This is a genomic window from Billgrantia desiderata (assembly GCF_900108215.1).
Taxonomy (GTDB): Bacteria; Pseudomonadota; Gammaproteobacteria; order Pseudomonadales; family Halomonadaceae; genus Halomonas; species Halomonas desiderata.
In genome coordinates, this window is the sequence record NZ_FNVC01000004.1 from 167,497 (window position 1) to 224,083 (window position 56,587).

General features: G+C 66.5%; 50 protein-coding genes (2 of these 50 running past the window's edge). 29 read left to right on the top strand and 21 right to left on the bottom strand.

What is annotated here, in order from left to right; translation table 11 throughout:
- The 3 genes from C4S71_RS06075 to C4S71_RS06085 form a co-directional block, all read right to left on the bottom strand.
- On the bottom strand, positions 1-448 hold the 5' end (the start) of the coding sequence (locus tag C4S71_RS06075; RefSeq protein ID WP_103968546.1) for a TRAP transporter permease. 1,514 nt of this gene lie to the left of the window's left edge; only the first 448 of its 1,962 coding nucleotides appear in the window; it begins with the start codon at positions 446-448; its stop codon lies off the left edge, out of view.
- A gap of 98 nt (positions 449-546) precedes the next feature.
- Positions 547-1,530 (bottom strand): TAXI family TRAP transporter solute-binding subunit, encoded by a 984-nt coding sequence (locus tag C4S71_RS06080; protein WP_086508282.1) that lies wholly within the window; start codon positions 1,528-1,530, stop codon positions 547-549.
- 364 nt (positions 1,531-1,894) lie between these two features.
- Positions 1,895-2,818 (bottom strand): LysR substrate-binding domain-containing protein, encoded by a 924-nt coding sequence (locus tag C4S71_RS06085; RefSeq protein ID WP_103968547.1) that lies wholly within the window; start codon positions 2,816-2,818, stop codon positions 1,895-1,897.
- Between the two features lie 145 nt (positions 2,819-2,963).
- On the opposite strand from C4S71_RS06085, the gene C4S71_RS06090 reads away from it, so the two are divergent.
- The 6 genes from C4S71_RS06090 (at position 2,964) to C4S71_RS06115 (ending at position 10,222) form a co-directional block, all read left to right on the top strand.
- Positions 2,964-4,169: a CaiB/BaiF CoA transferase family protein gene (locus C4S71_RS06090; protein WP_103968548.1), complete on the top strand. Its 1,206-nt coding sequence runs from the start codon at positions 2,964-2,966 to the stop codon at positions 4,167-4,169.
- Between the two features lie 25 nt (positions 4,170-4,194).
- The gene (locus C4S71_RS06095; protein WP_103968549.1) at positions 4,195-5,121 is read left to right on the top strand and encodes a hydroxymethylglutaryl-CoA lyase; all 927 of its coding nucleotides are present in this window, start codon (positions 4,195-4,197) and stop codon (positions 5,119-5,121) included.
- 63 nt (positions 5,122-5,184) lie between these two features.
- The gene (locus tag C4S71_RS06100; protein ID WP_200825242.1) at positions 5,185-7,170 is read left to right on the top strand and encodes an aconitate hydratase; all 1,986 of its coding nucleotides are present in this window, start codon (positions 5,185-5,187) and stop codon (positions 7,168-7,170) included.
- 254 nt (positions 7,171-7,424) lie between these two features.
- Positions 7,425-7,838 carry a Na-translocating system protein MpsC family protein gene (locus C4S71_RS06105; RefSeq protein ID WP_103968551.1) on the top strand — a complete coding sequence of 138 codons (414 nt, stop codon included), beginning with the start codon at positions 7,425-7,427 and terminating at the stop codon, positions 7,836-7,838.
- 164 nt (positions 7,839-8,002) lie between these two features.
- On the top strand, positions 8,003-9,025 hold the full coding sequence (locus C4S71_RS06110) for a Nif3-like dinuclear metal center hexameric protein (protein ID WP_086508288.1): 1,023 nt from the start codon (positions 8,003-8,005) through the stop codon (positions 9,023-9,025).
- Positions 9,026-9,100: 75 nt separating this feature from the next.
- Positions 9,101-10,222: a hypothetical protein gene (locus C4S71_RS06115; protein ID WP_103968552.1), complete on the top strand. Its 1,122-nt coding sequence runs from the start codon at positions 9,101-9,103 to the stop codon at positions 10,220-10,222.
- Positions 10,223-10,295: 73 nt separating this feature from the next.
- Here the strand turns inward: C4S71_RS06115 and C4S71_RS06120 are convergent, their stop codons facing one another.
- The 5 genes from C4S71_RS06120 to dctP (C4S71_RS06140) form a co-directional block, all read right to left on the bottom strand.
- Positions 10,296-11,813 carry a malonate--CoA ligase gene (locus C4S71_RS06120; RefSeq protein WP_103968553.1) on the bottom strand — a complete coding sequence of 506 codons (1,518 nt, stop codon included), beginning with the start codon at positions 11,811-11,813 and terminating at the stop codon, positions 10,296-10,298.
- On the bottom strand, positions 11,810-13,186 hold the full coding sequence (locus C4S71_RS06125; RefSeq protein ID WP_103968554.1) for a malonyl-CoA decarboxylase: 1,377 nt from the start codon (positions 13,184-13,186) through the stop codon (positions 11,810-11,812). Before C4S71_RS06125 ends, C4S71_RS06120 begins: the two co-directional genes overlap by 4 nt.
- Before the next feature lie 12 nt (positions 13,187-13,198).
- Positions 13,199-14,533 carry a TRAP transporter large permease gene (locus C4S71_RS06130; RefSeq protein WP_086508292.1) on the bottom strand — a complete coding sequence of 445 codons (1,335 nt, stop codon included), beginning with the start codon at positions 14,531-14,533 and terminating at the stop codon, positions 13,199-13,201.
- Between the two features lie 2 nt (positions 14,534-14,535).
- A complete protein-coding gene (locus tag C4S71_RS06135; protein ID WP_086508314.1) occupies positions 14,536-15,051 on the bottom strand; it encodes a TRAP transporter small permease subunit in 516 nt (171 codons plus the stop codon).
- Positions 15,052-15,128: 77 nt separating this feature from the next.
- Complete coding sequence (gene dctP / locus C4S71_RS06140; RefSeq protein ID WP_103968555.1) at positions 15,129-16,130, bottom strand: TRAP transporter substrate-binding protein DctP; 1,002 nt, start codon at positions 16,128-16,130, stop codon at positions 15,129-15,131.
- A 148-nt stretch (positions 16,131-16,278) separates the two neighbouring features.
- On the opposite strand from dctP (C4S71_RS06140), the gene C4S71_RS06145 reads away from it, so the two are divergent.
- From C4S71_RS06145 to kynU, 5 genes are all read left to right on the top strand, one after another.
- The gene (locus C4S71_RS06145) at positions 16,279-16,962 is read left to right on the top strand and encodes a GntR family transcriptional regulator (protein WP_103968599.1); all 684 of its coding nucleotides are present in this window, start codon (positions 16,279-16,281) and stop codon (positions 16,960-16,962) included.
- A 111-nt stretch (positions 16,963-17,073) separates the two neighbouring features.
- Positions 17,074-18,552 (top strand): protein adenylyltransferase SelO, encoded by a 1,479-nt coding sequence (locus C4S71_RS06150; RefSeq protein ID WP_103968556.1) that lies wholly within the window; start codon positions 17,074-17,076, stop codon positions 18,550-18,552.
- A 192-nt stretch (positions 18,553-18,744) separates the two neighbouring features.
- Positions 18,745-19,617, top strand: coding sequence for a tryptophan 2,3-dioxygenase (gene kynA, locus C4S71_RS06160; protein WP_086508296.1), 873 nt, complete (start codon positions 18,745-18,747; stop codon positions 19,615-19,617).
- Positions 19,614-20,246, top strand: coding sequence for an arylformamidase (gene kynB / locus C4S71_RS06165; protein ID WP_103968557.1), 633 nt, complete (start codon positions 19,614-19,616; stop codon positions 20,244-20,246). Before kynA ends, kynB begins: the two co-directional genes overlap by 4 nt.
- An 81-nt stretch (positions 20,247-20,327) precedes the next feature.
- On the top strand, positions 20,328-21,578 hold the full coding sequence (gene kynU, locus C4S71_RS06170) for a kynureninase (RefSeq protein ID WP_103968558.1): 1,251 nt from the start codon (positions 20,328-20,330) through the stop codon (positions 21,576-21,578).
- Between the two features lie 7 nt (positions 21,579-21,585).
- On the opposite strand, the gene C4S71_RS06175 is transcribed toward kynU, so the two are convergent.
- From C4S71_RS06175 to C4S71_RS06200, 6 genes are all read right to left on the bottom strand, one after another.
- Entirely contained in the window at positions 21,586-22,899 is a 1,314-nt protein-coding gene (locus tag C4S71_RS06175; protein WP_103968559.1) for a TRAP transporter large permease, read from the bottom strand.
- Positions 22,899-23,405: a TRAP transporter small permease gene (locus C4S71_RS06180; RefSeq protein WP_086508300.1), complete on the bottom strand. Its 507-nt coding sequence runs from the start codon at positions 23,403-23,405 to the stop codon at positions 22,899-22,901. Before C4S71_RS06180 ends, C4S71_RS06175 begins: the two co-directional genes overlap by 1 nt.
- An 89-nt stretch (positions 23,406-23,494) precedes the next feature.
- A complete protein-coding gene (gene dctP, locus C4S71_RS06185) occupies positions 23,495-24,496 on the bottom strand; it encodes a TRAP transporter substrate-binding protein DctP (RefSeq protein ID WP_103968560.1) in 1,002 nt (333 codons plus the stop codon).
- 68 nt (positions 24,497-24,564) lie between these two features.
- Positions 24,565-25,197, bottom strand: coding sequence for a 3-isopropylmalate dehydratase small subunit (gene leuD, locus C4S71_RS06190; protein ID WP_103968561.1), 633 nt, complete (start codon positions 25,195-25,197; stop codon positions 24,565-24,567).
- 13 nt (positions 25,198-25,210) lie between these two features.
- The gene (gene leuC, locus C4S71_RS06195; RefSeq protein ID WP_103968562.1) at positions 25,211-26,608 is read right to left on the bottom strand and encodes a 3-isopropylmalate dehydratase large subunit; all 1,398 of its coding nucleotides are present in this window, start codon (positions 26,606-26,608) and stop codon (positions 25,211-25,213) included.
- Positions 26,609-26,764: 156 nt separating this feature from the next.
- Positions 26,765-27,577, bottom strand: coding sequence for a GntR family transcriptional regulator (locus C4S71_RS06200; RefSeq protein ID WP_103968563.1), 813 nt, complete (start codon positions 27,575-27,577; stop codon positions 26,765-26,767).
- Between the two features lie 154 nt (positions 27,578-27,731).
- Between C4S71_RS06200 and C4S71_RS06205 the strand changes: the two genes are divergently transcribed.
- Genes C4S71_RS06205 through C4S71_RS06230 form a run of 6 tightly spaced genes read left to right on the top strand, consistent with a single transcriptional unit; the run spans position 27,732 to position 33,086 of the window.
- Positions 27,732-28,118: a nuclear transport factor 2 family protein gene (locus tag C4S71_RS06205; protein WP_103968564.1), complete on the top strand. Its 387-nt coding sequence runs from the start codon at positions 27,732-27,734 to the stop codon at positions 28,116-28,118.
- A gap of 55 nt (positions 28,119-28,173) precedes the next feature.
- Positions 28,174-29,049, top strand: coding sequence for an isocitrate lyase/PEP mutase family protein (locus tag C4S71_RS06210; RefSeq protein ID WP_103968565.1), 876 nt, complete (start codon positions 28,174-28,176; stop codon positions 29,047-29,049).
- Positions 29,050-29,080: 31 nt separating this feature from the next.
- Positions 29,081-29,755 carry an isochorismatase family protein gene (locus C4S71_RS06215; protein WP_086508307.1) on the top strand — a complete coding sequence of 225 codons (675 nt, stop codon included), beginning with the start codon at positions 29,081-29,083 and terminating at the stop codon, positions 29,753-29,755.
- Positions 29,756-29,772: 17 nt separating this feature from the next.
- A complete protein-coding gene (locus tag C4S71_RS06220; protein ID WP_103968566.1) occupies positions 29,773-30,723 on the top strand; it encodes a polysaccharide deacetylase family protein in 951 nt (316 codons plus the stop codon).
- A 3-nt stretch (positions 30,724-30,726) separates the two neighbouring features.
- Positions 30,727-31,662 carry a polysaccharide deacetylase family protein gene (locus C4S71_RS06225; protein ID WP_103968567.1) on the top strand — a complete coding sequence of 312 codons (936 nt, stop codon included), beginning with the start codon at positions 30,727-30,729 and terminating at the stop codon, positions 31,660-31,662.
- A gap of 11 nt (positions 31,663-31,673) precedes the next feature.
- Positions 31,674-33,086 carry an FAD-dependent oxidoreductase gene (locus tag C4S71_RS06230; protein WP_103968568.1) on the top strand — a complete coding sequence of 471 codons (1,413 nt, stop codon included), beginning with the start codon at positions 31,674-31,676 and terminating at the stop codon, positions 33,084-33,086.
- 12 nt (positions 33,087-33,098) lie between these two features.
- On the opposite strand, the gene C4S71_RS06235 is transcribed toward C4S71_RS06230, so the two are convergent.
- On the bottom strand, positions 33,099-34,043 hold the full coding sequence (locus C4S71_RS06235) for a LysR family transcriptional regulator (protein WP_103968569.1): 945 nt from the start codon (positions 34,041-34,043) through the stop codon (positions 33,099-33,101).
- Positions 34,044-34,224: 181 nt separating this feature from the next.
- Here C4S71_RS06235 and C4S71_RS06240 point away from each other — a divergent pair, with 181 nt between their 5' ends.
- From C4S71_RS06240 to C4S71_RS06250, 3 genes are all read left to right on the top strand, one after another.
- On the top strand, positions 34,225-35,724 hold the full coding sequence (locus C4S71_RS06240) for a CoA-acylating methylmalonate-semialdehyde dehydrogenase (protein ID WP_086508312.1): 1,500 nt from the start codon (positions 34,225-34,227) through the stop codon (positions 35,722-35,724).
- Positions 35,725-35,850: 126 nt separating this feature from the next.
- On the top strand, positions 35,851-37,713 hold the full coding sequence (locus C4S71_RS06245; protein ID WP_103968570.1) for a diguanylate cyclase: 1,863 nt from the start codon (positions 35,851-35,853) through the stop codon (positions 37,711-37,713).
- 82 nt (positions 37,714-37,795) lie between these two features.
- Positions 37,796-38,395, top strand: coding sequence for a peroxidase-related enzyme (locus tag C4S71_RS06250; RefSeq protein ID WP_103968571.1), 600 nt, complete (start codon positions 37,796-37,798; stop codon positions 38,393-38,395).
- Between the two features lie 16 nt (positions 38,396-38,411).
- Here the strand turns inward: C4S71_RS06250 and C4S71_RS06255 are convergent, their stop codons facing one another.
- On the bottom strand, positions 38,412-39,083 hold the full coding sequence (locus tag C4S71_RS06255) for a hypothetical protein (protein WP_103968572.1): 672 nt from the start codon (positions 39,081-39,083) through the stop codon (positions 38,412-38,414).
- Positions 39,084-39,277: 194 nt separating this feature from the next.
- Here C4S71_RS06255 and ilvD point away from each other — a divergent pair, with 194 nt between their 5' ends.
- Positions 39,278-40,969, top strand: coding sequence for a dihydroxy-acid dehydratase (ilvD, locus tag C4S71_RS06260; RefSeq protein WP_103968573.1), 1,692 nt, complete (start codon positions 39,278-39,280; stop codon positions 40,967-40,969).
- Between the two features lie 76 nt (positions 40,970-41,045).
- Positions 41,046-41,234 (top strand): hypothetical protein, encoded by a 189-nt coding sequence (locus C4S71_RS06265; RefSeq protein WP_103968574.1) that lies wholly within the window; start codon positions 41,046-41,048, stop codon positions 41,232-41,234.
- A gap of 81 nt (positions 41,235-41,315) precedes the next feature.
- Here the strand turns inward: C4S71_RS06265 and C4S71_RS06270 are convergent, their stop codons facing one another.
- The 4 genes from C4S71_RS06270 to C4S71_RS22870 all read right to left on the bottom strand — a co-directional run bounded on the left by C4S71_RS06270 (position 41,316) and on the right by C4S71_RS22870 (position 46,961).
- On the bottom strand, positions 41,316-44,411 hold the full coding sequence (locus C4S71_RS06270) for a molybdopterin dinucleotide binding domain-containing protein (protein ID WP_086508319.1): 3,096 nt from the start codon (positions 44,409-44,411) through the stop codon (positions 41,316-41,318).
- Entirely contained in the window at positions 44,404-45,621 is a 1,218-nt protein-coding gene (gene nrfD, locus C4S71_RS06275) for an NrfD/PsrC family molybdoenzyme membrane anchor subunit (protein ID WP_086508320.1), read from the bottom strand. The genes C4S71_RS06270 and nrfD overlap by 8 nt, the downstream gene beginning before the upstream one ends.
- Positions 45,602-46,381 (bottom strand): sulfate reduction electron transfer complex DsrMKJOP subunit DsrO, encoded by a 780-nt coding sequence (gene dsrO / locus C4S71_RS06280; protein ID WP_086508321.1) that lies wholly within the window; start codon positions 46,379-46,381, stop codon positions 45,602-45,604. Before dsrO ends, nrfD begins: the two co-directional genes overlap by 20 nt.
- 301 nt (positions 46,382-46,682) lie before the next feature.
- Positions 46,683-46,961 carry an XRE family transcriptional regulator gene (locus C4S71_RS22870; protein ID WP_103968575.1) on the bottom strand — a complete coding sequence of 93 codons (279 nt, stop codon included), beginning with the start codon at positions 46,959-46,961 and terminating at the stop codon, positions 46,683-46,685.
- Between the two features lie 293 nt (positions 46,962-47,254).
- Between C4S71_RS22870 and C4S71_RS06290 the strand changes: the two genes are divergently transcribed.
- From C4S71_RS06290 to C4S71_RS06310, 5 genes are all read left to right on the top strand, one after another.
- Positions 47,255-48,214, top strand: a complete 960-nt coding sequence (locus C4S71_RS06290) for a TAXI family TRAP transporter solute-binding subunit (protein ID WP_086508323.1) — start codon at positions 47,255-47,257, stop codon at positions 48,212-48,214.
- An 81-nt stretch (positions 48,215-48,295) separates the two neighbouring features.
- Positions 48,296-48,748, top strand: a complete 453-nt coding sequence (locus C4S71_RS06295; RefSeq protein WP_103968576.1) for a DUF1850 domain-containing protein — start codon at positions 48,296-48,298, stop codon at positions 48,746-48,748.
- Positions 48,749-48,757: 9 nt separating this feature from the next.
- Positions 48,758-50,779, top strand: a complete 2,022-nt coding sequence (locus C4S71_RS06300; RefSeq protein ID WP_086508325.1) for a TRAP transporter permease — start codon at positions 48,758-48,760, stop codon at positions 50,777-50,779.
- 121 nt (positions 50,780-50,900) lie between these two features.
- Positions 50,901-51,410: a 5-(carboxyamino)imidazole ribonucleotide mutase gene (gene purE / locus C4S71_RS06305; RefSeq protein ID WP_103968577.1), complete on the top strand. Its 510-nt coding sequence runs from the start codon at positions 50,901-50,903 to the stop codon at positions 51,408-51,410.
- A gap of 40 nt (positions 51,411-51,450) precedes the next feature.
- Positions 51,451-52,590, top strand: a complete 1,140-nt coding sequence (locus C4S71_RS06310; protein WP_103968578.1) for a 5-(carboxyamino)imidazole ribonucleotide synthase — start codon at positions 51,451-51,453, stop codon at positions 52,588-52,590.
- 63 nt (positions 52,591-52,653) lie between these two features.
- Here C4S71_RS06310 and C4S71_RS06315 read toward each other — a convergent pair whose 3' ends face one another.
- A complete protein-coding gene (locus C4S71_RS06315; RefSeq protein WP_086508328.1) occupies positions 52,654-54,669 on the bottom strand; it encodes a PhoX family protein in 2,016 nt (671 codons plus the stop codon).
- 237 nt (positions 54,670-54,906) lie between these two features.
- Here C4S71_RS06315 and C4S71_RS06320 point away from each other — a divergent pair, with 237 nt between their 5' ends.
- Together C4S71_RS06320 and C4S71_RS06325 are read left to right on the top strand one after the other, a co-directional pair.
- Entirely contained in the window at positions 54,907-56,199 is a 1,293-nt protein-coding gene (locus tag C4S71_RS06320) for a ferredoxin reductase family protein (protein ID WP_103968579.1), read from the top strand.
- Positions 56,196-56,587, top strand: partial view of a cytochrome b5 domain-containing protein gene (locus tag C4S71_RS06325; RefSeq protein WP_103968580.1) — the beginning only. Its footprint extends 442 nt past the window's final position; 392 of the gene's 834 nt are visible here — the first part of the coding sequence; the start codon lies at positions 56,196-56,198; its stop codon lies beyond the right edge, outside the window. Before C4S71_RS06320 ends, C4S71_RS06325 begins: the two co-directional genes overlap by 4 nt.

The following is a 56,587-nucleotide window of genomic DNA, read 5'->3' on the forward strand; positions in this document are numbered from 1 at the left end:
CCAGGGCGATCAGCACCAGAATGGGAAAGGCCAGGCCGATGGCGCGGCGGCACGCCTCCAGCAGCAGCAGGATGGCCGCCACGCCGAAGAAGAGGTCCAGCGTGGTGGGCATCAGATAGCCCAGCTGGTAGATGATGCGGTCGAAATGGTGAACGTAGTAAGCGCTAACCGCCACGCCCAGGGCGATCGGCACGATGTCGTACCAGGGCACGCGCTTGGCGTCACGCTGGCGGCAGCTGTAAGCCAGGAAGATCAGCGGCAGGGCGAACAGCAGATGCACGGCATTCTGGGTGTTCACCGGACCGGTAACGGCCGTGTAGAGGTGAAACAGCGCCATGGATACGGCAGCGAGGCGCGTCACCATGAACCAGAAGCCGGCGAGCTGACGCTTGCCCGAGTCCTCCGAGTATTTCTCAACGACTTTGGAATTGGCTGGGGTGTCCATCATTCGGATGACTCCCGCACCGCGGCATCGAGCCAGGGCGGTGCGTCAGGAAAAGGACGACGAGAACCCCCGCGGGCACCAGGCCCGCGGAGGCGCGTGGATCACTGCGCTTCGGGGGGAATGACCTCCTCGGGAATGTCGAGGCCCAGTTCCTGGTAGTAGCGCAGGGCGCCGGCATGCAGCGGGAAGGTGGCGTTGTCGATCACGGTCTGCGGCGTCACGCCTTCGGCCGGCTTGAAGGAGTTGGCCACCTGCTCGTGGTTCTCCCAGTACGCCTTGGTGATCTCATAGACGGTGTCGTCGCTGAGGTCGGCGTTGGCCGCCACTCCCATGTAGATACCCAGCGAGGTCGCTTCCGGCATGTCGCGGTAAGTGCCTTCGGGAATCACGGTGCCGGCGAGGAAGGGCAGTTCTGTCGTTACCTGTTCGACCTGCTCGTCGGTCAGCGACAGCAGGCGCAGCGTGCGTGAGGAGTGGACCTCGGTGAAGGCCGGAATCGGCGGTACGCCGTTGTAGCTGAAGCCCACCAGACGGCCGTCGACTACCCCCTCGGCAGCATCGTCGATGCGCATGCGCTGGAAGTCGGGCGCCACCCCGAGAATGTCGAACACCAGCTCGGTGATGTATTCGCCGCCGCCGCCGATGCTGCTGGGGTTGAAGCGCTGGCCGTTGAGCCCTTCGAAGTCCTCGATGCCGGAGTCCTCGCGTACCGCCCAGTGCATGGTGGAAGGGGCGATCCAGTAGACCAGGCGGGCATCAGGATTGGGGGTGTCTTCGAATCGGCCGGTGCCGTTGTACATCTCGTAGCCCACCAGAGCCTCGGTGAAGGCCAGGTCGAGTTCACCGCGGGTCAGACGAATGGCGTTCTCGCGGGTGCCGCCGGTCTCGCGCACGGTGATTTCATAGGGGGTGTTGGCGCTGATGACGCGAGCGCCCTCGGAGATACCGAAGAACCAGCCGGTGCCGGTGGGCACGGCACCGATGTTGAGGGAGGTATTGGCCTGGGCGCTCGTGGCGCCGAGGCTACCGATGGCCAGCAGTGAAGCGGGAATCAGCAGGCGTGCCTTGCGGGTAAACGATGTCATTGTTATGTCCTCTCGGTGTTTGGCGTGTCTTGTCGTGCTGTTTGTCGTTCTGTTCTGCGCCACTACGCGAAGGTCAAGCGAACGTCATGGCGCAGGCCAGGAGAGTCACTGGCTAAAGCATTCATAACGGCTGACCGGCGGGGTGTATATTGATGAATCATTAACCAGCCTTCGCAGCAGACGAAGCCAGGCGCTCTGAATGTGCTGACGGGTATTGGCCCGTAGCGGGCGCCAATATCGCTCTGATGAGCTATTTGCTTGATTCCACTCGCTCATACGCGAGTCAGGGAGGAGAGGAGAGGCACCCTTGCTTGAAAGCCGCCGGGGTTGGCGACGAATGTGCTCAGGCTTGGTCAGGTTGTGTTCAACTTTTGTCGAAGAAAGACGCGCCCTGCGCCTGGCGCGGCTGCAGCAGGTGGTCGACGAGGTGACGTGCCACCACCGGCAGCGTCTCGTAGTGGCGCATGCCGATGACGATCTCCCGGCGCGCCCAGTCGTCGGCCAGCGGGATCAGACGCAGGCGCAGGTCGCGCAGGTCCTGATAGAGCGTGCGCTGGGGTAGCACGCCGATGCCCATGCCGTGATGGATCATGCGGCAGATGGCATCGAAGCTGCGCACCTGAATACGCATGCGTAGGGTGCGGCCGGCCTGGTTGGCTTGTTCGTGCAGCAGTGACTGCAACGAGGTGTCCTGCTGCAGCCCGACGAAGTCGTACTCGGTGGCCTCGTGCAGGAACAGTCGTTCGCGCTGAGAGAGCGGATGATCCTCGGGGGTCACCAGCACCAACTGGTCGTGCCGGTAGGGGCGCACCTCGAGGCCGTCGGCCGCCACGTGTCCGGCGAAGATACCCACGTCGGCAATGCCATCCTGCACGGCGCTGATCGCCTCTGCGCTGTTGCGTTCCTGCAGGTCGAGCTTGATCTGCGGGAATTCCCGCGAGAAGGCGCTGAGGTCCTGGGGCAGGAAGGCGATGATCGCCGAGGTGTTGGAGTGGATGCGCACATGGCCCCGTACCCCCTCTCCGTACTCGCTGAGCTCCGCTTCGAGACGCGAAACGTCTTCGAGGATACGGCGCGCATGGTGCAGGAAGGCCTGTCCGGCGGGGGTGAGCTCGACGCCACGGGAACGGCGATAGAGCAGCTCGCTGCCGACCATGGCTTCGAGATCGCTGACCCGCTTGCTCACGGCGGCCAGGGCCATGTGCTCGCGCTGCGCGGCGGCCGTCAGCTGCCCTTCATCGGCAATGGCGACGAACAGGCGAAGGGTGACGAAATCGAAGCGGCGCATGGGTAAGGCTCCAGGTGCAATATGAGTCATCCTACCCCTGGTTTCGTGTCAAGCGAAACCAGAGTTACCCATTCTCTAATTGTAGGAGCGGTTGCGCTGGCACATCCTCACTGGAATTCACAGGGTTTTGCCAGGAGTGCACTTCATGCCCAGCCCCGCGTCTCGCCAGCTCCCACTGGCCGGTCTCAAGGTTCTCGAGCTCGGCCAGCTGATCGCCGGCCCCTTCGCCACCAAACTGCTGGGTGAGTTCGGCGCCGACGTGATCAAGGTCGAGCCGCCGGGCACGGGTGACCCCCTTCGCAAGTGGCGAATCATCGAGGACGGCACCTCGCTGTGGTGGCATGTGCAGAGCCGCACCAAACGCTCCATCACGCTGGACCTGCGCAGCGAGGAGGGCCAGGACATGGTGCGTCGGTTGGCAGCGGAGGCTGACGTGCTGGTGGAGAACTTTCGCCCCGGTACGCTCGAGGGCTGGGGGCTCGGCTACGAGGCGCTGGCCAAGCACAACCCCGGGCTGATCATGGTGCGCGTTTCCGGCTTCGGCCAGAGCGGCCCCTACCGCGACAAGCCCGGCTTCGGGGTGATCGGCGAGGCCATGGGCGGGCTGCGCTACCTCACCGGCCAGCCCGGCGAGCCCTCGGTTCGGGTCGGCGTGAGCATCGGCGACTCGCTGTCGGCGCTCTATGCGGTAATCGGCACTTTGCTAGCGCTGCAGGAGCGCGCCCGCAGCGGCCTGGGCCAGGAGATCGACGTGGCGCTGTACGAGTCCGTGTTCGCCATGATGGAGAGCCTGCTGCCCGAATACGACGCCACCGGCGAGGTGCGTGAGCCCAGCGGCAGTGCCCTGCCGGGCATCACGCCGTCCAACGCCTACCGTACCCGCCACGGCGACTTCGTCTTGATTGCCGGCAACGGCGACAGCATCTTCAAGCGCCTGATGGGCGTGATCGGTCGCCGCGACCTGGCCGAGGACCCCGGGCTGGCCCACAACGACGGTCGGGCGCGGCGCGCCGAGGAGATCGACGCCGCCATCGAGGCCTGGACCTGCCAGCGCGACCGCGACGCCATCCTGGCCGCCCTGGATGACGCCCGGGTGCCCTGCGGCTACCCCTATACCGCCGCCGATATCGCCAGCGACCCGCACTATCTGGCGCGGGAGATGATTCAGACCATCACCCGGCCCAACGGCAAGCCGCTAAAGGTGCCCGGCGTACTGCCGCGGCTCAGTGCCACTCCCGGGCGTCTGGGCAACGGCGGCCCGGCCCTGGGCCAGCACACCGACGAGGTGCTCGACGAGCTGGGCATCGACAGCGAGACCCGCGCCAAGCTGCGCGCTGCGGGCATCATCTGACCCCTCGACCGACACCGGAGCCAGCATGACCCAACTGCAGATCAACGAAGTGGCGCCCCGCGACGGCTTTCAGATCGAGGCGACCTTCGTACCCACCGCGGACAAGATTCGCCTGATCGATGCGCTCTCCGCCACCGGGCTGGCGCGCATCGAGGCCACCTCCTTCGTCTCGCCCAAGGCCATCCCCAACCTGCGCGATGCGGCCGAGGTCGTGAGCGGCATACAGCGCCGTGACGACGTGGGCATCACCGTGCTGGTGCCCAACGTCAAAGGACTGGAGCGGGCGCTGGAGTGCCGGGTGGACGAGGTCAACCTGGTGATGTCGGCCAGCGATTCCCACGGCCAGGCCAACCTGCGCATGACCCCGGAGCAGTCCCTCGAACAGTTCGCCGCCATCGTCGAAGTACTGCGTGGCGACCCTCGCGGCCGCAACGTCTTCGTCAACGCCTCGCTCTCGACCAGCTTCGGCTGCCCGTTCGAGGGCGAGGTGCCCGAGGCGCGCGTGCTCGAGCTGGTGGAGCGTCAGCTGGCGCTGGGCGTGCAGGGGGTGACGCTGTGCGACACCACCGGGATGGCCAACCCGGCCCAGGTGGCGCGACTCTGCGAGGCGGCGCAGGCGCGCTTCCCCGGGATTCCCTTCACCCTGCATTTCCACAATACCCGCGGCATGGGGCTGGCCAATGCCCTGGCCGCCTGGCAGGCGGGCATCGTGCGCTTCGATGCCTCGCTGGGTGGGCTGGGGGGCTGCCCCTACGCCCCCGGTGCCACCGGCAACGTCTGTACCGAGGACCTGGTGCACATGTTCGAGCAGATGGGCGTTTCGACCGGCGTCGATCTGGACGCTCTGCTGGCGGCCTCCGCCATGCTGCCGGCCCTGGTCGGCCACGATACCCCCGGGCAGGTGGTGAAGGCCGGCAAGGCGGATCGGCGCTATGCAATGCCGGCCCGCTGACACCGGCGCAATGCCGGCCCGCTGACGCCGCCCACCGTTCACCGTGACAAGAGGCCAATAACAATGACGACGCCATCCATGCCGCTCAACCTCGCCCAGCAGCTGATTCGCGATCATCTCGTCGACGGCGAGATGACGCCCGGTAGCGAGATCGCCCTGCGCATCGACCAGGCCCTGCTGCAAGACGTGCTCGGCACCCTGGTAATGCTCGAGCTCGAGGCGATGGGGCTCGACCGGGTGAAGACCCAGCCCAGCGTGCAGTACATCGACCATGGCCTGGTCCAGGCCGACAACCTCAACGCCGAGACCTACCTGTTCCTCAAGAGCGCCTGCGAGCGCTTCGGCGTGTGGTACTCCGGGCCGGGCAACGGCATCAGCCATCCGGTGCACATGGAGCACTTCGGCATTCCCGGCCAGTCCATCGTCGGCTGCGACAGCCACACCACCGCCGCCGGCTCGCTGGGCATGCTGGCCATCGGTGCCGGCGGCATCGAGGTCGCCATGGCCATGGCCGGCGAACCGCTCTACCTGAGCATGCCCGAGATCTGGGGCATCCGGCTGGAGGGCAGCCTGCCCGACTGGGTCTCGGCCAAGGACGCGGTGCTCGAACTGCTGCGACGTCACGGCGTGGCTGGCGCCAAGAACACCATCATCGAGTACCACGGCCCGGGCCTGGCGAACCTCTCCGCCATGGACCGCCACGTGCTGGCCAACATGGGCACCGAGATGGGCGCTACTGCTACGGTATTTCCCAGCGACGAGGAGACCCGGCGCTTCCTCGCGGCGCGTGGCCGCGAGGCGGACTGGAAGCCGCTGGCGGCCGAGCCCGGCTGTAGCTACGACCGCGAGGAGGTACTCGACCTGTCCTCTCTCGAGCCGCTGATCGCGCTACCCTCAAGCCCCGACAAGGTAGTGCCGGTGCGCGAGGTGGTCGGCGAGCCGCTGCACCAGGCCTACATCGGCTCTTCGGGCAATCCCGGCTACCGTGACTTTGCGGTGGTGGCCGAGATGGTGCGCGGGCGCACCGTGGCCGACGGGGTTTCGCTGGACATCAATCCCTCCTCGCGCCAGGTGCTGGCAACGCTGATCCGAGACGGCTATCTCGCCGATCTGGTCGCCAGCGGGGCGCGGCTGCACCAGACCGGCTGCAACGGCTGTATCGGCATGGGCCAGGCGCCGGCGGTAGGACGCAACAGCCTGCGCACCGTGCCGCGCAACTTCCCGGGGCGCTCCGGCACCCGCGAGGACAGCGTTTTCCTGTGCAGCCCGGAAACCGCCGCCGCCTCGGCGCTGGCCGGTTCCATCGCCGACCCGCGCAGCCTCGACATGGCCTATCCGCGCATCGCCGAGCCCGCGCAGATGGTGGTCAACCGCGATGTGTTCGTGGCGCCGCTGCCGCTGGCCGAGGCGCGCCTCAAGCCGCTGCAGAAGACCGACAACACCCCGGCCCTGCCGGAGCTCGCCGCGTTGCCCGATACCCTCGAGGTGCCGGTGCTGCTGGTCACCGGCGACAACATTTCCACCGACGACATCATGCCGGCCGGGCAGCGGGTCATGCCCTACTGGAGCAGCGTCTACGCCTCGGCCCCGTTCACCTTCGAGGCGGTGGATGCCGACTACGCGCGCCGCGCCGAGAGCACGCGCACACTGGGCGGCCACGCCATCGTCGGGGGGCACAACTACGGCCAGGGCTCGAGTCGCGAGAACGCTGCCCTGGTACCCCGGTACCTCGGCCTGCAGGCGGTACTGGCCAAGAGCTTCGCACGTATTCACTGGCAGAACCTGATCTGCTTCGGCGCGCTGCCGCTGAGCTTCATCGATGCGCAGGATTACGACCGCCTCGAGCAGGGCGACAGCCTGGTGATTCACGATCTGCATGCCCAGCTTGCCGCCGGGGCCGAACTCACCGCCGAGGTGGTGGGCAAGGGCACGTTTCGTCTGCACCATGGCCTGACTCCGCGTCAGCGTGAGCTGCTGGCCTGTGGCGGGGTCATCAACCACATCCGTCGCGGTAAAGGCGCCTCGGCGGGGGCGGCCGGCATATCATGAGCCTGTGTCTTGGTATACCTAAAGTGTGCCTTGAGCGGAAAATCGAGCCCTCTCGGCAGGCTCACTTTCGCTGCGGTGTCGGCGTCGATACGGATGAGTAGCAAGCTGAGTAGCAAGGGGATGTCGGTGGGTTGAGATAATCGATTATTCCCTGTTGACAGATTTTTCCCGCTTGACTAGGCTGGACCTTGCATGAGATTGGTATACCAGATGTCCTCTGGGAACCAGCCGGATCGAGATTGAGGTCGACCCCTATGAGCGCTTTGAGCAGCGACTTCTCGAGCACAGGCTCCCCACATGCCGATACCCTGGGTATCGGCTCCCTGGGCCAGCTCAAGCAGGAACTGATCAAGGACTACAACGAGGTCAACCATCGCATCTTCGGTATCGGCGTGGTGCGTCAGAAGGTGGACATCGCGGGCGACAGGATACTCGTCATCGCCCTGCACAAGCGGGTGCCGGCGCTTGGCTACCTCAACGTGCTCAACAGCAACGTGAGCGAGCTGGCCGACCACTATCTCATCAAGGGATTCAAGCACGAGTTCAAGCAGCTGCTGGTAGCGAAGTACGGCTTCGAGGTCCTGTCCATCTTCAAGGACTACGACGCCGAGGCCGAGCTTTCTGCCACGGTGGTGGTACTGAAGAAGGATGTGCGCGACTACCTCTGACGCTCAGGCGTCGGGCATGGTCCGCAACTCCGCAGGCAAGACTGACTGGTGATGTGAACTCGCCCTGAGAAGGCGAGTGCTCGAGACCGTCAGCGCAGTTTGAGGCATTACGCCTCTCGCTGTGCTGGCGGTCTTTTTTTATGGCTGATGCGAGGAGAACAACGATGGCCAAGGTAGCGGATATCGTCAATGCGATGAGCGTGATCACGGGCGGCAGGACGGTGTCGTCCATGGAGGAGGTGAAGAGCGGCAAGCACCCCTTCGTGATCATGAAATCGTCGGGAATCTACGGCAAGGAGGTGCTGGAGATTCCGGGGCTGATCTACGGCGACCCCAGCAAGGAAGTGAAGAAGGTCGCCGTGTGCATGACCATGACGGAGCTGGTGATCGAGCTGGCCGGGGCCACCGGGGTGGATGCCGTGGTGGCGCATCACCCCATCGCCGATGCCGCCAGCTGCGGCGGGGTGACGCTGAAGAACTATCTCGATCTCTACGACGTGGCCGGGCTGGAGTGTCACGAGGCGTTTCACGGCCTGCACCCGGGCATCCCCTTCCTGCACGGGCACAAGGTGGAGAAGGGCAGCATTTCCTACGGTGGCGTTCACGGCAACATCATGTTCGTGGGGCGTGCGCTGCCGGGCGTAGCCACCCTGGGCGACATACTCGACCGCCTGGACGGTTACATGGCGCTGGATCAGGATCGCGCGCTGCTGGCGGAGGAGCGGCTGGTGCGCGGTATCGACGAGATCCGCGAAACCAGCGTGGAGACCCGCGGTTTCATCCATCTGGGCGAGCGCGACAGTCCGGTCGAGCACATCCTGCACATCTTTCCGCACACCGGCTTCTCGCCGGAGAACCTGCGTCAGGCGGTGGCCGAGAACCCCGGCGTGGATACCGTGCTGGCCTCGATCAGCCGCGTCTATGCCGGCCACGCGCTGATCGAGACGGCCCGGGAGCTGGGCCTCAACTTCCTGGTCGGCAACTGCCACGTGATGGAGATCCTCGAGAACGGCCTGCCCCTGGCCTACGCCTTGGACGAGCTGCTCGAAGGCGTGGAAGTGGTGCTGTTCCGCGACCGGGTGACCTCGACGCCGGTGCGCCGGGTGGGCAACGAGGCGATGCAGGCCTACGCCCGGGAAATGTCGGCGAGCCACCTGCTGGGCAAGCATGCGCTGAGCGAGACATGACGGCGCCACTTGCCGTTATGCTCTCCCCAAGCGCCCATTCAATAACAGTCATTCAATAACAATAGAGGCACTGTCATGAAAACCACCGTGACTACCCCTGAAGACTCCAGCCCGGACAAGAAGGAACTCGGGCTACCGGCCAACAAGCGGGCGTGGAAACGCATCGAAGTGGTCGGCATCGTACTGCTGTGCATCTGCCTGTTGATGCTGCTGCTCTCGCCCACCAGCCTCTCGGGGCTGTTCAACGCCATTCTCGACTCCGTGCGACCGGTGGTGGTGGACGTTTTCCTCACCGGCGTGGTCGGCACGGCCATCATCGTCAGCGTGATCATCGGCCGGCTGCTGGAGCGGCTGGGCTTCACCGATGCGCTGGTGCGCATCTTCGTGCCCGCCATGAAGCTGCTGGGCGTCAACCCGGCGGTGATCATCCCGAGCGTCTACAACATCTTCGGCGACATCAACGCGGCGGGTAAGATCTCCGGCCCGATCCTCAAGAAGGCGGGGGCCACCAAGGACGAGCAGAAGCTGGCCGTGGCCACCATGGTACAGTCGCAGCAGTCGTTCTCCACCTTCATGCTGGGGCTGATGGCGCTGACCTTTGCCGGGGTCAACGTCTTTGCCGTGGTGCTGCTGGCGGTGTTCCTGCCGCTGGTGATCGTGCCGCTGATCCTGTCGAAAACGCTCTATCGTGACGTCAAGCGGGTCGAGATCGGTCATCTGCCGACCTTCACGCCCGAGCGCGACTTCATGCCCACGCTGTTCAGCGCCGCGCGGGAAGGCGTGGAGCTGCTGCTGCTGATCCTGATTCCCGCCGTGGCGCTGGTCTTCGCTGTGATCGGTGTGCTCGATTACATCGGCGTCTGGGCACCGATCGAAGCGGGGCTGGGCAGGGTCATGCTGCTGTTCAACATCCATCCGGAAACCGGCGTGCTGTCGGTGCTGGTAAGCCCGACGCTGGCCATGGGCCAACTGCAGAGCATCGCTGCCGATCTCGACCCCTCGCTGGTGGTGGGCTCCTTCGTGCTGGCCTCTTCCGGCCTGCCGCTCTCCGCCGTGTTCGGCCAGGTCCCGGTGGTGTGGGCGGAGAGCTCCGACCTTTCCGAACGTGAGGCCATGGGCGCCGCGGTGCTGGGCATCGTCATGCGCCTGGGTACCGCCTTCCTGATCGCCTTCTTCGTCACGCCGCTGGTGGTCTAGAAGAGCAGGGTTGAGAACCAAAGCAGCCCGGCCGGCGCAAACCGACCGGGCTGGCGGGGGAGCGAACGCAAGCTCAGCGATAGGTGTCCTGGTACTGCTTGCGCAGCTCGTTCTTCTGCACCTTGCCCATGGTGTTGCGCGGCAGGGTATCGGCGAAGAACACCCGTTTGGGCTGCTTGTACTTCGCCAGCCGCCCTTCGAGGTGGTCGAGCACCTGTCGTTCCTCCAGCGTGACGCCCGGCTGCGGCACCACCACGGCGGTGACGCCCTCGCCGAAATCCGGGTGGGGCAGGCCGATCACCGCCGACTCCACCACGCCCTCCAGTTCGTCGATCACCTGCTCGACCTCCTTGGGGTAGACGTTGTAGCCGCCCGAGATCACCAGGTCCTTGTCGCGACCGACGATGTGCACGTAGCCCTGCTCGTCGGTCATGGCCAGGTCGCCGGTGATGAAGAAGCCATCTTCCAGCAGTTCCTCGCGGGTCTTCTCGGGCATGCGCCAGTAGCCGATAAAGACGTTGGGACCGCGAATCTCGAGCATGCCGATCTCGCCCTGGGGCACCGGCGCGTGGGTCTCGCGGTCGGTGATGCGGTACTCCACCCCCGGCAGCGGCATGCCCACGGTGCCGGCGCGGCGCTCGCCGTCGTAGGGGTTGGAGATGTTCATGTTGGTTTCGGTCATGCCGTAGCGCTCGAGAATGGCGTGCCCCGTCTTGGCCTCGAAGGCCTGGTGGGTCTCGGCGGTGAGCGGGGCGGAGCCGGAGACGAACAGGCGCATGTTGGCGGTGGCCTCGGGGGTGAGACGCTCGTCGGCTACCAGACGGGTATAGAAGGTGGGCACGCCCATCAGCACCGTGCCGTGGGGCATCTCCTCGAAGATCGTGTCGGCATCGAACCTGGGCAGGAACAGCATGCTCGAGCCCGCCATCAGGGTCACGTTGCAGCCGACGAACAGCCCGTGGGTATGGAAGATGGGCAGGGCGTGAATCAGGCGGTCCGCAGAGGTGAAACGCCAGGCTTCGACCAGAGTGGCGGCGTTGGAGCCGAGGTTGCGGTGGGTCAGCATGGCGCCCTTGGAGCGGCCGGTGGTGCCGGAGGTGTAGAGAATGGCGGCGAGGTCGTCGTGCTCGCGCGGCTCGATGCCGGTATAGGCGTCGCCCCGTTCGGCCAGCGTCAGCAGGCTGCCGTCGGCATCGGTACCGAGGGTCTCCACCGCCGGGCAACCGGTTTCGCCGGCCACCGTGCGCGCCTCATCGAAGGCGGCGGGGCGGCAGACGAACAGCGCCGGTTCGGCGTCGTCGAGGAAGTAGCGGACCTCATCGGCGGTATAGCCGGTATTGAGCGGCAGGTAGACGCCGCCCATGCGCAGACAGGCAAGGTAGAGCAGGATCGCCTCGGGGCTCTTGTCGACCTGCACCGCAACGCGGTCGCCGGGGGCCACGCCCAGCGCTTTGAGCGCACCGGCCAGGCGGGCGCTGGCGTCCAGAGCATCGCGGTAGGAGTAGCGCCGACCCTCGCGGGTGGTGATGAAGTCGGCGTCGCTACGGTCGCGCATGCGGGCGGCGAAAGTTTCGAAGAGGTTGTGACTCATTTGGCAGGCTCTCCTTTGGCCATCTTTCTGGCACGGCGATTGAGATCGCGAACTGCATTGGAACATACCACCGTGGCGTTGGCGGTGTAGTTCTCGTGGTTGCGCTCGATGTCGTCGAGCACGTAGAGGTAGTTGACCATGAGTCCGGCGGCCTGCTTCAAGCCCTTGGGCGAGATGTCGCCGAGCCAGTTGATGCGATGCAACTCGGCGCCGTTGCCGAGGTGGAAGCGGGCCACCGGGTTGAGCGGCAGGCCGCGGGCGTTCTTCTCCTCGACCAGATAGCGGGCGGCCAGCGGCTTGACCACTGCCGCGAGGCGCTCGCTGTGGGCCGCATCGAGATGCCAGTCGGGGGCGTCCAGCTCGTGCAGCACCTGGCGCAGCTCGTCGGGCAGAACCTCGTCGTCGCGCCGCTCGGCGAGCCAGGCCGCAAAGCCCGGCACCGGCGAGAGCGTGACGAAGTGCTTGAGCTGGGGCAGTTCCAGCTTGAGCTCCTGGACCACCTGCTTGATCAGGAAATTGCCGAAGGAGATGCCGCGCAGGCCGGTCTGGCAGTTGCTGATGCCGAAGAAGGCGGCGGCATCGGCGGCTTCGGGATCGTCGATGTCGCGCTCGCCGCTGCGCTCTCCCGTGAGAATGGGCTGGATACGGTCGGGCAGGCCCCGGCACAGCGCCACTTCGACGAAGATCAGCGGCTCGTCGCCGATGGCCGGGTGGAAGAAAGCGAAGCAGCGCCGGTCGCGGGCGTCGAGGCGGCGGCGCAGGTCGTCCCAGTCGCGAATCTCGTGCACCGCCTCGTAGCGAATGATCTTCTCCAGAATCGAGGCCGGTGTATTCCAGTCGATGCGCTTGAGCACCAAAAAGCCGCGGTTGAACCAGGAGCCGAACAGGTGGGCGAAGTCGGCATCGATGGCGGCGAGCTCCTGCTTGTCGCCGTTGCGCTCGCGCAGCAGTGTCAGCAAATCCTCGCGCATGCGCACCAGCTCGTAGGTGCCGTTGCTGGCCAGGTTGAGACGCCGGAACAGCTCCTGTCGACGCGGCTCGCAGGCGTCGAACAGGGCCTGCAAACGGGAGTTGTCGCGCTGCTCGCGGTAGGCCTCGTAGGCCTGGTCGATGCGCGCCGGGTCGGCGGCGAACTCGCTCGCAAGCCCCTCGAAGAAGCGGGTGCGCTCCTCCATCGTCAGGCGGTTGTACATGGAGAGCGCGCGACTGGCCAGGCTGATGCTCGAGGCCTCGCCGTCGCTTGCCAGCAGCGCCCGGCAGGCGGCGAGCACCTGGCCGTGGTCGGGAACGCCGGCCTCGCCCTGGCGCCGCCACAGCCGCGCGTCGCGCTGGGTGATGCTGTTGAACAGCTCCTGCAGGAAGGTCATGTTCATGTCGGCTCTCCGTCAGCCCATGATCAGGTTGGGCAGCCACAGGGCGATGCCCGGGAAGAGGCACAGCAGGACGATGCCGAGCACCATGCACAGGGCGTAAGGCAGGCTGCCCAGCAGGATGTTGCGCAGCGAGATGTCCGGCGCGATGCCCTTGATGATGAACAGGTTGAGGCCCACCGGTGGGGTGATCAGGCCGATCTCCAGGTTGATGGTCAGGATCACCGCGAACCAGTAGGGGTCGAAATCGGCGGCGAGGATGATCGGCAGCAGGATCGGTGCGGTCATCACGATCACCGCCACCGGCGGCAGGAAGAAGCCGGCGACGAGCAGGAACAGGTTGATGATGCCCATCAGCACCCAGCGGTTCACTTCCATGTCGGCGATGGCGGCGGCCACGGTCTGGGTGATGAACATGGAGGAGAGCGCATAGGCGAACACTTCGGCGGTGGCGATGACCAGCATGATCATCACGCTCTCGCGCAGGGAGTCGCGCATGATCAGCTTGATCGGTCCCACCTGCCACATGCGGTAGATCAGTACAGCGAGCGCCACACACAGGAAAGCACCGACCCCTGCCGCCTCGGAGGGTGTGGCCACACCGCCGTAGAGGGCGAACAGAATGCCGGCAATCACCAGCAGGAAGGGCACTACCCGCACCAGCGCCTTGAGGTTGGTGTCGACGTTGGCCTTGATGTTCTGCTTCACCTGGGCCGCGGCCTGGGCCATGGGGTTGGCGTAACCACCGGCCAGACGGCAGGCAATCATGGTCCAGATCATGAACAGGCCGGCCAGCATCAGCCCGGGCAGCACCCCCGCCATGAACAGACGGCCGATGGAGGTTTCGGTGGAGATGCCGTAGATGATCATGGTCACCGAAGGCGGAATCAGGATGCCGAGCGTGCCACCGGCGGCGATACAGCCCGCCGCCACGCCGTCGGGATAGCCGCGGGTGCGCATCTCGGGAATGCCCATCTTGCCGATGGCCGCACAGGTGGCTGGCGACGAGCCGGAAAGTGCCGAAAAGATGGTGCAGGCGCCGATGTTGGAAACGGCGAGCCCACCCGGCAGACGGCCCATCCACAGGTCCAGCGAGCGGTAGAGGTCGCGTCCGGTAGGCGAGGAAGCCACGGCGGCACCCATCAGGATGAACATGGGAATGGCGACGAAGCCGAATTCGGCGATGCGGTCGAAGAAGGTCTCGCCGAAGTAGATCAGCTCCGGCAGACCGCGGTCGTACATCAGCGCGAGCAGCGAGACGCCGCCCAGGGCGAAGGCAATGGGAGTGCCGATGGCCATCAGCACGATGAGCGCGATGGCGACGACGATGCCCATGGTGATCGGATCCATGCTCACACCTCCCCACGCAGGATTTCGGCGACGTACTGCAGCGTGAGCAGGCTGGTGCCCACCGCCATCGGCATCAGTCCCGGCCACAGCAGCGGGTTCCACACGGTGCCGGTGCGCCAGTTGTACTGGTAGGCCTCGATCACGTAGACCCAGGAGGCATAGGCCAGCGCCGCGCAGAAGGCCAGACCGATCAGCGCGGCCACCAGGCGCATGATCTTGCGTGCCGTACCTCCCAGGGCGTCGGGCAGAATGGTGATGGCCACGTGGCCGCCGGTCATCAGCACGTAGGGACTGCCCATCAGCATGGCGCCGGTAACGGAGAACACCGTGAACTCGGTCTGCCAACTGGTGCTCATGCCGAGCACGTAACGAATGAAGACCATCTGACAGATCACCACGACGCCGGCGATGAACAGCACGGCTGCCAGGTAGGCGCTGGCGCGTGACAGGGCGTCCATCAGGCGGATGTAGCCGCCGATGGCGCCGGATCGTTGAGCAAGAGATTGAGAGTGGGCCATGGCCATGTAGTCCTCCCGAGGTTCGAAACGGGGGCCACCCGTGACGGGTGGCCCGGCTCACTGGGAAGGGCTGGACGTCAATCGACGGCGAGGGCCGCGTCGATGATGGCCTGGCCGTTGGGCACGTTTTCGGCAAAGTTCTTGTAGGAGGTCTCTCGGGCGATCTCGAGCCAGGCGTTGTAGTCCTCCTCGCTCATGCGCACCACCTCGATGCCGTTCTCCTCATAGACCCTCACCATTTCCTGATCGATGGCGGCGGCCTCGGCGGCGAAGAACTCCTCGGCGGCCTTGCCGGCTTCCATCAAAGCGGCTTGCTGTTCCTCGTTGAGGCGCTGCCATACCTGCTCCGAGATGAGAATCGGCTCGTACATGAACCACAGGGCGAAATCGCCCGGTTCGGTCAGGCACTCCACCTGTTCGTAGAGACGGAATGAGATGAACGACATCGACGAGGTGTTGGCGGCATCCAGCACGCCGGTCTGCATGGCGGTGTAGACCTCCGAGGAGGGCATCGAGGCGATGGAGGCGCCGGCGGCCTGCAGCATCTGCTCGAAGGCCGGACCGGCGGCGCGGATGTTCTGGCCGCGCACGGTATCGGGAGAGGTGATGCACTGCTCGCTGGAGGCGAAGCCGCCGGCCAGCCAGCTGTCGGCCAGCACTCGGGCGCCGTTGTCCATGATCACCTGTTTGATCATGTCCATGTACTCGGACTCGTTGAGGCGCGCGGCGTGCTCGTGATTGCGCACCAGGCCCGGCATCAGGGTGGCGGAAAACTCCGGATGACGGCCACTGGCGTAGTCCAGCGGCAGCAGGGTCATGTCCAGACGGCCGCGTACCAGCGCACCCCACTGCTCGTTGGCACGGAACAGCGACTGGCCGGGGTAGACCTGTATCTCGAGTCCGACATCGGCTTCGGCGATCTGCCGGGCCATCATCTGCACCATTTCATCGCGGACATCGCCTTGGCCACCGGGGAACTGGTGCGAGGCGCGCAGTACGGTGTTGGCGGCGGCGACACTGCTGAAGGCGAGGGCCAGGCCGAGCGTCACGGCCAGAGTGGCTAGGGTGTGGCGTTGCATTGGGCGTCTCCTTGGGTTGTTGTTGTACTGAGTAATTTATATCCATCAGGCGTGCTGATGTATACTTCAATAGACGTTACGTATACTCATGTCAAATCCGTTACAGTAAAAAGACCCACTCTTGAATGCCGCGACCGAGGAGGTGGCCATGACCAGCACCAAGCGCTCCAATGCACAGCGCCTGCGCGATTCGCTGGAGAACGACATCATCAACGGCCGCCGGCTGCCTGGCGAAAGGCTGGACCCGGAGGCGTTGGGGCGGGAGTTCAACGTCTCCCGTACCCCGGTGCGTGAAGCGATCCAGCAGCTCGTGGCCAGTGGACTGGTGACGGTCTCGCCCAAGAAGGGCACCTTCGTGGCCAAGGTGGGCATCGATCAGCTGATCGAGATGTTCGAGGTCATGGCGGAGCTGGAGGCCATGTGCGGGCGGCTGGCGGCGCGGCGCATCAGCGATGCGGAGCTCGCCGAGCTGCGTGATGCGCTGGAGCGCTGCGAGGCGGCCGCCCGGGCCGGAGACACCGACGAGTACTACTACGAGAACGAGGCCTTCCACGACTGCATCTACCGGGCCAGCCACAACACCTTTCTGCTCGGTGAGGCGCGTCAGCTCAAGCAGCGGCTCAAGCCCTACCGTCGCCTGCAGCTTAAGGTTCGCCAGCGCATGCACAGCTCCCTGAGCGAGCATCGGGACGTGGTGGCAGCCATCGAGGCGGGCGACCCGGTGGCGGCGGAGCATGCCTTGCGCAATCACGTGCTGATCCAGGGTGAGCGCTTCAGCGACTTCGTGGCCAGCATTCGCGAGTTCGAGCGGCCGGTTTCCGCTACCGGCTAGTCGTTTGTCACGAGTCGCTCGTGACCAGCCCCTTGTAAGGGGGTGCAACGGCGCTCGATTTTCGCCGCCCCCGCGCCTACAGTGAGCGGCAGGAAGATTGCTGGAGTTGCCATGTTTCCCCCGTTCACTCTGCATTATGCCCGCCTGCCGGAACGCTTCTACGCCCACGTCGAGCCGGTGCCCGTGCGTGAGCCTCACCTGGTGGCCTTCAATCGGCCGCTGGCCGAGGCGCTGGGCTTCGAGCTTTCCGCCTTCGATGCCGAAGAGGCGGCGGTGTGGTTCTCCGGCAACGTGGTGCCGCGTGGTGCCGAACCGCTGGCCCAGGCCTATGCCGGGCATCAGTTCGGCGGCTTCGTGCCGCAGTTGGGCGACGGCCGTGCGGTGCTGCTGGGCGAGGTGACCGACCGCGACGGCCGGCTGCGCGACATTCAGCTCAAGGGCGCGGGGCGCACGCCGTTCTCCCGCGGCGGCGACGGCCGCTCGCCCCTGGGGCCGGTGCTGCGCGAGTATCTGGTCAGCGAGGCGATGCACGCCATGGGCATCCACACTACCCGGGCGCTGGCTGCGGTGACCACCGGCGAGCGGGTCATGCGCGGCATTCCCGAGCCCGGGGCCATTCTCACCCGGGTCGCCTCCAGCCATATCCGCGTCGGCACCTTCCAATACTTTGCCGCCCGCGGCGATATCGAAGGCGTACGTGAGCTGGCCGGGCACGTCATCGAGCGCCACTATCCGGCGCTTGAGTCACGCCAGGGCGGCGAGCGCTATCTGGGCCTGCTGGAAGCGGTACAGGCGCGCCAGGCGGCGCTGATCGCCAAGTGGATGGGCGTGGGCTTCATCCACGGCGTGATGAACACCGACAACACCTCGGTTTCCGGCGAGACCATCGACTACGGCCCCTGCGCCTTCATGGAGCAGTACGACCCGAAAATGGTGTTCAGCTCCATCGACGAAGGCGGGCGCTATGCCTACTCCAACCAGCCGTGGATCGCCCAGTGGAACCTGGCGCGGCTGGCCGAGACCCTGCTGCCGCTGATCGACGACGACAGCGAGCGCGCGGTGGAGCGGGCCACCGAGCTGCTGCAGCGCTTCCCGGAGCAGTACGAGCGCGAGTGGCTGGCGGTAATGCGCGCCAAGCTCGGCCTGGCCAGCGAGAAGCCCGGTGACAAGGCACTGATCGAGGCGCTGTTGGCGGGCATGCACCGTGGCCGCGCCGACTTCACCCTGACCTTCCGCCGGTTGGCGAATGTTGCCGAGAGCGCTACGGCGGAAGCCGCGCTGGTCGAGCTGTTCGAACGCCCCGAGGAGATTGCCGGCTGGCTGGAGGAGTGGCGCGAGCGTCTCGCCCAGGAAGAGCAGGGCGAGAGCGAACGGGCGCAGCGCATGCGTCGGGCCAACCCGGCCTTCATACCACGCAATCACCGCGTGCAGCAGGCGCTGACCGCGGCCATGGACGAAAACGACTACGGCCCCTTCGAGACCCTGCTCGAGATCATTACCCACCCCTTCGACGACCAGCCCGGGCGCGAGGAGTACATGCGGCCGGCCGAGCCCACCGAGCGGGTGTTCCGCACCTTCTGCGGGACCTGAGGCTGCGCCTGATTCGCCTTCTCAGCGGCATGCGATGACGGTATGCAGTGTATGCGCCAGGGCTCCTGCCGCCGAGCCCTCGGCTTCGCCCTGGCGCATGACCCGATACCAGTTCAGGTAGAACACCTGGTCGGTCAGTGGCTGTGGTTGTAACTTCGTAAACTGACGGAAAGACGACGAAGGAGGGCGACCATGGCCAAGCGGAAGGAAGGGCAGGCACGCAGCGCCAGTGTGGATCTCTCGCAGGAGGGGGTGCACTGGGACCAGCCGATGAGCTATGGCGACTACCTGCAGCTGGAGCCGCTGCTCTCGGCCCAGCGGCCGGGTACCGCGGAGCATGACGAGATGCTGTTCATCGTCATCCATCAGGTCTCGGAGCTGTGGCTCAAGCAGTGTCTGCACGAGGCCCACGCCGCCGCAGCGCACATCGCATCCGACCGCTTGCGCCCGGCGTTCAAGATGCTCACCCGGGTGGCGCGGATCCAGGCGCAGATGATCAATGCCTGGGAGGTGCTGGTGACCATGACCCCCGCGGACTACGCGCGCTTTCGCGACAGCCTCGGCCAGAGTTCGGGCTTCCAGTCGTTCCAGTATCGCGAGCTGGAGTTCCTGCTCGGCAACAAGAATGCGGCGATGATCGAGGTGCACCGTCGCCATCCCGAGCGCTACCGGCGCCTCAGCGAGGTGCTCCACGCCCCGAGCCTGTACGACATCAGCCTGCAGCTGCTGGCGCGGCGCGGCTTTGCACTGCCCGATTCGGTCGTCGCGCGGGACTGGTCCGAGCCCTATCGGCCCTGCGACGAGGTGGAGCAGGCCTGGGCGGACATCTACCGCGATACCGGCCGCTACTGGGAGCTCTACGAGTTGGCCGAAAAGCTCGTCGATACCGAGTACCACTTCCACCAGTGGCGCTTCAGCCACCTCAAGACGGTGGAGCGCATCATCGGACAGAAGCCCGGCACCGGTGGCACCGGCGGGGCTTCGTATCTCGCCAAGGCGCTGGATCTGCAGTTCTTCCCCGAGCTGTGGTCGGTGCGCACCACGCTGGAGGAGGGCGCCTCATGAGCCGGCTCCATGACATTTCCCAGCCGCTGCGCGCCGACATGCCGGTGTGGCCTGGCGATACCCCGTTTGCCCATGAGCCGACCTGGGTGCTCGACGGGCAGTGCCCGGTCAACGTCTCGCGCCTCACGCTCTCGACCCACACCGGCACCCATGCCGATGCGCCGAGCCACTACGCGGCCGATGGCCAAGCCATCGACGAGGTGGAACTCACCCCCTATTTGGGCCCCTGCGTGGTGCTGGACATGCGCCATGCCGGGCCGAGGGTCGAGCCCGAACATCTGTTGCCCGTGCTGCCGTCGCACGTCGAGCGGGTGCTGCTGCGCACCTGGGGGCACTTTCCCCATGAGCGCTGGCGCAGCGACTTCACCACCATCGCGCCGGAGAGCATCGACCTGCTGGCCGAGCGCGGCGCGCGGCTGATCGGCGTGGACACTCCTTCGCTCGATCCCGAGGTGGATAGCCGTCTGCTGGCGCACCATCGGGTGCGGCATCACGGCATGGCGATTCTCGAAGGGCTGGTGCTGGACGCGGTATCGCCGGGCCACTACGAGCTGGTTGCCCTGCCGCTGAAGCTGGCTGGGGCCGACGCCTCGCCGGTGCGGGCCCTGCTTCGCGAGTTGGATGGATAGCTGCGCGAACTGGCCCGATGACGGCGCGAGCTGACCCGATCCCGACTCATCCCTACCACCATCTCCTTGCCGGAGCCGAGCATGCCCCTGACTCTCGATGACGTCCGCGAGCTGGACCGCCAGGACCCGCTGGCCACCTTCAGAAACCGATTCGCGCTGCCGGAAGGCACGATCTACCTCGACGGTAACTCCCTGGGAGCTCAGCCCCGCGCTGCCGTGGCTGCCGTCGACGGCCTGATGAGCCAGTGGCGCGACTCGCTGATCCAGGGCTGGAACCAGGGCTGGTTCGATGCGCCGGAGCGGCTCGGCGACCGGCTGGCGCCGCTGCTGGGAGCCGAGCCGGGAGAGGTGCTGGTAACCGATACCATCACCCACAATATCTTCAAGCTGCTGGGCTATATCACCGAAGGGCAAAAGGGCACCGAAGGGCAGGGCCGGGGGCGGCCGGTGATCCTCAGCGAAGGCGGCAACTTTCCCACCGATGGCTACATCGCCCAGGGCTTCTGCCGCTTCGGCGGCTTCGAGCATCGGGTGGTGCCGGAGGGCGAGGCGCTGGATGCCTATCTCGACGAGCGGGTGGCGGCGGTGGTGCTCAGCCATGTGCACTACCGCACCGGGCGCCTGCGCGACATGGCGGCGATCACCCGCCAGGTGCATGCCAGCGGCGCCGAGGTGGTCTGGGACCTGGCCCACTCGGCCGGCGCGCTGCTCGTCGACCTCGCCGCCTGCGACGTGCGTTACGCGGTGGGCTGCACCTACAAGTACCTCAACGGCGGCCCCGGGGCGCCGGCCTTTCTCTACGTGCGCCGCGACTGTCAGGCGCAGGCATGGCAGCCGCTGTCGGGCTGGCTGGGTCATGCGGCACCGTTCGCCTTCGAGGCCGATTATGCCCCCGCGCCGGGCATCTCGCGCTTTCGTACCGGCACCCACTCGCCGCTGGCCTTTGCGGCGCTGGAAGCGTCGCTGGCGCTGTGGCAGGAGGTGGACCTCGCCCAGCTGCGGCGCAAGAGCCAGCGCTTGATCGAGCTGTTTCGCGAGTCGTTGAGCGGCTGCCTGGAGGAACACGGCATCAGTGACATCACCCCAGACGAGGCGCAGCGCGGCAGTCAGGTGGGGTTGGTGGAAAGAGAACACGGCTATGCCATCGTCCAGGCGCTGATCGAGCGCGGCGTGATCGGCGACTACCGCGAACCGGGGCTGATGCGCTTCGGCTTCGCGCCGCTCTATCTGAGCCATGAGGACGTCTGGCAGGCGGCGCAGCATCTGCGTGAGGTGCTGAGCGCAGGCGAGCATCTCGCCCCGCGCTTTCAGCAGCGTGGGGCGGTGACCTGAGAAGGGCTCAGTTGATCATCCCAGGCAGCCAGGTGGCGATGCTGGGGAACACCACCAGAATGGCCACCAGCAGCATCGAGCAGAGGATGTAGGGAATCGCCGCGGAATAGATCTCGCGCATGGTGGTGCCCTTGGGCGCCACGCCCTTCATCACGAACAGCAACAGCCCCAGCGGCGGCGTGGAGAAGCTGATCTCGAGTGCCAGCAGCATGATGATGCCGAACCAGATGGGGTCGAAGCCGAGCACCTGGGCCAGCGGGAAGAAGAACGGCACCGTGAGCATCATGATCGAGATCTGCTCCATGAAGGTACCGAGCACCAGCAGCACGGCGAATATCGCCAGCAGCATCAGGATCGGTGCCAGATCGAAGCTGGTGGCCCACTGGATCAGCCCGCTGGAGGCGCCGGAGAACGCCAGCAGCTGACTGAAGGTGGCCGAGCCGAACACGATCAGGTAGGCCATCAGGGTGACCTTGAGCGCGCCGATGACCGAGAGCTTGAACGCCTCCCAGGTCATGCAGCGGAAGATCAGCGCCAGCACGATGGCGCCCAGGGCGCCGAAGGCCGCCGCCTCGGAGGGGGTGGCGAAGCCCAGCAGCATCAGCGCGACGATGAAGATCATCACGCTGATCATCGGCAGGATGTCGGTGAGCACCAGCTTGAGCTTCTGGCCCAGCGGCACCGGCTCCAGCTCGTAGTTGGGCGCCGCGTCCGGATCGAGCCGGGTCTGGATCCAGATGGTGCCGATGTAGAGCCCCGCCAGCAGCAGGCCGGGCAGGATGCCGGCGATCAGCAGCGCGCCGATGTCGACCTTGGCCAGGGTGGCCAGCAGCACCGCCAGCGCCGAGGGGGGAATGATGATGGCCAGCCCCCCGGTGCCCAGGATCGGGCCGATGGCCATGCGCTTCTGGTAGCCGCGGCGCTCCATCTCCGGCACCAGCAGCGAGCCCATCAGCGCGGTGGAACCCATCGACGAGCCGCTCAAGGTCGAGAAGCCGGTGCCGCCCACCACGGTGACGTAGGAGAGCCGGCCGGGCACCTTGCCCATCAGCTGGTCGATGGCGTTGAACATGCGCATGCCCAGGCCGGTGCGGAAGAACAGCTCACCCATCAGCAGGAACAGTGGAATGGGTACCAGATTGAAGCTGGAGAGGGCGCCGAAGCCATTGTTGAGCAGCTGGATGAGACCGTTCTGACCGCCCATGAAATGCCAGGCGCCGATGACGTTGGCGGCGAGGAAGGCCAGGGCGATCGGCGTGCCGATGGCCATGAAGCCGAGAATCAGGGACAGCAGAAAGGCCAGGGCCAGATACCATTCCATTATTCCTTGATCCCCGCTTCGCCGCTGTGAAGGATGTCGCGCCCGACCACGAAGCGGGCGAATTCGATGGCCATCATGGTGAAGCACACCGGGTAGGCCACGGTGAGGATCCATTTCGGCACGAAGAAGGCGCGCACGTCATAGTCGTTGCGCGCCAGATTCATCGACACCAGGTCGTAGCCCTTCCACGCCAGCACCACGCATACCGCCACGCACAGCAGAGCCACCAGGCGGCTCAGCACCTGCAGCGCCAGCGGTGGCAGGATCGAAGTGAGTAGCTCGATGTGCACGTGGCCCTTGTGGCGCACCAGCCAGGGCGCGCCCAGCAGGGTCAGGTAGAACATGGCGTATTCGGTGGAGAGGAAGAACCACGCCGAGGGCTGCAACCCCAGGTTGCGGATCACCACCGAGAGCACGATGGCGACCATCAGCCACACCAGCATGATGGCGGCGGCGAGGGCCATGCCGTTGAGCAACAGCAGATAGACACGACTGGCGTAACGCATAAGCCACCCCGGGCGCGATGAAAAGGGGAAAGGGACCGACGAGAACGAACCGCAGCAGCGGGCCGGCCGCGACGGCCGGCCCGTTCGCCTTACAGGTCGTTGAACTTCTCGATCAGCTCATCGTAGTGCGTGAGCCCCATGGGGTGGCGCTCCATCTGGCGGCGCATGCGCTCCCAGGTGGCTTCGCGGGCGGCCTCGGAGAAGCGCTCGCCGGCCTCGCCCTCCAGGCGGAAGACCTGCATGCCGTCGGCCTCCAGCTCGGCCTGCTGCTCCTCGGCCAGCACCTCGAAGCGTTCGGCACTGGCACGCTCGTGCTCGATGGCCACTTCCTGCAGGATCTCGCGGGCTTCCTCGCTCAGGCCGTTCCAGCTATCCAGGTTGATGATCACGCCCATGTCGGTGGAGAAGAAATCGGGATCGATGCGGTAGTTGAGGAAGCGGTCCCAGTTGAGGTCCTTGAGGCCGATCTGGGTCCAGCCGGTGGCGTTGACCACGTTGCGCTCCAGCGCCGAGTAGACGTCGGTGGTGGGCAGGCTGATCGGCTGGGCGCCGAGGTAGTCCTGGAAGAAGGCGTCGTACACCGGGTTGCTGCGCAGGGTCATGCCGGAGACGCTGAGGTTGCCCTCGCTGTCCAGGCGTGGCTCGTTGATGGTGTAGAGGTTGTAGCTCACCCCGCTGTCGAACCAGCCCAGATAGTAGACTCCCATCTTCTCCTGGTGGATCTGGTTGAGCAGGTCGATGCCGCCGTTCTCACGGGCATAGATGGCGTTGGTGTTGGAGGCCACCATGGCGTCGCGCTCGGGCACGGTGCCGGCATAGAAGCTGGCCGCGGTGTAGGCCATGTCGACCACCCCGTTGCGCACCGCGTCGGGCTGCTCGGAGAGACCGATCACCTCGGGGCCGCCGCGTACAGTGATCTGCACCACGCCTTCGCCACGCTCGTTCACCTTGTCGACGAACTCGAGGAAGCTCTGGGTGTAGATCAGCGATGGCGGGAAGGCGTGGACGGCGGTGATGCGCTCCACGGCCAGGGCCTGGCCGGAAGCGACCAGGGCGGCGAGGCCCAGGGAGGCGATGAGAGGCTTGTTCATAGTTGTTCTCCTTTGATCATCTGCAGCGTTGGTGGTCTTGTCATTGGCCCTTGGGCCGGTATTCAGCGTCAGCCCCGTGTGATCAGCGGTGGCGGTCCGGCATCGAGCCAGGGCCGTTGGCTGGCATAGCGAGTGGCGAAGCGGGCGATGGTTGCGGCGTGCTGACGAGTCATGTCGATGTCGTCCCAGCCGTTGAGCAGCTTGGTGCGCCAGGTCGGTGCGATGGTGAAGGCGACGCTCAGCTCGCCGATGGCGATGCGCTGCGCCTCCAGGTCGACGCGCAGTGGGCCGGGTGACTCGCCGAGTGCGGCGAGCAGTGCCTCGGCGTCCGCCTCGCTGACCGTGGCCGGCAACAGCCCGTTGTTGACCGCATTGGAGGCGAAGATGTCGCCGAAGCTGGGCGCGATCACGCAGTGAAAGCCGAAGTCCACCAGCGCGTAGACGGCGGCCTCCCGCGACGAGCCGGCGCCGAAATTGCGCCGTGCCACCAGGGTCTTCGCCTCATCCGCCTGCGGGTGGTTGAGGATGAAACCCGCCACCGGCCGGCCGTTTTCGTCGTGGCGCAGGTCATGCAGCAGGAAGCGTCCGTAGCCGACGCTGCGCGGCTCCTTCATGAAGCGCGCCGGAATCAGCTGGTCGGTGTCCACGTTGGCCAGCGGCAGCGGGCAGGCCGGGGCGTCGATGATCTTGATCGGTTCCATCATTCGGCTCCTGTCACAGCTCGCGCACGTCGGCCAGGCGGCCGGCCACGGCTGCCGCGGCGACCATGGCCGGGGACATCAGGTGGGTTCTGGCTCCCGGCCCCTGGCGGCCCTTGAAGTTGCGATTGGTGGTAGAGGCGCAGCGCTCGCCGGGCGGCACCAGATCGCCGTTCATCCCCACACACATGGAGCAGCCGGACTCACGCCACTCCAGCCCCGCCTCGCGGAACACGGCATCCAGCCCTTCGGCCTCGGCCTGGCGCTTCACCTGGGTGGAGCCGGGCGAGACGATGCCCGGCACCTTGCTGCGCCGCCCACGCAGTACCGCGGCGGCGGCGCGCAGATCCTCCAGGCGCGCGTTGGTGCAGGAGCCGATGAAGACCCGGTCGATGACGATGTCGGTCAGCTTCTGGCCGGCGGCGAGGCCCATGTAGTCGAGGCTGTCGCGCAGCTGACGCGCCTTGCCGGCATCGCGCTGGTCGGCCGGGTCGGGTACGCGGGCGTCGATGGGCAGCGCCTCTTCCGGCGAGACGCCCCAGGTCACGGTGGGGGCGATCTCGGCGGCGGCGAGCCTCTCTTCGCGGTCGAAGCGGGCGCCGTCATCGCTCTTCAGCGTCTGCCAGTAGGCCAAAGCCTGCTCCCATTGCGCTCCCCGGGGGGCGAAGGGACGCCCGCGCAGGTAGTCGAAGGTGGTCGCATCGGGGGCGATCATGCCGCAGCGGGCGCCGCCCTCGATGGAGAGGTTGCACAGCGTCAGGCGCGCTTCCATCGACAGGCTGCGGATGGCGCTGCCGGCGTATTCGATGGCGTAGCCCCGGGCGCCGTCGGCGCCCAGGCGGGCGATCCAGGTCAGCGCGATGTCCTTGGCGCTGATGCCTGGCGCCAGTTCGCCTTCGACGGTGAGGCGCATCTTCTTGGGGCGGCTCTGCCACAGGGTCTGGGTCGCCAGCACGTGGGCCACTTCCGAGGCGCCGATACCGAAGGCGATGCTGCCGAAGGCGCCGTGAGTGGAGGTGTGGCTGTCGCCGCACACCATCAGCAGCCCCGGCTGGGTCAGGCCCTGCTCGGGGCCCAGCACGTGCACGATGCCCTGGCGCGGGTCGTCGAGACCGAACAGGGTGATGCCATGGCGGCGGGTATTGTCGGCCAGCTGCTCGATCATGCCGCGCACCTTGGCGTCGCCGATGGCATCGAGTCGGCGGGTCAGGGTCGGCACGTAGTGGTCGGCGATACCGAAGGTCAGGTCGGGGCGTGCCACCGACAGCTCGCGTTCGTGCAGCTTGTTGAAGGCATGGAAGGAGCCTTCGTGCACGAAATGGCGGTCGATCCACAGCAGGCTCTGGCCGCTTTCTCCGCGCAGAATCTCGTGGGCGTCCCACACCTTGTCGAACAGCGTCGTTGGCATTGTCATGTCGGTCGCTTCAACGGGGTTGCGTCATTCTGGTGTCGACTCTCTTCAATACAACCAGCTCCAAATACATCTATCCCAGACAGATATCACAGGTCAAATGTATTTTTATCTGTGATTTAAATGTATTAAAAACAGCACATTTGGTTCGCGTCACGCTCACGTCTGCTGCTCGGTTTCCGCCTGCCGGGGCTCCGGCGCCATGGGTTCCCAGTAGCGCGCCGCTTCGTCGCCGGTGCGGTTGAGATCGATCTGGATGCGGTAACGGTCGGGGCGGTAGAGCGCGTCGAGATGCTCCACGCCGCGTCCCTCCTCGTCGTAAACCACGCGAGTCAGCGAGATCAGCGGCGAGCCCACCGAGACGTCCAGCGCCTCGGCCACCTCGTGAGTGGCCAGGGTGGCCGAGATGGTCTGGGCGGCATGGTCGACCTTCACGCCGCTGCGTTCGAGCAGGGCGAACAGCGGGGTCTGCGACAGGTCGGCCTCGTTGTAATGCAGGGCGATGTACTCCGGCACGTGGGTCACCAGGTAGGAGAACGGCTTGCCGTCGGCCAGGCGCACGCGAATCGAGCGCTGCACCTTGTCGCCCTCGTGCAGCCCCAGGCTCTCGCGCACCGGCTCGGGAGGTCTGACGTAGCAGAACTCCAGCAGGCGTACCCGCGAGGCCTTGCTCATCTTGACCATGTTGGGCAGCAGGTTGGCGACGCTGGCGGTCATCACCGTGGCGTCCAGCGGCTGCTCCAGCACCACGGTGCCGAGCCCCGGCTTGCGCGCCACCAACCCTGCCTCGTTGAGTGCCTGCATGGCACGCCTGACCGTGACCCGCGACACGCCGTACTGCTCGGCCAGCTTCAGCTCGCCGGGCAGCTTGCGCCCCGGTGCCAGCCGGCCGCTGAGAATGGCGTCCTTGAGCAGCAGATAGATGCGATGGGACTTGGTACCCCCCACGGAATTCGCATGCGTATCGTTCATGTTGCGGTCCTTGTGCGTTGTTGTCGGTCGTGATGAAGCGCTTGACGCGAGGTGTTGGGTGGACATAGAAATGTATTATGCATAGGACAGCTTTGTGTTCCATGCAATTCGAAGAATAGCGCCAAACAACGACAAAGGCTTGCCTGGAGACCCTATGCCTGCCGACATGCCTGCCGCGGCCCCGGAGCGGATCGTGCGCGACTTTCTCGCCGCCCTGGAGGCGCGTGACCTCGAACGCGCCGAAACCCTGCTCGACGAGACGTTCACCATGGTCTTTCCCGGTAGCGGGGTGATGCATCGACTCGATGAGCTGGTGGCCTGGGCCGCCGGCCGTTATCGCTTCGTGCGCAAGCGCATCGCCGCGGTGGAAACCTGCGATGGCGATGCCTTCACCGCCGTGTTCTGCCATGGCGAGCTCGACGGCGAATGGCCCGATGGCACCCCCTTTGCCGGGGTGCGCTTCATCGACCGCTTCGAGCTACGCCACGGCCGGATAGTGCGACAGCAGGTCTGGAACGACCTGGCGCTGGCACGTCCCTGATCGGGGACGTCGTTCCCCTTACCCGACTTCCGACCATGCGAGGAATTCACCCGTCATGATTCTTGATGCCAGCGACCTCAAGGCCAGACTGCACGCTCCCGAGATCGTCGTAGCACCTGGCGTCTACGACGCCCTGAGCGCCTCGCTCGCCGCCGAGGCCGGCTTCGATACCGTCTACCTCTCAGGGGCCAGCATCGCCTACACCCAGCTCGGTCGACCCGATATCGGCCTGGTCAGCGTCAGCGAGGTCAACGACGTGATGTCGCACATCCGCGAGCGCACCGAGCTCTCCGTGGTGGTCGATTGCGACACCGGCTTCGGCAACGCCATGAACGTGATGCGCAGCGTGCGCATGCTGGAGCGTGCCGGGGCCAACGCCATTCAGCTCGAGGACCAGACCTACCCGAAGCGCTGCGGCCACCTGCGCGGCAAGACGCTGGTGCCGGAAGGCGAGATGGTGGGCAAGCTCAAGGCCGCGCTGGATGCCCGCGCCAGCGACACGACCCTGATCATCGGCCGCACCGACGCGGTGGCGGTGGAGGGCACGGCCCGGGCCATCGAGCGCGCTCACGCCTACCGCGAGGCCGGGGTCGACATGCTGTTCATCGAGGGCATTCGCAGCGACGATGACATCGCCAGCATCATGGCCGAATTCCGCGGCCGGATCCCGATCATGGCCAACATGGTGGAGGGGGGCGACACGCCGCTGCAGAACGCCCGGGCGCTGCAGGAGCAGGGCTTCTCGCTGGTGATCTTCCCCGGCGCCCTGGTACGCGCCTTCACCCACATGGCGAGCCAGTTCTTTGCCACCCTGCGCCGCGATGGCACCACCGACGCCTTCCGCGAGCGCATGCTCGACTTCGGCCAGCTCAACGAGGTGCTCGGTACGCGCAAGATGCTCGAGCTGGGCGAGAAGTACGACGCCCGTTGATCACAAGGACAAAGACACAGGAGTAGAGCGCATGATCACGACCGACAAGACCGCCAAGGAGATCTTCTTCGAGGTGATGGCCAATCCACAGCGCGTGCCGTTCGGCTTCGGCAACAAGGCGGTGCTGATCAACGTCGACCCGCAGAAGGCCTACACCCGCACCGATCTCTACACCACCGCCTACGAGACCGACCCCAATCAGCTCGACTACGTGAACCAGCTGGCGCGCGGCTTCCGCAAGCTCGGCTGGCCGGTGGTGTGGACCCACGTGGCCTTCCTCGACTCCGCCGAGGATGCCGGCGTGTGGGGCACGCGCACCGACACCCCCGACTCGCTGCAGAACATCAAATACGGCTCCGACCGCGCCGCCTTCGACGAGCGGGTCGAGATCGAGCCAGGCGATGTGGTCTATACCAAGCGTATGCCCTCGGCCTTCTTCGAGACGCCGCTGCAGTCGCTGCTGGTGTGGCACCAGGTCGACACCGTGATCGTCACCGGCGGCTCCACCTCGGGCTGCATTCGCGCCACCGCGGTGGACAGCCTGTCGCGGGGCTATCGCACCATCGTGCCGATGGAGTGCGTGGCCGACAAGCACGAGAGCTACCACTACGCCAACCTCACCGACCTGCACCTGAAGTACGCCGACGTGATGAACGTGGCCGACGTGCTGGCCTGGCTCGAGGCGCGCGCGAGCGACAAGGCCTGAGCGGCGAGGAGGCGGTGATGAAAGAGACGCTGGATGCCTACGACTACTGGCCCTACGAGAACCGGCCCAAGATCGCCTGGCCGAACGGGGCGCGGGTGGCCTTCTGGGTGGCGCCCAACATCGAGTACTACGAGCTCGACCCGCCGGCCAACCCGCAGCGCAAGCCGTGGCCCACGCCGCACCCTTCGGTGCCGGGCTTCAGCATTCGCGACTACGGCAACCGGGTGGGGCACGAGCGCCAGATGGCGCTGCTCGACAAGTACGGCATTCGCGGCTCGGTGTCGCTCTCGGTGGCACTCTGCGAGCACCACCCCGAGATCGTCGCCATGTGCCGCGAGCGCGACTGGGAGTTCTTCAGCCACGGCATCTACAACACCCGCTACACCTACGGCATGAGCGAGGCCCAGGAACGGGAGATGATCCGCGACGGCATCGAGACGATCCATCGCCACACCGGGCAGAAGTGCGCCGGCTACCTGGCGCCGGCGCTGTCCCACTCGGAGCACACCCTCGACCTGTTCGCCGAGGTGGGCCAGGAGCTGTTCGGCGAGGAGGGCGGCATCTACACCTGCGATCTGTTCCACGACGACCAGCCCACGCCGATCCGGCTGCGCTCGGGGCGGCGCTTCATCTCCATGCCCTACTCGCTGGAGATGAACGACACCATCGTCTACGCGGTGAACAAGGTGGAGCCGCGCCATTACCTGACCATGCTCAAGCGCCACTTCGACCGGCTCTACGCCGAGGGCGCCGAGTCGGGCACAGTGATGTGCATCCCCACCCACAACTATCAGATCAGCTGTCCGCACCGCATCAAGGCCTTCGAGGAGGCGCTGGAGTACATCACCGGCCATAGCGACGTGTGGGTCGCCACCGGCCGTGAGATCGCCCGGCACTATCTCGCCCACCACTACGACGACGCCCTGCGCGACATCGATGCCAAGGCCGCCATGGCCGGGAGGAGCTGAGAGATGTCCCTCGAACCCGAATACCTGCACTACCCCTGGCGACGCCACGGCTACGATCACGAGCGCTATGCCTGGTCGATGCTGGGCGAGCGCCCGCCGCTCCAGTGGCCCGGCGGTAAGCCGCTGGCGGTGTGGATCAACGTCTCGCTGCAGTTCTACCCGCTCAATCAGCGCGGCGTGCCGTTCAAGGTGCCCAACGGCATGACCATGCCCTATCCGGACCTGCGCCACTACTCGCTGCGCGACTACGGCAACCGGGTCGGCATCTACCGCATGCTGGCGGCCTTCGAGCAGCGCGGCATTCGTCCCACCTGGGCGATCAACGCCCAGCTCGCCGAGCAGCAGCCCTACCTGTTGCATCGCTTGAAAGCCTACGGCGGCGAGTTCCTGTGCCACGGCTGGAACATGGATCACCTGCACTACGGCGGCCAGGATCGCGACGAGGAGGCCGAGATCGTGCGCCGCTCGGTGACGACGCTGCGCGAGCTGACCGGGCAACCCGTTCGCGGCTGGTTGAGTCCGGCCAAGCACCAGAGCTGGAACACCCCGGAGCTGCTGGCCGAGAACGGCATCGAGTACTGCGCCGACTGGGTCAACGACGATCTGCCCTACGCCTTCGCCACCGAACGCGGCGAGCTGACCATGCTGCCGCTCTCCACCGAGATCGAAGACCAGTTCGTGATGTGCCAGAACCTGCACTCGGAGGACAGCTGGGTGGCTCAGGTGACGGACGCCTTCGACTTCCTGCTGCAGGAGGGGCGTGAGCAGGGCGGACGGCTGCTGGCACTCAACCTTCACCCCTGGCTCGTCGGCCAGCCGCATCGCATCGGCTGCCTGGAGGCGGTGCTCGATCACATCTCCGGCCATGCCGAGGTGTGGCAGGCACCGGCGGGCGAGATTCTCGACGCCTACCGGGCCCAGGCCGGCGGCAACCACTGAGGAGTAACGTCATGCCTATCGTCGCCTTTGGCAGCGGAGAAGCGTTCGAGGCGCACGTGCCGCTGGTGATCGTCGGGGCGGGCGCCTGCGGGCTGGTGGCGGCGCTGGCCGCCAAGGAGTACGGCACGGATTCGGTGGTGCTGGAGCGCGATGCCTTGCCGCGGGGCAGCACCTCCATGTCTCAGGGTTTCATCCCGGCGGCGGGCACGCGCTTTCAGGAGCGGCGCGGGGTGACGGACAGCCCGGCGCTGATGGCCGAGGACATCCAGCGCAAGAACGGCCACCAGGCGGACCCGGCCATCGTGCGGGCGCTGACCGAGGCCTCGGCCGGGGTGGTCGAGTGGCTGGCCGACGCCCACGGCGTGCCCTTCGATCTGGTCGAGGGCTTCCTCTATCCCGGGCACAGCCGCATGCGCATGCATGCCACCCCACGGCGCATCGGGGAGGAGCTGATGGGCAGCCTGCTCAATGCCGTGGCGACGGCGGGCATCGACCTGCTCACCGAAGCCCGGGTGGTCGACCTGCATGTGAGCGACACCGGCCGGGTGCATGGCGTGACCCTCGAACGCCCCGACGGCAGCCGCGAAGCCATCGGCTGCGATGCCCTGATCCTTGCCTGCAACGGCTACGGCGGCAACCCCGAGCTGGTGGCGCGCCACCTGCCGGCATTGAAGGATGCGCTCTATTTCGGCCACGAGGGTAACCAGGGCGACGCCCTGCTGTGGGGCGAGGCGATGGGCGCGAGCCTCAAGGATCTGGGCGCCTGCCAGGGCCACGGCTCGCTGGCGATGCCGCACCAGACCCTGATCACCTGGGCGGTGATGATGCGCGGCGGAGTGCAGCTCAACCGCGAGGGCCGGCGCTTCTCCAACGAGCACGGCGGCTACTCGGAGCAGGCGGCCAAGGTGCTGGCTCAGCCGGGCGGCATGGCCTGGAACCTGTTCGACCGGCGCATCCATCAGGCGGCGCTGGAGTTCGAAGACTACCGCAACGCCCATATCGCCGGGGCCGTACGCACCTTCGACAGCCTGGAAGCCATGGCGGCAGGGCTGGAGCTGCCGCTGGAGGCACTGCGCGAGACCTTCGCCGAGATGCAGGCCCTGGCCGAGAGCGGTGGGGCCGATGCCTTCGGTCGTACCTTCAGCGCCGAGGACCTGCTGGTGGCGCCCTTCCATGCGATCAAGGTGACCGGCGCGCTGTTCCACACCCAGGGCGGGCTAGAAGTGGACGCCCGGGCGCGGGTGCTGCGCCAGGACGGCGGCGCCTTCGCCAACCTGTTTGCCGCCGGTGGTGCGGCGCGCGGGGTGTCCGGCTCGGGCGACAGCGGTTATCTCTCCGGCAACGGCCTGCTCAGCGCCGTGGTGCTGGGCGCCATCGCCGGGCGCGAGGCCGCCCGTCAGCTCAGCTGCGACTCGGCCGCGTAAACCTCGCCTGCGTTACTGCGAGGCGTCGGGCAGCGTCAGCTCCCGCGCCTCGCCCATCAGCAGCGCCCGGTTGGCTTCGAGCGCCTCGCGCAGGAAGTCCCACAGCAGCCTGACCCGCGCCAGGCGCCGCTGCTCCTGGCGCGCTGTGATCCAGAACTGACGCACGATCTCCACCTCGTCGTCGAGCACGCTCTCGAGCCGGCTGCCGGTTTCGGCCATGAAGCAGGGCAGCACGGCGAGTCCCGCCCCCTGCAGGGCGGCAGCGTGCTGGGTGGTGACGCTGGTACTGCGGATCGAGAAGTGCGGTGCCACGCCCACCACCGCGGGATCGAGCAGCGGGTCGAGGTAGCTCAGCTGCTCGCTGAAGATCAGGTCGTCGACATAGCCGATAAGGCGATGGTGGCCCAGGTCGGCGAGCCGCGTGGGGCGCCCGTGTCGCGCAAAGTAGGCCTGGCTGCCGTAGAGCCGCAGGCGGTAGTCGCACAGTCGCGAAATCACCAGCCCCTGGCTCGCCGGGCGCTCCACGGTGATGGCCAGGTCCGCCTCGTGGCGACTCAGGTTGACCACCCGCGGTAGCGCCAGCAGATCCAGGGTGATGCCCGGGTGGCGTTCGCAGAAGACCGAGAGCAGCGGGGCGACGACCCAGGTACCGAAGCCTTCGGTCACGCCCAGGCGAATCTGACCGCCGAGCTGGCGGTTCTTGTCGGCCAGGCTCTCGCCCGCCTCGAAGGCGTGGCGGGCCATCTCCTCGGCGTGGGCCAGCAACTGCTGTCCGGCCTCGGTCAGGTGGTAGCCATGAGTGCTACGCTCGAAGAGTTGGGTATTGAGTTTCTGCTCGAAGCGTCGGGTGCGCCGCGACAGCGTGGAGTGGTCCAGGCCCAGGCGCCGGGCGGCATCGGTGAGCCGCTGGCTGCGCGCCACTTCGAGAAAGATCTGGATGTCCTGCCAGTCGAGCACGGCTCGCACCTCATGGAATTCGTTTGTGCATTATTGCACAAGGCATGTGAAGAAGTGCCCGTTGTCACGCCGCCACGCGGCTATATAGACTCGAATTCATCACGCTTCGTGTGTTTCTACACACAAGGTCTACATCTCAGCTTCAGCCGTACAACGACTACAAGCACAACAGGAGTTCGCCATGTCCATTCGTGAAATTCCCATGTACATCGACGGTCAGGCCGTCCCGTCCCAGAGCCAGGAGTGGCGCGACGTGATCAACCCCGCCACCCAGGAAGTGGTGGCGCGGGTACCGTTCTGCACCGCCGAGGAAGTCGACCGCGCCGTGGCCAGCGCCAAGGAGGCGTTCAAGACCTGGCGCAAGACACCGCTGGCCAAGCGCATGCGCATCATGCTCACGCTGCAGGCGCTGATTCGCGAGCACACCGAGGAGCTCGCCGCGCTGATCACCGAGGAGCACGGCAAGACCCTGCCCGACGCCGCCGGCGAGGTGGGTCGCGGCCTGGAGGTGGTCGAGCACGCCTGTTCGATCACCTCGCTGCAGCTGGGCGAGCTGGCCGAGAACGCCGCCAACGAGGTCGACGTCTACACCCTCAACCAGCCGCTGGGGGTGGGCGCGGGCATCACCGCCTTCAACTTCCCGATCATGCTGCCCTGCTTCATGTTCCCGCTGGCCATCGCCACCGGCAACACCTTCGTGCTCAAGCCCTCCGAGCAGGACCCCAGCTCCACCATGCGTCTGGTCGAGCTGGCCCATGAAGCGGGCGTGCCGGCCGGTGTGCTCAACGTGGTGCACGGCGGCCCCGACGTGGCCAACCAGATCTGCGACCATCCGGACATCAAGGCGCTGTCGTTCATCGGCTCCACCAACGTGGGCACCCACATCTACCGCCGTGCTTCCGAGGCGGGCAAGCGGGTGCAGTCGATGATGGGCGCCAAGAACCATTGTGTCGTGATGCCCGACGCCAACCGCAGCCAGGCGATCAACAACCTGCTGGGCTCGGCCTTCGGCGCCGCCGGTCAGCGCTGCATGGCCAACTCGGTGGTGGTACTGGTGGGCGAGGCCAACCAGTGGCTCGACGACATCGTCGAGGGCGCGCGCAACATGAAGGTGGGGCCGGGCACCCAGCGCGATGCCGACCTCGGCCCGCTGGTCTCCAAGGCGGCTCGCGACCGCGTGGTGCGCCTGATCGATGCCGGCGAGAAGGAGGGCGCCAGGCTGCTCGTCGACGGACGCGGCTATCAGGTAGAGGGCTATCCCGACGGCAACTTCGTCGGCGCCACCGTGTTCGCCGACGTCAAGCCGGAGATGACCATCTACCGCGAGGAGATCTTCGGTCCGGTGCTGTGCGTGGTCAGCGTGGATACGCTGGACGAGGCGATCGCCTTCATCAATGCCAACCCCAACGGTAACGGTACCTCGATCTTTACCAACTCCGGCTGGGTGGCGCGCCGCTTCGAAACCGACATCGACGTCGGCCAGGTCGGCATCAACGTGCCGATCCCGGTGCCGGTGGCCTACTTCAGCTTCACCGGCTCGCGCGGCTCCAAGCTCGGCGACCTGGGCCCCAACGGCAAGCAGGCGATCCAGTTCTGGACCCAGACCAAGACCGTCACCGCACGCTGGTTCGAGCCCGAGAACGTCTCCAGCGGCATCAACAGCACCATTTCGCTGAGCTGACACCGCCGACTGGCAATGTGCCGCCCCACCCGATCGGGTGGGGCGCTTTGCGTAAGTTAAGAGTTTCCCAGGCCAGACCTGCTAGAGTGGAGGGATCGTAAGGACACGATAGGAGGCAGTGTACCGATGCGCTGCGCGCTCGCCGGTGCCCAAACCGGCATGGCCAAATGGACGGCCGCCCTGATCTGGTCACTCTCGTGGTTGCTTGCGTGGCAGGCCCAGGCTGCTGTCGACATCGCCACGCCTTCCACCGTCATCAATCCTGCCCCCCAGGTGGCGGTACTCGAGGATGAAACCGCTCAGCTCGGCATCGAGCAGATCCTGGAGCAGGCCGAGGCACTGCCCTGGCAGATGCTGGAGCAGGAGGTGCCCAACTTCGGTTTCACCCATTCGGCCTGGTGGCTGAAGCTGGAACTCGCCAACGCCTCCCATGCCCCCCTGCGACGCTTGCTCGAGCTGGCCTCGCCGCTGCCCGATTTCATCGATGCCTATGCCGTCGACGCCGAGGGTAGGGTGCTGCAACAGTGGAGCACCGGCAGCCGACGCCCATTCGCTTCCCGCCCCGTGCGGCATCACTCCTTCGTGCTGCCGGTGCACATCGGTGCGAACGAGACGCGTCATGTCTATCTGCGTCTGGCCAGTCACGACGGCCTGGTGCCTGCTCTGCCCATGCTGCTGATGGACGATGCCAGCTTCCTTCAGCGGACCCAGAGCGAGCTGATGGCCTACAGCGTGCTGTATGGCGGGCTGCTGGCGCTGCTGCTCTACAACCTGCTGACCTTTGTCGCCACCCGCGAGAAGGCCTTCCTTCATTCCGTGTTCTATCTGGGGGCGTTCCTGCTGTTCAACCTTTCGCTACGAGGGTTCGGCTACCAGTTCCTGTGGCCGGAGTGGCCGCGCTTCAACCAGCAGGTGTTATTGCTCAGCGCGGGGCTGCTGTACGTCGCTCTCACCCTGTTCAGCCTCGATTATCTGAGCCTCAAACGGCAGGCGCCGCGTCTGGCCAAGGGCCTCGTGGCGCTCACGGGGCTGTTGGTGCTGAGCGTACTGCCGAGCCTGGCCGACCGCTTTGCCTGGGCACTGCGTGCGCTGGTGCCGCTGAGCATCGGCTATGCGCTGCTGCTGCTCGGCGCCAGCGCCTGGCTCAGCTTCAAGGGCGATCGGCTGGCGCGGATCTTCCTGCTGGGCTGGAGCGGCCTGCTGGCGGGTAGCGTGCTCTATGCACTGCGTCTGGGCGGCTTCGTGCCCTATGGGCTGGCCACCGAGTACGCCCTGGAGTTGGGTGCAGGGTTCGGTTTCCTGCTGCTGGCCTTCGGGCTGGCCTGCAAGATCAACTACCTGAAGCGTGCCAAGCTGGAAGCGGAGCGCGAGACCTACGAGCTGCAGCGTACCCTCAACCATCAGCTCGAGACCAAGGTGCATCAGCGCACCCAGGAACTGGAGCAGGCCAACCACAAGCTGGCGGCCATGGTGCGCACCGACCCGCTGACGGGGCTGCTCAACCGGCGTCAGTTCGAAACCCTGATCAACGAAGAGATTCAGCGCCGTCAGCGTGACGGCAAGCCGCTGCTGTTCGCCATAATGGATATCGACGACTTCAAGCTCTTCAACGACACCTATGGGCACCAGGCCGGCGACCAAGTGCTGATCGAGGTGGCCGATCTGCTCAAGGCTCACTTCCGCCGTGCCGGCGACAGGTTGTTCCGGCTGGGCGGCGAGGAGTTTGGCATCCTGCTCGAGGCCGACTCGCTGGAGGCGGGGCGTTACGCCCTGGAGCGCTTTCGCCATGCCCTGCAGCAGCTCCAGATTCCCCATGAAGCCTCGCGCCATGGCGTGGTGACAGGTTCCTTCGGGCTGGTGTGCTGCAGCGACTACGACCAGGTGCCGGCGGCCATGGCCATCTACCGCCAGGCTGATCAGGCCATGTACGAGGCCAAGCAGATCAGCCGCAACCGGGTGGTGACACGCTCGCTGATGGAAGAGGTGTGAGCGGATGTCGCATGGACAACATGTTTACGTTGACGTTAACTGGTGATGACCGGTAACCACAACGACACAAGAGGTCCTTGCCATGCCAGCCCCGCTCAGCCGCTTTCCCGTGCCCGAATCGATCCAGGACCTGCCTGAAGACATTCGCGGCAGCATCCTCGCAGTGCAGGAGAAGGCCGGTTTCGTGCCCAACGTGTTCCTGATGCTGGCACACCGGCCCGATGAGTTTCGTGCCTTCTTCGCTTACCACGACGCCTTGATGGAGCGCGAGTCCGACACGCTGACCAAGGCGGAGAAGGAGATGATCGTGGTGGCCACCAGCGCCCGCAACCGCTGCCTGTACTGCGTGGTGGCCCATGGCGCGCTGGTGCGCATCTACAGCAAGGACCCCCTGCTGGCCGACCAGGTCGCCATCAACCACCGTACCGCGCCGATCAGCGAGCGGCATCGGGTGATGCTCGACTTTGCCCTGCACTGCGGCCTGGACGTGGGGGAGCTCACCGATGAGTGGCAGGCGCGTCTGATCGAGGCGGGCTTCACCCACGACGACATCTGGGACATCGGCGCCATCGCCGCCTTCTTCGGTCTCTCCAACCGCCTGGTCACGCTCACCGGCACGCCGCCCAACCCGGAGTTCTACCTGATGGGCCGGGTGCCGCGGGAGAAACCCGCCGCCGGTTGAGGCAGCGGGGGCCGGCTCAGGTGCGGCACGCCTCCAGCAGCATCAACACCGGTTCGAGCTGGCTGTCGTGCAGCACCAGGACGCTGTTGCCGGTTGCATCCTCGACGGGGCGAATCACGGCGAACTCGCCCTCTTCGAGGTGGAATTCGTGAATCTCGTGGGGGCCCTGCGGTGTCTGGCAGCGGATCGAGCGGTAGCTGTCGTCCTCGCCGTAGGTAAGACGGTGATAGACCTTGAAGAAGGTGTAGAGGGACAGGCCCTGGTCGAAGGTGGGCCAGCGCGCGGGGATGGTGCGGGTCTCCTCGTCGAGTGCCTGCCCCTTGGCCTCGGCGGCGGCGATGGCGTCGGCCAACGGTGCGGCCAGCAGGGAGGCGTCGTCGCGCGGCAGCGGGGCGGCGCTCTCCATGGCCTGCTGGTAGCTGGCGCGCACCTGCTCCAAGTCTTCGAGCGTTGCCAGGCGATGGTCGCTGTGGGCCAGGTCGGCGGGCTCGAAGCCGCCGTTCTCCCAGCCGTGGATGACCCGCAGCGTCAGCGTTCCGTCGGTCATCGGCTCGCACACCAGCGTCTGCAGGGCGACCCGCAGATGCAGCTGGCGTTCGACGTTGAGATTGTCGAAGGCGGAGTAGGGATCGGCAAAGATATGGTGCAAATGCCCGGGGGCGTGTTCCTTGGCTTCACTGAAAGGCATGGCGGTTCCCTGCGGGGGAGAAGTCGTACTGGCTTTGTTCGCTGTTATAACACTGCATGAGCTCCAGGTCATATCGGCCAGTCGGCATCGGGCTTTAGCGCCACGGTTCGGCGGCGGCCAGGCTGGAATTTGCCAGGAAGCCTTTGGCCAACCACCCTTCGTAGATCGGCAAGCGAAACGAAGGAGCCACTTCCATGAGCGATTCCCCGGACCCGCGTCGTCGCCACTCCGCCCCGGTGGTGGACGGCGTCGGCAAGTCGGCCAGCCGCGCCATGCTGCGTGCGGTGGGCTTTTCCGACGAAGATTTCACCAAGCCTCAGGTGGGCATCGCCTCCACCTGGAGCATGGTCACCCCCTGCAACAGTCATATCCATGAGCTCGCCGAGCGCGCCCGCGACGGCGCCGACGCGGCCGGTGGCAAGGGGGTGATCTTCAACACCGTGACCATCTCCGACGGTATCGCCAACGGTACCGAGGGCATGAAGTACTCGCTGGTGTCGCGGGAGGTGATCGCCGACTCCATCGAGACCGTGGCCGGCTGCGAGGGCTTCGACGGCCTGGTGACCATTGGCGGCTGCGACAAGAACATGCCGGGTTGCCTGATGGGCATGGCACGCCTTAACCGGCCCAGCGTCTTCGTCTACGGCGGCACCATCCAGCCCGGCAAGAACCACACCGACATCGTCTCGGTGTTCGAGGCCATGGGGGCTCACAGCCGCGGTGACCTGGAGCTGATCGAGCTCAAGCAGATCGAGGAGACGGCCATCCCCGGGCCCGGCTCCTGCGGTGGCATGTACACCGCCAATACCATGGCCTCAGCCATCGAGGCGCTGGGCATGAGCCTGCCGGGCAGCTCGGCGCAAAATGCCGTGTCCCAGGCCAAGCGTGAAGACTGCGAGGCGGCCGGTGCCGCGGTGCTCGAACTGCTCGAGCGCGATATAAAACCTTCCGACATCATGACCCGCGAGGCCTTCGAGAATGCCATCACCGTAGTGATTGCACTGGGCGGCTCCACCAACGCGGTACTGCACCTGATCGCCATGGCCGCCACCGTGGACGTGCCGCTCTCGCTCGCCGACTTCACCGAGATCGGTCGGCGCGTGCCGGTACTGGCCGACCTGCGCCCCAGCGGCCGCTACATGATGAGCGAGCTGGTCGAGATCGGTGGCATCCAGCCGCTGATGAAGACCCTGCTCGACGCCGGCCTGCTCCACGGTGACTGCCTGACGGTGACGGGACGGACGCTGGCCGAGAACCTGGCCGGTGTCGAGCCATATCCGGACGGCCAGCAGATCATCGCGCCGCTGGACGCTCCGCTCAAGGCCGAGAGCCACCTGCGTATTCTCCACGGTAATCTGGCTCCTGAGGGCGCGGTAGCCAAGATTACCGGCAAGGAGGGCACGCGCTTCTCCGGCAGCGCCCGGGTGTTCGGTTCCGAGGAAGAGGCCCAGGCGCGCATCAACGACGGCACGGTGGTGGCCGGCGACGTGGTGGTGATTCGCTATGAAGGGCCCAAGGGGGGACCCGGCATGCGTGAGATGCTCACCCCCACCTCGGCGATCATGGGCCGCGGGCTGGGTGATTCGGTGGCCTTGATCACCGACGGGCGCTTCTCCGGCGGCAGCCACGGCTTCGTGGTGGGGCATGTCTCGCCCGAGGCCTTCGAGGGCGGCCCGCTGGCGTTGGTCGAGGACGGTGACACCATCACCATCGATGCCGAGGCCGACACCATCGAGCTGCACGTCGACGCTGTGGAACTGGAACGGAGGCGAGCCGCGTGGCGCCAGCCCGCACCGCGTTATACCCGCGGCGTGCTGGCCAAGTACGCCCGCACGGTGAGCTCTGCCAGCACTGGGGCGGTGACGGACCTGGCGCCCGAGGCGTGACACTGCGGCTTCGTTTGGCTTGCTGACGAGGGTTGACTAGCTTGATGAGGCACACGCAGCAGAGCAAGGAGGCAACATGCCCAAGAGCGGACCCAAGCAGGCACGCGTCGAACCGATCCGTGACGCTCAGGACATGAACCTGCCGGTAACCGGCTGGAACGTGATCGACGAGACGGATCCCAGCAACGAGATCGTCATCTCCGAGCACGACACCGAAGCCGAGGCCATCCGCGTGGCCGAGGAGTACGAGCAGCGCGAAGACTAGAGCCTCGGCGTATGGCAAGGAAGCGAAATCGCCCCGGGCTCTTCTGGCCGGGGCGATTTAGCGTTCCATGGTGAGACAGCACTAGGCGCGGCGGACCCTCACCGGCAGGCCCTGGCGCACGCTTGCGCCGCTGATGGGCTCGAGCCAGGTGCCGTCCACGTTGCGGGTCGGGTCCCGGAAGCCCAGGTCGTTGATGTTGATGCCGGCGCGCAGCCAGGGCATGTCCGGCTGGGACTCCCCATCGATCACATGCGGCGTGGCGCCGAGATCGCGGTGGCCGTAGCCGTGCTCGATGCCCAGCGACCCCGGCATCACGCTCTCGCTGACCAGCGCCAGGCCCACCACGCTGCCGCCGGGGCTCTCGATGCGGATGGTGTCGCCGTGGGAAATGCCGTAGCGCTCGGCATCCTGGCGATGCATCTGCACCGGGTTGTAGGGCTTGATCATGCGCAGCCGCTCGTTGCCGATGGCGTAGGAGTTCATCAGGTTGGACTTGAACGAGAAGGCGAGCAGCGGCCATTCGTCCTCGGGGAACACCTCGCGCATGGTCTGCTGGTTGGCCAGCAGCGGCAGGCTGTGGCCGGGCACGCCGCGGTTGGGCTTGCCGCTCATGGTGTCGATGCTGGTGCCCACCACCTCGTTGTAGACGCACAGGGTCCGACGCCAGGCGTTGGTCAGCCGCTCGCCCCGGAAGTGGTCGCTGGCGTCCTGGAAGCGTCCGCCGCGGGCGTAGAGGTAGGCCACCCGACCGCGCTCCTCTTCCTTGAGGGTGCGCTCGAGGCGCGGCAGCAGCGGGGCCAGCCCGGCGTGGGCGATGTCGCTCTCGTCGGCCTCGGGCAGCGGCTCGTCCATGTAGGCGATGTTGGCCGCGGCGCGCAGGTAGTAGTCCTCGGCGCGGTTGAGCGGGTGGAGGTGGCCGTCGGCATCCGGGATCGCCTCGTCACCGAAGCCGGCGAGGCCCAGGCGCTTGGCCACGGCGATGAAGAAGCTGTCCTGGCACACCGGCTCGCCCTCGGCGGTCTTCTGCTGGCGCGGTTCCACCACCGGCCAGCAGGCGGTGGTCAGGCGGCCCAGCGCCCCCTTCCAGGCGCCGGTGAAGCCCCACACCTCGTACATCACCGAGTCGGGCACGATGTAGTCGGCGTAGCGGTTGGTCTCGTTGATGAAGCCGTCCACGGCCACGAAGAGCCCCAGGCGCTTCGGGTCCTTGAGCTTGTCGGCGATCATCGCCTCGAGCCCGGCCTGGCCGTAGATGGGGTTGGCCATGCAGCCGATGAGCGCCTTGATCGGGTAGGGGTAGCCGTCCAGCGCCGAGGGCAGGTGTTCGGTGAGGGTGGGCGGGGCGAAGGAGCGCCACGGCGCCTTGGCCGGGTAGGGGTTCTCGCCGGCCTCGACCTTGCGGCGGTACTCCGAGGAGCGCTCGTAGGGGAAGCGCGAACGGGAGAGGAAGACCCCCTGGGGACCGCGCTTGCCGGGGAAGTCCACCAGGTCGTAGCGGGGGCCCTGGCTGAAGCCGTTGAACTGGCCGCCGCCCACGGCGCTGCCGCCCTTCATGTTGTAGTTGCCGGCCAGCAGGTTGAGCATCTGCACGGCGAAGGCGGCGTAGAAGCCGTTGCCGGACATCATGCCGCCGTGGCAGTTGACCACAGCGCGGCGGCCGTGGCTGGCGTATCGGCTGGCCAGGTCGACGATGGTGGCCTCGGGGATGCCGCAGTGCTCGGCGTAGGTGGCCAGCTCAAACTCGTTGGCCGATTCGCGCAGCAGGGTCATGCTGCTCTTCACGCGCACGGCGCTCCCGTCGGCGAGGTCTACCTCGCGGTCCACGAAGAGCTCGGCGGCCATCGCCTCCTCGACGTGAATGAGCTCGCCGTCGACCACCACCAGGGGGGCATCGGCGTCGCTTCCGGCCTCGGCCAGGCCCAGGTCGCTGGCCATCAGGAAGTGGCCGCGGCGGGGGTGGTCCTGGGTGTCGATCACCAGATGGGTGGCGTTGGAGTGGGTGGCCTCGCCGGCGGCGTCCGCGGCAGCCTTGCCGGGCAGCTCGAGGAACGCCCGGGCATAGCCCTCGTTGTCCAGCAGCCACTGGATGATGGCCATGGCGAAGGCGCTGTCGGTGCCGGGGCGGATCGGCACCCAGCGGTTGTGGTCGGCGGCGTGGGAGGCGGCGGCGTTCAGCGCCGGGTCCACCACCACGTACTCCAGGGTGCCCTCGGCGCGCGCCTTGGCGATCAGCCGGCCCTGGCGCTTGAAGGGGTTGCCCGCCTGGCTCGGCGCGGTGCCGATGTACATGATGAAACTGGCGTTCTGGATGTCCGGCTTGACGTGGGCGTTGGCGCCCAGGTCGTTCATCACCGCCCCGGAGCCCATGCGGAAGGCCAGGCCGCAGTAGGAGCCGTGGTGGCCGTAGTTGCGGGTGGCGAAGCCGTTCAGCGTGAAGCGCTTGAGCAGCTCGGAGCGGCCGTAGTCGGTGGCCTCCATCACCATCAGCTGATTGGCCTTCGGGCCGTACTCCGGGTTCTCCGGGTCGATCAGGGTGTCGTGGTCGTGGATGGCGCGCAGGCCGTCCACGTGGCCCTCGCCGAACAGGTCGCCGCCCTCGCAGATCTCCTCGATCAGCTGCTCGAAGGAGATCTTCTGCCACTGGCGAGCGCCGCGCTCGCCCACCCGCTTGAGGCAGTGGTCGATGCGGAAGGGGCTCTCCAGCTGGCTCATCATGGCGTTGCCGCGGGCGCAGGCGGTGGAGCGGTTGACCTGGCCCTGGCCGCCGTAGGCGCTGACGTGGCGCAGCGCCTCGGCCACCGGGGTGCGCATGGGCAGGTGGTCGTCGGCGGAGAGCGGGTGGTAGGGGTTGCCGGAGACGCGCAGCACCCGGTCGCTCTCGTTGTCGACGCGTACCCTCACGCCGCACTGGGTGGTGCAGCCGTAGCAGATGGTGAAGGCGGTGCGCTGGTCCGGGTTGAGGGTGAGCTCGCCGCTGTCGAGGTCGACCCGGTACTCCGGCGCCAGGGAGTTGCCGTGGATCGGGTGCTTCGGCGTCTCGCCGGCGCTGCCGGTCACGCCCTTGGCCATCTTGGCCAGGGGGTCGGAGTAGCCGGCAACGAAGGTGGCGGCACCGCCGGCGGCGACGGCACCCTTCATGAAGCGGCGGCGTGAGGTATCGACGGGGGACTTAGCCATGGCGGGGCGCTCCTTCCATGTTGTGTGCAGCGCGTTGGGCGTCGGACTGTGCGGGGCTGTCTGAGCTGTCCGAGAGTGAGACGTCGGCGGCGCTGCCGCCCTGGCGCGCCTGGCGCCAGGGGATCAGCAGGTCGATCACCAGAGCCGCGGCAAGCCACAGGCCGAAGGTGCCGACGATGCCGAGGATGCCGGAGGAGCCGGCGGGGATGCCGTAGTGGTGGAAGCCGGCGCTGTTGCGGGCCACGTGCTGCACGTCCATCAGCACTACCCAGCGGAACATCCAGCCCATGTGGATGGCCACCAGGCCCAGCACCCAGGCCCAGGTGAAGAGGGCCGGGCGGCGGGCGGCGGGGCGGGTAAGCAGGAAGAGCACGGCGCCGAACAGGGCCACCCCGGTCAGGCCGCCCCAGAGGGCGGTGCTGCGCCAGGCGGGGCTTGCACGCACCGAGTCGAGCGCCGCGGCCACCGAGCCGACGTTGGCGTTGATGCCGTCCAGGAACCAGCTGCCGGCGACGAGGCCGGCCACCAGGCAGGCGCCCAGCAGCACCCTGAGCATCTGGCCGATGGTGGCCTGGTCACGCAGGCCGCTGACCCGGTTGAGCACCAGGGTCAGGCCGGCGGCGGCGATAAAGCCGGTGGCGACCAGCATCGGCGGCAGCCAGACGGTGTTCCACAGCGGGCGCGCCTTGACCACGGCAAGCTCGGCGCCGGTATAGAGCATGATGCCGGTGGAGAGGGCGAGGGTGCCCAGGCCCACCAGCACCAGCGCCGCGCGCGGGGTAGGGGCGGCACCGAACGCCAGCAGGCGGGCGGCGAGGCCGGCCAGGCCGGGTGCCTGGCGGCTGGCCTGCAGCGCCGGGCGCCAGGCCAGCCAGGCGAGCAGCAGCACGCCCACCACGTAGAGCGGCAGCAGCAGGCTGCCGATGGACATCCAGGAGCTCGAGGTGGCGTAGGCGTAGAAGTGCCAGAAGCGCAGCGGCTGGTGCAGGTCGGCGAGCAGCGCCACCGGGGCCACCAGGGTGGTGGTCAGGCAGGCCAGCATGGCCAGGCGCGCGGTGGGTAGCCAGCGCTGCTTGCCGAACACCAGCGCCGGGGCCGCCAGCCACAGGGTGGCGTAGGAGAGCGCGATCAAAAAGAAGTACTGCACCGCCCAGGGGTACCAGGCGATGGCGTAGCGGGGCGCGAGCAGCTCAATGGCCATGGAATTCATAACCCATCTCCTTGCCGTGGGGGTCGAGGACTTCCAGGGCCACCGGCTCGGCGAGCGGGCGCGTGATGAAGCGCTCGTCCATGCCGAGGTAGAAGACCTGGGGCAGGGTGTTCTTTTCAGGCTGCAGCACCATCAGCGCGTCGCGGTGCTCCGCGATCATGCGGCTGATCTGGCTTTCCGGGTCGCGCATGTCGCCGATGATCCGCGCGCCGCCCACGCAGCTCTCCACGCAGGCCGGCAGCAGGCCGGCTTCCAGGCGGTGGGCGCAGAACGTGCACTTGTCGGCGGTCTGGGTCCTGTCGTTGATGAAGCGGGCGTCGTAGGGGCAGGCGTTGACGCAGTAGGCGCAGCCCACGCAGCGGTCGCTGTCCACCACCACGATGCCGTCCTGCTGCTGGTAGGTCGCCTGGACCGGGCAGACCGGCACGCAGGGCGGGTTCTCGCAGTGGTTGCACAGGCGCGGCAGCATGAAGGTGGCAAGCTCGCCGGTCTCCTGATGCTCCACCTCGTACTGGGAGACGGTGGTGCGGAACTTGCCCAGGGGGGCGTCGTTCTCGATATGGCACGACACGGTGCAGGCCTGGCAGCCGATGCATTGGCGCAGGTCGATGAGCATGCCGTAGCGCTTGGTGGGGTCGCCTTCTCGGCGGGGCGGCTGGCTGTTGATGCCGGCGCTGGCAACGCTCGAAAGCGGTATCAGGGCGGCACCCGCGCTGAGGCGAGCGAGCTGGCCGAGAAGGGAGCGGCGAAGGTGGTCCATGGCGCCTCCGGTGGCCTGGGTGTCGCGGGGGATCGCCCCGCGGCGGGATAAGAGGGTGACACCGGAAAGCCTACCTGCGACCAAGGTCGAGGGGCTTGATATGCATCAAGATATGCATCAAGAGATCATTAGCATGCTCTTAATGCTGGCGTAATGTTTGCGCAAGTGGCTGGCAGGCAAGGGAAAGCAGGGAAGAAAAAGAGAGGCGGAAAAAGAGCAGAAAGTGTTCCTGAGGCTCGCAACGCATCACGCCCCGCCGGTGACCCGGCAGGGCGTGACAGGAGATGGGGGTGCGGCGGCGTCAGTGGGCCGTCGGCTCCGGGTCGATGGTGCGGTAGAGAATCTGCAGCTCCTCGACGGAGAGATGCTCCAGACGGCCGGAGAGCAGATCGCTGACCTTCTGGGCCGGCAGGCCGGCACGGCGAGCGATCTCGCGGCAACCGAGGTCGGATACGGCGATGAGCCGTGTAACGATGCGCATCAGACGTGTGCGCTTTTCCAGGTCCCTGACGTCGAGGTCAGGGCAACTTCGCGGGGGGTCGAGGAGTTCCGCGTTGGAAGAATGTCGTGCCGTACTCATGATGCTCCAGTGGGCGATTGCGACAACCACATCATGGGGGCATTTTGCCAATTTTGCCAGTGCCGTTTGACGACTTTTTCGTAACGCCCAGACAGCGGTAGCGGGGCAGTGGCAAGAGGCGCCTTGGCTAAGCCGACCTTGGTGGAATTGCCGAAAATTTCCAATAACGTAGAAACTGTCGATTAGCCTCTTTACGCAGGGGCGTGCTAGCTTTTGACAGGTAAGCGGCCGGGCTCGCCCGGTACGCTCCCGAAACAACCATAAACGATCCGGTTTCAGGACGGAGGAGATTCATGCGCGCTCTCAAATATGTCGCTGCCGCTTCGCTGATGGCCACGGCTCCGCTGGCTGCCGCTCAGCAGCTTTCCATCGCCACCGGCGGTACCGGCGGCGTGTACTATCCGATCGGCGGCGGCTTCGCCGAGATGATCAACAACCATATCGAAGGGGCCAGCGCCACGGCGGAAGTGACCGGCGCCTCGGTAGAGAACATGGGCCTGATCATGCGCGGCGATGCCGACCTGGCCCTGGCCCTGGCCGATACCGTCTACCAGGCCTACAACGGCACCGGTGACTTCGAAGGCCGTCAGATCGAGAACACCCGTGCGCTGGCGTCCGTCTACCCCAACGCCGTGCAGCTGGTCACCTTGGCCGATTCCGACATCCAGTCGCTGGAAGACCTGCGTGGCAAGCGCGTCTCAGTCGGCGCACCGGGCAGCGGTACCGAGCTCAACGCTCGCGCCCTGCTGGAAGCCAACGGCATCACCTATGACGATTTCCGCCCGCAGCGTCTGAACTTCAACGAGACCGCCGACGCCATCCGCGACGGCGACATCGACGCCGGCTTCTGGAGCGTGGGGCCGCCCACCAGCTCGATCCTCAACCTGGCGGCGACCCGTAGCATCCGCCTGGTCGGCTTCAGCGAGGAGGAGATCGAGAACGCCCGCGAAGTCGAGCCTACCTTCGCCGCTTATGAGCTGCGTGCCGGCATGTACGACGGCATGGACGAGGCGGTGCAGACCATCAGCATTCCCAACGTGCTGGTCGTCAACGCCGACATGGACGAAGAGCTGGCCTACCAGCTGACCAAACTGCTGTTCGAGAACACCGACGAGCTGATCGCCGTGCACCCGGCGGCCAACGATACCACCGTCGAGTTCAGCATCGACTCCACTCCGGTCCCGTTCCACGATGGCGCGCTGCGTTATTATGAGGAAGTGGGCGCCGAAGTGGCCGACCACCAGCGTCCGTAAGGCTCGTTCAGTCAGGCATCCACGATGCTTGCTGCGAACCTGCGCAGGAGTCGCCGAGCCCTCGGGCCGGCGACTTTCTGCGTGCTGACACTATGTGCCGCGAGCACGGCGGTCTGGGCCGATGCCTCGCATCTGGAAGTGCTCGACGATCACGGCCAGGCGCTGGTCTCGCTGCCGATGCCGGAAGGCGAGCGCTGGTGCATGGAGTGGAATCACTCCGTGACCGGTATTCGCGTGCAGGATTGCTATCGCCATCACCAAGGGAACATGGTACTGGAGCGTAGCCACCAGCCGGACTTCGCCGCTGGACTTGGCCACGTGCCGGGCCGGGGGCGCCAGGTCTCGGACGGCCAGGGCGGCTATTGGATCGAGGACATCGACGAGCCGGTGCCCGGCAACCGCTATCGATTGAGGGTCGGCTCTGCCAGAGTCGACCATAGACTGCTGCATGAGGGACGTCGGATCAGCCTGAGCGAACTGGCGGCCGGCGAGCGGGTGACGATCCACCTGCGCACCCCTGACTCCACCCCCTGAGAGGCGCGCATGAGCGAATCTGCCAACCCGCCCGTCACCGTACCCGGTGGCAATGCCATTCAGCCCCGACCGATCCTGTGGTTGATCACCCTGGTCGCAGTGGGGCTGTCGTTGTTCCAGCTCTATTCCGCCGGCATCCAGCCGCTGGGGCTGTTCTATCAGCGCAGCGTTCACCTGATGCTGATCATGATGCTGGCGTTCCTGATCTTTCCGGTGTTCGGCCCCAACCGCAAACGCGGTGTGCTGGGCTGGCTGATCGATGCGGCCTTCTTCGCCGGGGCCCTGATCACCGGTGGCTACATGGTGCTCTACCTGGACGAGATCATCCGCCGCGCCGGGTTCTGGAGCCAGACCGACATCATCGTCGGCTGCATTGCCGTGGTCACCGTGCTCGAGGCCAGCCGCCGTGCGGTAGGCCTGGGCATGACCATCATCGGTGCGATCGCCATTCTCTACGCCTTTGCCGGCCCGCGCGGCGAGCTGCCGTGGTTGGGTCAGTTCATGCCCGGCATTCTCGAGCACCGCGGCTACAACCTCGACCGGGTGGTGGGGCAGCTCTACCTGGGCCAGGAGGGCATCTTCGGCCTGCCGCTGGGGGTGGCGGCGACCTTCATCTTCGTCTTCGTGCTGTTCGGCGCCTTTCTCGAGAGTACCGGCGCCGGCAAGTTCTTCATCGACATGGCCTACGCCGCCACCGGCCGCCAGCGCGGCGGCCCGGCCAAGGCCGCGGTCATCGCCTCCGCCGGCATGGGCTCGATCTCCGGCAGCGCCATCGCCAACGTGGTGACCACCGGCGCCTTCACCATCCCCTTGATGAAGCGCCTGGGCTACAAGCCGCACCAGGCCGGCGGCATCGAGGCCGCGGCTTCCACCGGCGGTCAGATCATGCCGCCCTTGATGGGGGCCGGGGCCTTCCTGATCGCCGAGTACACCAATACGCCCTACCTGGACGTGGTCAAGGTGAGCATCCTGCCGGCCATCATGTATTTCGCCACCGTCTATCTGTTCGTGCACATCATCGCCCTCAAGCAGGGCATGCAGGGTCTGCCGAAAAGCGAGCTGCCGCAGATGCGCGACGTGCTGCGCGAGGGCTGGCACTTCCTGCTGCCACTGGCGGTACTGGTGTGGCTGCTGGCGATGCACATGTCGCCGATGCGGGTGGGCTTCTACGCGGTGGTGACCATGGTCGCCGTGGCCGCGCTGCGCTATACGATCTGGTTCTTCTTCGTTGCACCGCGCCAGGGGCAGCCCGTCACCCTGGCCAGCACCGGACGCGTGATCTGGGCCGGTTTCGTCAAGCTGATCGAAGGGCTGGAGCTGGGCGCGCGCAATGCCGTGTCGGTTTCCCTGGCCTGTGCCGTGGCCGGCATCATCGTCGGCGTGGTGGGGCTCACCGGCCTGGGGCTCAAGTTCTCCGCCATGATGATGGCCTTCTCCGGCGGCAACATCGTGCTGGCGCTGCTGATGGTGCTGCTGGCCAGCCTGATCCTGGGCATGGGGCTGCCGGTCACCGCCAGTTACATCGTGCTGATCGTGCTGGTGGGGCCGGCCCTGACCGCCGAGTTCGGCATTCCGCTGCTGATCGCTCACCTGGTGGTGTTCTGGTATTCACAGGACTCCAACGTCACGCCACCGATAGCCTTGGCCGGCTTCGCCGGGGCGGCGATCGCCGGCTCCAAACCGATGGCGACCGGCGTGCAGGCGTGGAAGTTCGCCAAGGGGCTCTATCTGATCCCGATGTTCATGGTCTTCAATCCGGAGATCATCATGGGCGGCCCGCTGCACATCCTGGCTTGGAACGGGCTGATCGCGATATTGGCGCTTGGTGCCTTTGCCGCGGCGCTGGAGGGCTATCTCTTCACGCGTATGTCGTGGCTGCCGCGTATCGCCATCTCGGGGGCCATCGTGGCGGTGTTCTACCCCAACTTCATGGTGGAGGCCGTGGGGGTGGCGGTGATGATACTGGCCATCGGCGCCAACTGGCTGGCCAGCCGGCGTGAAATTCACTCGGCCGGAGCCGGGACGACGTGACTGAGGAGGCCGCCCCGCGCGAGCGGGCGGCCGCTTGCCCGACTGGTCAAGATGACGGCGCCTGCGGGCGCCGTTAGAATACCTGCCCTTCGCCAACCAGCCTCATCACGGGAACCGCAAAATGTCATCCAGCCAGCAGCCACGCGTAGGCGTGATCATGGGGTCGAAATCCGACTGGCCGGTCATGGAGCACGCCGTGGCGATGCTCGAACGCCTGGGCGTGGCCTATGAGACCCGCGTGGTCTCGGCGCATCGCACCCCCGATCTGCTGTTCGACTACGCCAAGAGCGCCGCCGGGCGCGGCCTGCAGGTGATCGTCGCCGGTGCCGGTGGGGCCGCCCACCTGCCGGGCATGGTGGCCTCGCAGACGGCGCTGCCGGTGCTGGGCGTGCCGGTGGAGTCCAAGGCGCTGAAGGGGCTCGATTCGCTGCTTTCCATCGTGCAGATGCCGGGCGGCATCGCCGTGGGCACGTTGGCCATCGGCAAGGCCGGGGCGACCAATGCCGGCCTGCTGGCGGCGCAGATCGTCGGCCTGCAGGATGCCAAGGTGCGTGCCGCCGTGGAGGCGTTTCGCGCCGAGCAGACCCAGACGGTGCTCGACAACCCCGACCCCCGGCCCGCAGACGAATGAGTCGGCGAACCCGCATGAGCCAGCGAGAGGAGACTGCGACATGAACATTGGCGTACTCGGTGCCGGCCAGCTCGGCCGCATGCTGGCCCTGGCCGGCTACCCGCTGGCCAACCGCTTCACCTTCCTCGACACCACCGGCCACCCCAGCGCCGGGATCGGTGATGTCATGATCTACACCGATCAACATCACCTGCTCAATGACTTCCTGGCCAAGGTCGACCTGGTGACCTACGAGTTCGAACACCTGCCCGTGGCGCTGGTGCAGGCCATCGAGGAGGTCAAACCGGTCTACCCCTCGAGCGAGGCAATCCGCATCTGCCAGAACCGCGCCGAGGAGAAGGCGCTGTTCGACCGCCTGGGCATTCCCACCCCCGCCTACCGTATCGTGGAGAGCGCCGAGGCGCTGGAAGCGGCGGCCCGCGAGCTGGGCACGCCGGTGGTGGCCAAGTCGGTCACCGAAGGCTACGACGGCAAGGGCCAGGCGGTGCTGCGCGACCCGGCCGAGGCGGCCGAGGCCTGGCGTTCGATCAACCACCCCAAGCTGATCGTCGAGGCCTTCGTCGACTTCGTGCGCGAGGTCTCGATCATCGCCGTGCGCGGCCGCGAGGGTGAGATGGCCTTCTACCCCATGGCCGAGAACCTGCACGTGGACGGCATCCTGCGTTACTCGCTGGCGCCGATGCCGGACCTCGACGAGGCAGTACAGCAGACCGCCGACGGCTACATTCGTGCGCTGCTCGACGAGCTCGACTATGTCGGGGTGCTGACTCTGGAGCTGTTCCAGACCCGTGACGGCAAGCTGCTGGCCAACGAGATGGCGCCCCGCGTGCACAACTCCGGCCACTGGACCATGGACGGCGCGGTGACCAGCCAGTTCGAGAACCACCTGCGCGCGATCCAGGGCCTGCCCCTGGGCGACACCTCGGTCCGCATGCCGACCTGCATGATCAACGTGATCGGCCAGGAGGGCGATCCGGCGGCCATACTCGCCATCTCCGACGCCCATCTGCACCGCTACGACAAGAGCGAGCGCCCCGGGCGCAAGCTCGCCCACGTCAACCTGCTGGCACCGACCCACGGCGAACTGCTGGAGAAAGTGCACGCCTGCGCCTGGCTGCTGCCCGAGGCGCCGGAGGCGCGTTTCAGCTTCGAGGACGCGTTCCGCCAGGGCAACCTGTAACACGGCAAGACGCAACGCAGCGGGCCCCGCCATTGGCGGGGCCCGCTGTTTTTTGCCTCTCTCTTAGGCGCCGATGATGCCGCCGTCCTCGCGGGTAATCACCAGCGTCGCCGAACGCGGAATGGCGCTGCCGCCGTCCGGCCAGTGGCTGACCGATTCGCCAGCGGCAAAGGCCTCGGCGCTGGTGGTGGCGCCGGGGTGCTGCACGTTGACGAACATGGTGCGCTGGTCCGGGGTGGTGACCACGCCGGTGATCTCCTGGCCGATGGGGCCGGTGAGGAAGCGGCGGATCTCGCCGGTCTCGGGGTCGGCGACGAGCATCTGGTTGTTGCCGAACACCTCGTGGATGCCGGTATTCATCACCGACTCGCTGATGTCGGTCTGGATCCATACGCGACGGTCCGGATCGATCCACAGCCCGTCGGGGCTGGCAAAGATCGCCTCCTGACCCAGCGGCTCACCGGCCAGATCGCGCCCGCTATCCTGATCGCCGGCCAGCACGAAGATATCCCACGTGAAGCGCTCGGCGGCATGGGTGCCTTCTTCCTGCCAGCGAATGATGTGGCCGAAGTGGTTCTCGGCGCGTGGGTTGGCGGCATCGACCTGCTCTTCGCTGCGGCGGGTGTTGTTGGTCAGGGTGAAGTAGACCTGGCCGGTGGCGGGGTCGACGGCGCCCCACTCGGGGCGGTCCATCTTGGTCGCGCCGACGTGGTCGGCGGCACTGCGGGTGTTGACCAGGATGTCGGCCAGGTCGGCGAAGCCGTTCTCCGGCGTCAGGCCGTTCTGGCCCGGGGCCAGGGCCAGCCACTCGCCGCTGCCGTCGTCGTTGAACCTGGCGACGTAGAGCGTGCCCTCGTCGAGCAGCGAGCCGTCGGCGCTGGCGGCCTGATAGGGCCGCGCCGAGACGAACTTGTAGATGTACTCGAAGCGGGCGTCGTCGCCGGAGTAGGCCACCACCGGCTGACCTTCCACTGCCGGGGCGAAGATCACACCTTCGTGGGCGAAGCGGCCCAGGTGGGTGCGCTTGACCGGCGTGCTCTGCGGATCGAAGGGGTCGATCTCGACCATGTAGCCGAAGGCGTGGGGCTCGTTGCGGTAGTCCTCGCTGGGCGAGGTGCCGTGTGAAGTGGCATCGAAGCGCACGAATTCGTCGGCGCCGCCCTGGGCACGGTGCCATTGATAGCGGCCTTCGGCGCGCGTCTCGATGCCGTAGCGGCTCTGGCGACGGTCGATCTCGACATCTTCGTTGGCGAAGTAGCCGGCCCAGTTCTCCTCGGCAGCCAGATAGGTGTTCCACGGCGTGACGCCGTGGGCGCAGTTGTTCAGGGTGCCGCGGGTCATGCTGCCGTCGGGGCTGTACTTCGTCACCACGTGCTCGGTGCCTGCCACTGGCCCGGCCAGCTGCATCGGCGTGAGGCCGGTGACCCGGCGGTTGAGGCGATCCTCCACCACCTGCCACTGGCCGTCGTCGCCCTGGCGCACCCGCACCACCGAGACGCCGTGGGCATTGAGCTCCTTGCGCACCTGGTCGGCATCGCGGGAACCGTCCTCGTGCTGCGGGAAGCCGTCGGCGTCCAGCGCCAGCCCGGCCGCCGCACCGTGCAGGAAGCGCGGCTCGACGTATTCGTGGTTGAGCACCAGCAGGCCGTCGCGGGAACTGCCGTCGATGGCGAAGAAGTGCATGCCGTCATGGTGACTGCCGATCTGGTGAGCCTGATCCTCGCCGCTGGCGTCCAGCGAGAAGGCCGGCATGCTGCCGCTGATCGGCGTGCCCCAGGGAATGAAGGCCTGCACCCGGTAGCCTTCCGGGACCACCACGCTGTCGCCGGTGCCGATCGGAATCGCCTGGAAGCCGATGCTCGGCGACGAGCTCCCGGCGGCCAGGGCGCGACCGAAGGGCAGGCCGGTGGCCATGGCGCCGGCGATGGCGGCGGCCAGGCTACCGCGCAGCAGGGTTCTGCGGCTCATGCGGGCTTCCAGGATATCGCCGAAGTAGGCGTTGCCGGAAACGTTGCTCGCCGGCTCGTCGCCAGCGGCCAGAATGGGGTCGACGTGGCCGGGATGTTGGTGCTGGGTCATGGGCGTGTCTCTCCTGGGGGCAGGCTGCATGTCGCTTGCCAAGGGCTAGTGGGTCTTCGCCCGAAGAGAGTGGCGACCGAGCGTTACATGTGAATGACTGGTTGGTGGCGCTTCGATGACGCGAAAACTCTCAGTCTGACATGACATGGATCAATCTAGTGCGAACAAACGGCCACCGCTCTTGAAGCCTGGTGCCATTAGACGACACTGATATCAGCACTCTGGCGGGGGGAGACCATGCGACGATTGCCGAGACCGGGCGATAGCGTCTTGATCGTGGCGTTGCTGCTGCCATTGGCAGTGGCGCTGCCGCGCCTGGGTGGGCTGGGTGGGCCGCCCGAGCTGTGGTTGACCTGGGTCGGTCGTGTCACGGGCATCCTGGGGCTGGCCATGATGCTGCTGGCCGGGCTGGTGAGCTGCCGGGTGCCGGGCTTCGACAGGCCTTTCGGTGGCTTGGCACGGCTCTGGCGCCTGCATCACTGGCTGGGCTTCGCCGCTTTCATCCTGGTGATGGTCCACATACTGGCACTGGGTCTGGCGGCGGTTCCGGCATCTCTGGATGCTGCGGTGGCCACGCTGTTCCCGCCATTTTCCCAGGCCGCGATATGGCTCGGTTGGCTGGCCTGGGTGGCGATGGTGGTGTTTCTGGCGCCAACCTTCGACTTCTTCGGCAAGCCCCATTATCAGCGCTGGAAGCACCTGCATCTGGTTTCGGCGATGGCGCTGCTGCTGGGGCTCTGGCATGCCTTGCTGCTGGCCGGAGAGGCCTGGCCGTGGTGGCTGCTCGGCATTGCCGGGCTGGGCGCCATTGCCTGGCGCAAGGGTGTGGCGCCACAGCGGCGCCATCCCTACCGCATCGAGCAGGTGGTACCGCTGGCCCGCGGCGTGGTGGAACTGGTGCTGCGCCCCGAGGGCGCAGGCATTCGCCACGAGGCGGGGCAGTTCGTCTATCTCACCCCGCTGGACCAGGGACTTGCCGCCGGGCGCGGTGAGGAGCACCCCTACACCATTGCCTCGGCGCCTGCGGATGCGCGGCTGCGTATCGGCATCAAGGACCTGGGCGATGCCAGCCACGCCCTGCAGACGGTGACGCCGGAAACGCGGGTATTGATCGAAGGCCCCTACGGGGAGTTCTTCGAGCGGCGCTTCCCGCAGCGCGACATGCTATGGCTCGGCGGCGGGATCGGCATCACGCCGTTCGTTGCCGGTGCCCGCAATCTGGGCGCCGGATCCGTTCCCGACGGGCACGTGCACCTGTTCTACCTGGCCAACAGCCCGGACCGCGCCTACTACCAGGAAGAGTTCTGCGAGATAGCCGAGCGCGTCGAGGAGTTCGATTATACGCAGCACTACTATCGCGATCGGGGGCCTCTCACCGAGGCGTTCCTGCGTGAACACTGCCCCGACTTCGTCGAACGAGAGATTTATCTCTGCGGCCCGCCCGGCATGAACGCCTATCTACAGCGGCTATTGATCGAGCAGGGCATTCCCGCCTCACGCATTCACAGCGAGGTCTTCGATTTCCTATGAACAAGATCGCTTATTCGGCTTTCATCGCCTTCGTGGCCAGCCTCTTCACTCTGGTTTCCGTCAATGCGCTTTCCGGCAGCGACCGGGAGACGGTCGAGGACTCCGACCTGGAGTCCATCACCTTGGAGGAACTGGCCGAGCACGACAGTGCCGAGAGCTGCTGGAAGGCCATTCACGGCCGGGTCTACGACATCACCGACTACGTGCCCGATCATCCCACCGAAGAAGAGGTCCTGCTCGAATGGTGCGGTCGGGAGTCCACCGAGGGCTGGGACAACAAGCGCCCCGGCGTGCCTCACAGCCCCAGGGCCGAGGCGATGCTCGAGCGCTACTTGATCGGGCGGCTGGTCGACGACGCAGGTGAGCCGGTCGAGCGCGGGCCGGGCGA

Excerpts from the sequence above, each read along its gene's own strand:
- C4S71_RS06180 (WP_086508300.1), bottom strand. The coding sequence starts at position 23,405 with ATGCGTTACGCCAGTCGTGTCTATCTGCTGTTGCTCAACGGCATGGCC.
- C4S71_RS06130 (WP_086508292.1), bottom strand. The coding sequence starts at position 14,533 with ATGGATCCGATCACCATGGGCATCGTCGTCGCCATCGCGCTCATCGTG.
- C4S71_RS06090 (WP_103968548.1), top strand. The coding sequence starts at position 2,964 with ATGCCCAGCCCCGCGTCTCGCCAGCTCCCACTGGCCGGTCTCAAGGTT.
- ilvD (WP_103968573.1), top strand. The coding sequence starts at position 39,278 with ATGAGCGATTCCCCGGACCCGCGTCGTCGCCACTCCGCCCCGGTGGTG.
- C4S71_RS06145 (WP_103968599.1), top strand. The coding sequence starts at position 16,279 with ATGACCAGCACCAAGCGCTCCAATGCACAGCGCCTGCGCGATTCGCTG.
- C4S71_RS06100 (WP_200825242.1), top strand. The coding sequence starts at position 5,185 with ATGACGACGCCATCCATGCCGCTCAACCTCGCCCAGCAGCTGATTCGC.
- C4S71_RS06270 (WP_086508319.1), bottom strand. The coding sequence starts at position 44,411 with ATGGCTAAGTCCCCCGTCGATACCTCACGCCGCCGCTTCATGAAGGGT.
- C4S71_RS06120 (WP_103968553.1), bottom strand. The coding sequence starts at position 11,813 with ATGAGTCACAACCTCTTCGAAACTTTCGCCGCCCGCATGCGCGACCGT.
- C4S71_RS06080 (WP_086508282.1), bottom strand. The coding sequence starts at position 1,530 with ATGACATCGTTTACCCGCAAGGCACGCCTGCTGATTCCCGCTTCACTG.
- dctP (WP_103968555.1), bottom strand. The coding sequence starts at position 16,130 with ATGCAACGCCACACCCTAGCCACTCTGGCCGTGACGCTCGGCCTGGCC.
- kynA (WP_086508296.1), top strand. The coding sequence starts at position 18,745 with ATGGCCAAGCGGAAGGAAGGGCAGGCACGCAGCGCCAGTGTGGATCTC.
- C4S71_RS06320 (WP_103968579.1), top strand. The coding sequence starts at position 54,907 with ATGCGACGATTGCCGAGACCGGGCGATAGCGTCTTGATCGTGGCGTTG.
- C4S71_RS06225 (WP_103968567.1), top strand. The coding sequence starts at position 30,727 with ATGTCCCTCGAACCCGAATACCTGCACTACCCCTGGCGACGCCACGGC.
- C4S71_RS06310 (WP_103968578.1), top strand. The coding sequence starts at position 51,451 with ATGAACATTGGCGTACTCGGTGCCGGCCAGCTCGGCCGCATGCTGGCC.
- C4S71_RS22870 (WP_103968575.1), bottom strand. The coding sequence starts at position 46,961 with ATGAGTACGGCACGACATTCTTCCAACGCGGAACTCCTCGACCCCCCG.
- dctP (WP_103968560.1), bottom strand. The coding sequence starts at position 24,496 with ATGAACAAGCCTCTCATCGCCTCCCTGGGCCTCGCCGCCCTGGTCGCT.
- kynU (WP_103968558.1), top strand. The coding sequence starts at position 20,328 with ATGCCCCTGACTCTCGATGACGTCCGCGAGCTGGACCGCCAGGACCCG.
- C4S71_RS06085 (WP_103968547.1), bottom strand. The coding sequence starts at position 2,818 with ATGCGCCGCTTCGATTTCGTCACCCTTCGCCTGTTCGTCGCCATTGCC.
- C4S71_RS06210 (WP_103968565.1), top strand. The coding sequence starts at position 28,174 with ATGATTCTTGATGCCAGCGACCTCAAGGCCAGACTGCACGCTCCCGAG.
- C4S71_RS06115 (WP_103968552.1), top strand. The coding sequence starts at position 9,101 with ATGAAAACCACCGTGACTACCCCTGAAGACTCCAGCCCGGACAAGAAG.
- C4S71_RS06200 (WP_103968563.1), bottom strand. The coding sequence starts at position 27,577 with ATGAACGATACGCATGCGAATTCCGTGGGGGGTACCAAGTCCCATCGC.
- C4S71_RS06255 (WP_103968572.1), bottom strand. The coding sequence starts at position 39,083 with ATGCCTTTCAGTGAAGCCAAGGAACACGCCCCCGGGCATTTGCACCAT.
- leuD (WP_103968561.1), bottom strand. The coding sequence starts at position 25,197 with ATGGAACCGATCAAGATCATCGACGCCCCGGCCTGCCCGCTGCCGCTG.
- nrfD (WP_086508320.1), bottom strand. The coding sequence starts at position 45,621 with ATGAATTCCATGGCCATTGAGCTGCTCGCGCCCCGCTACGCCATCGCC.
- C4S71_RS06265 (WP_103968574.1), top strand. The coding sequence starts at position 41,046 with ATGCCCAAGAGCGGACCCAAGCAGGCACGCGTCGAACCGATCCGTGAC.
- C4S71_RS06135 (WP_086508314.1), bottom strand. The coding sequence starts at position 15,051 with ATGGCCCACTCTCAATCTCTTGCTCAACGATCCGGCGCCATCGGCGGC.
- C4S71_RS06315 (WP_086508328.1), bottom strand. The coding sequence starts at position 54,669 with ATGACCCAGCACCAACATCCCGGCCACGTCGACCCCATTCTGGCCGCT.
- C4S71_RS06230 (WP_103968568.1), top strand. The coding sequence starts at position 31,674 with ATGCCTATCGTCGCCTTTGGCAGCGGAGAAGCGTTCGAGGCGCACGTG.
- C4S71_RS06215 (WP_086508307.1), top strand. The coding sequence starts at position 29,081 with ATGATCACGACCGACAAGACCGCCAAGGAGATCTTCTTCGAGGTGATG.
- C4S71_RS06205 (WP_103968564.1), top strand. The coding sequence starts at position 27,732 with ATGCCTGCCGACATGCCTGCCGCGGCCCCGGAGCGGATCGTGCGCGAC.
- C4S71_RS06105 (WP_103968551.1), top strand. The coding sequence starts at position 7,425 with ATGAGCGCTTTGAGCAGCGACTTCTCGAGCACAGGCTCCCCACATGCC.
- C4S71_RS06250 (WP_103968571.1), top strand. The coding sequence starts at position 37,796 with ATGCCAGCCCCGCTCAGCCGCTTTCCCGTGCCCGAATCGATCCAGGAC.
- C4S71_RS06300 (WP_086508325.1), top strand. The coding sequence starts at position 48,758 with ATGAGCGAATCTGCCAACCCGCCCGTCACCGTACCCGGTGGCAATGCC.
- C4S71_RS06220 (WP_103968566.1), top strand. The coding sequence starts at position 29,773 with ATGAAAGAGACGCTGGATGCCTACGACTACTGGCCCTACGAGAACCGG.
- kynB (WP_103968557.1), top strand. The coding sequence starts at position 19,614 with ATGAGCCGGCTCCATGACATTTCCCAGCCGCTGCGCGCCGACATGCCG.
- C4S71_RS06175 (WP_103968559.1), bottom strand. The coding sequence starts at position 22,899 with ATGGAATGGTATCTGGCCCTGGCCTTTCTGCTGTCCCTGATTCTCGGC.
- C4S71_RS06150 (WP_103968556.1), top strand. The coding sequence starts at position 17,074 with ATGTTTCCCCCGTTCACTCTGCATTATGCCCGCCTGCCGGAACGCTTC.
- C4S71_RS06240 (WP_086508312.1), top strand. The coding sequence starts at position 34,225 with ATGTCCATTCGTGAAATTCCCATGTACATCGACGGTCAGGCCGTCCCG.
- leuC (WP_103968562.1), bottom strand. The coding sequence starts at position 26,608 with ATGACAATGCCAACGACGCTGTTCGACAAGGTGTGGGACGCCCACGAG.
- C4S71_RS06095 (WP_103968549.1), top strand. The coding sequence starts at position 4,195 with ATGACCCAACTGCAGATCAACGAAGTGGCGCCCCGCGACGGCTTTCAG.
- C4S71_RS06125 (WP_103968554.1), bottom strand. The coding sequence starts at position 13,186 with ATGAACATGACCTTCCTGCAGGAGCTGTTCAACAGCATCACCCAGCGC.
- C4S71_RS06290 (WP_086508323.1), top strand. The coding sequence starts at position 47,255 with ATGCGCGCTCTCAAATATGTCGCTGCCGCTTCGCTGATGGCCACGGCT.
- C4S71_RS06245 (WP_103968570.1), top strand. The coding sequence starts at position 35,851 with ATGCGCTGCGCGCTCGCCGGTGCCCAAACCGGCATGGCCAAATGGACG.
- dsrO (WP_086508321.1), bottom strand. The coding sequence starts at position 46,381 with ATGGACCACCTTCGCCGCTCCCTTCTCGGCCAGCTCGCTCGCCTCAGC.
- purE (WP_103968577.1), top strand. The coding sequence starts at position 50,901 with ATGTCATCCAGCCAGCAGCCACGCGTAGGCGTGATCATGGGGTCGAAA.
- C4S71_RS06110 (WP_086508288.1), top strand. The coding sequence starts at position 8,003 with ATGGCCAAGGTAGCGGATATCGTCAATGCGATGAGCGTGATCACGGGC.